General features: G+C 60.0%; 55 protein-coding genes (2 of these 55 only partly in view). 26 read left to right on the forward strand and 29 right to left on the reverse strand.

Translation table 11 applies throughout. The features are described 5' to 3' along the window. Window positions 1-657 carry the 3' portion of an MFS transporter gene (locus DKW72_RS04465; RefSeq protein WP_198411218.1) on the forward strand. Its footprint begins 534 nt before the window's first position, so 657 of the gene's 1,191 nt are visible here — the last part of the coding sequence; its start codon lies off the left edge, out of view; its stop codon occupies window positions 655-657. 261 nt (window positions 658-918) lie between these two features. Here DKW72_RS04465 and DKW72_RS04470 read toward each other — a convergent pair whose 3' ends face one another. Further along, entirely contained in the window at window positions 919-1,812 is an 894-nt protein-coding gene (locus DKW72_RS04470; protein ID WP_111641126.1) for a patatin-like phospholipase family protein, read from the reverse strand. A gap of 211 nt (window positions 1,813-2,023) precedes the next feature. Here DKW72_RS04470 and DKW72_RS04475 point away from each other — a divergent pair, with 211 nt between their 5' ends. Together DKW72_RS04475 and DKW72_RS04480 are read left to right on the forward strand one after the other, a co-directional pair. Next, entirely contained in the window at window positions 2,024-3,064 is a 1,041-nt protein-coding gene (locus DKW72_RS04475; protein WP_111641127.1) for a LysM peptidoglycan-binding domain-containing protein, read from the forward strand. Window positions 3,065-3,086: 22 nt separating this feature from the next. After that, the gene (locus DKW72_RS04480) at window positions 3,087-3,488 is read left to right on the forward strand and encodes a hypothetical protein (RefSeq protein ID WP_111641128.1); all 402 of its coding nucleotides are present in this window, start codon (window positions 3,087-3,089) and stop codon (window positions 3,486-3,488) included. 332 nt (window positions 3,489-3,820) lie between these two features. Here DKW72_RS04480 and DKW72_RS04485 read toward each other — a convergent pair whose 3' ends face one another. The 4 genes from DKW72_RS04485 to DKW72_RS04500 form a co-directional block, all read right to left on the reverse strand. Further along, complete coding sequence (locus DKW72_RS04485) at window positions 3,821-4,213, reverse strand: DUF6559 family protein (protein ID WP_111641129.1); 393 nt, start codon at window positions 4,211-4,213, stop codon at window positions 3,821-3,823. A 297-nt stretch (window positions 4,214-4,510) separates the two neighbouring features. Beyond that, entirely contained in the window at window positions 4,511-8,311 is a 3,801-nt protein-coding gene (locus DKW72_RS04490) for an efflux RND transporter permease subunit (protein WP_111641130.1), read from the reverse strand. Continuing rightward, window positions 8,304-10,151 carry an efflux RND transporter periplasmic adaptor subunit gene (locus DKW72_RS04495; protein WP_111641131.1) on the reverse strand — a complete coding sequence of 616 codons (1,848 nt, stop codon included), beginning with the start codon at window positions 10,149-10,151 and terminating at the stop codon, window positions 8,304-8,306. The genes DKW72_RS04490 and DKW72_RS04495 overlap by 8 nt, the downstream gene beginning before the upstream one ends. Window positions 10,152-10,214: 63 nt before the next feature. Then, the gene (locus DKW72_RS04500) at window positions 10,215-10,604 is read right to left on the reverse strand and encodes a hypothetical protein (RefSeq protein ID WP_111641132.1); all 390 of its coding nucleotides are present in this window, start codon (window positions 10,602-10,604) and stop codon (window positions 10,215-10,217) included. A gap of 272 nt (window positions 10,605-10,876) precedes the next feature. On the opposite strand from DKW72_RS04500, the gene DKW72_RS04505 reads away from it, so the two are divergent. The 7 genes from DKW72_RS04505 to mnhG are packed head-to-tail and all read left to right on the forward strand — an operon-like array spanning window position 10,877 to window position 16,650. Then, complete coding sequence (locus tag DKW72_RS04505; protein ID WP_111641133.1) at window positions 10,877-13,186, forward strand: putative monovalent cation/H+ antiporter subunit A; 2,310 nt, start codon at window positions 10,877-10,879, stop codon at window positions 13,184-13,186. Then, window positions 13,173-13,619 carry a Na+/H+ antiporter subunit B gene (locus DKW72_RS04510; protein WP_232522310.1) on the forward strand — a complete coding sequence of 149 codons (447 nt, stop codon included), beginning with the start codon at window positions 13,173-13,175 and terminating at the stop codon, window positions 13,617-13,619. The genes DKW72_RS04505 and DKW72_RS04510 overlap by 14 nt, the downstream gene beginning before the upstream one ends. Before the next feature lie 31 nt (window positions 13,620-13,650). Beyond that, entirely contained in the window at window positions 13,651-13,986 is a 336-nt protein-coding gene (locus tag DKW72_RS04515) for a Na+/H+ antiporter subunit C (protein ID WP_232522311.1), read from the forward strand. Beyond that, window positions 13,983-15,491, forward strand: a complete 1,509-nt coding sequence (locus DKW72_RS04520) for a Na+/H+ antiporter subunit D (RefSeq protein ID WP_111641135.1) — start codon at window positions 13,983-13,985, stop codon at window positions 15,489-15,491. Before DKW72_RS04515 ends, DKW72_RS04520 begins: the two co-directional genes overlap by 4 nt. Then, the gene (locus DKW72_RS04525) at window positions 15,488-15,961 is read left to right on the forward strand and encodes a Na+/H+ antiporter subunit E (protein ID WP_111641136.1); all 474 of its coding nucleotides are present in this window, start codon (window positions 15,488-15,490) and stop codon (window positions 15,959-15,961) included. Before DKW72_RS04520 ends, DKW72_RS04525 begins: the two co-directional genes overlap by 4 nt. A 10-nt stretch (window positions 15,962-15,971) precedes the next feature. Then, window positions 15,972-16,247 (forward strand): monovalent cation/H+ antiporter complex subunit F, encoded by a 276-nt coding sequence (locus DKW72_RS04530; protein ID WP_232522312.1) that lies wholly within the window; start codon window positions 15,972-15,974, stop codon window positions 16,245-16,247. After that, entirely contained in the window at window positions 16,240-16,650 is a 411-nt protein-coding gene (mnhG, locus tag DKW72_RS04535) for a monovalent cation/H(+) antiporter subunit G (RefSeq protein ID WP_111641137.1), read from the forward strand. The genes DKW72_RS04530 and mnhG overlap by 8 nt, the downstream gene beginning before the upstream one ends. Here mnhG and DKW72_RS04540 read toward each other — a convergent pair. Next, the gene (locus DKW72_RS04540; protein ID WP_111641342.1) at window positions 16,625-17,161 is read right to left on the reverse strand and encodes a DUF3833 domain-containing protein; all 537 of its coding nucleotides are present in this window, start codon (window positions 17,159-17,161) and stop codon (window positions 16,625-16,627) included. The genes mnhG and DKW72_RS04540 overlap by 26 nt on opposite strands. Before the next feature lie 154 nt (window positions 17,162-17,315). Beyond that, window positions 17,316-18,236: a hypothetical protein gene (locus tag DKW72_RS04545; protein WP_111641138.1), complete on the reverse strand. Its 921-nt coding sequence runs from the start codon at window positions 18,234-18,236 to the stop codon at window positions 17,316-17,318. Between the two features lie 200 nt (window positions 18,237-18,436). Here DKW72_RS04545 and DKW72_RS04550 point away from each other — a divergent pair, with 200 nt between their 5' ends. Next, window positions 18,437-18,982, forward strand: a complete 546-nt coding sequence (locus DKW72_RS04550) for a DUF3617 domain-containing protein (protein WP_157960390.1) — start codon at window positions 18,437-18,439, stop codon at window positions 18,980-18,982. A 20-nt stretch (window positions 18,983-19,002) separates the two neighbouring features. Beyond that, window positions 19,003-20,145 (forward strand): ShlB/FhaC/HecB family hemolysin secretion/activation protein, encoded by a 1,143-nt coding sequence (locus DKW72_RS04555; RefSeq protein WP_111641140.1) that lies wholly within the window; start codon window positions 19,003-19,005, stop codon window positions 20,143-20,145. A 5-nt stretch (window positions 20,146-20,150) separates the two neighbouring features. On the opposite strand, the gene DKW72_RS04560 is transcribed toward DKW72_RS04555, so the two are convergent. Then, complete coding sequence (locus DKW72_RS04560; protein WP_232522313.1) at window positions 20,151-20,954, reverse strand: ZIP family metal transporter; 804 nt, start codon at window positions 20,952-20,954, stop codon at window positions 20,151-20,153. Between the two features lie 161 nt (window positions 20,955-21,115). On the opposite strand from DKW72_RS04560, the gene rhlB reads away from it, so the two are divergent. Further along, window positions 21,116-22,690, forward strand: a complete 1,575-nt coding sequence (rhlB, locus tag DKW72_RS04565; RefSeq protein ID WP_232522314.1) for an ATP-dependent RNA helicase RhlB — start codon at window positions 21,116-21,118, stop codon at window positions 22,688-22,690. A gap of 10 nt (window positions 22,691-22,700) precedes the next feature. On the opposite strand, the gene rrtA is transcribed toward rhlB, so the two are convergent. The 4 genes from rrtA to DKW72_RS04585 all read right to left on the reverse strand — a co-directional run bounded on the left by rrtA (window position 22,701) and on the right by DKW72_RS04585 (window position 26,541). Then, window positions 22,701-23,303, reverse strand: a complete 603-nt coding sequence (gene rrtA / locus DKW72_RS04570; RefSeq protein WP_111641141.1) for a rhombosortase — start codon at window positions 23,301-23,303, stop codon at window positions 22,701-22,703. Window positions 23,304-23,425: 122 nt separating this feature from the next. After that, on the reverse strand, window positions 23,426-24,094 hold the full coding sequence (locus DKW72_RS04575; RefSeq protein ID WP_157960391.1) for a PEP-CTERM sorting domain-containing protein: 669 nt from the start codon (window positions 24,092-24,094) through the stop codon (window positions 23,426-23,428). 213 nt (window positions 24,095-24,307) lie between these two features. Then, on the reverse strand, window positions 24,308-25,000 hold the full coding sequence (locus tag DKW72_RS04580) for a VWA domain-containing protein (protein ID WP_111641143.1): 693 nt from the start codon (window positions 24,998-25,000) through the stop codon (window positions 24,308-24,310). A 2-nt stretch (window positions 25,001-25,002) separates the two neighbouring features. Continuing rightward, entirely contained in the window at window positions 25,003-26,541 is a 1,539-nt protein-coding gene (locus DKW72_RS04585) for a hypothetical protein (protein ID WP_111641144.1), read from the reverse strand. Window positions 26,542-26,718: 177 nt separating this feature from the next. Between DKW72_RS04585 and DKW72_RS04590 the strand changes: the two genes are divergently transcribed. Both DKW72_RS04590 and DKW72_RS04595 read left to right on the forward strand, forming a co-directional pair. Continuing rightward, a complete protein-coding gene (locus DKW72_RS04590) occupies window positions 26,719-27,510 on the forward strand; it encodes a response regulator transcription factor (protein ID WP_111641145.1) in 792 nt (263 codons plus the stop codon). A 29-nt stretch (window positions 27,511-27,539) separates the two neighbouring features. Further along, on the forward strand, window positions 27,540-29,156 hold the full coding sequence (locus DKW72_RS04595; protein WP_111641146.1) for an ATP-binding protein: 1,617 nt from the start codon (window positions 27,540-27,542) through the stop codon (window positions 29,154-29,156). Window positions 29,157-29,187: 31 nt separating this feature from the next. On the opposite strand, the gene DKW72_RS04600 is transcribed toward DKW72_RS04595, so the two are convergent. The 4 genes from DKW72_RS04600 to gatC form a co-directional block, all read right to left on the reverse strand. Beyond that, window positions 29,188-29,484 (reverse strand): PA4642 family protein, encoded by a 297-nt coding sequence (locus DKW72_RS04600; protein WP_111641147.1) that lies wholly within the window; start codon window positions 29,482-29,484, stop codon window positions 29,188-29,190. A gap of 4 nt (window positions 29,485-29,488) precedes the next feature. Next, the gene (gene gatB / locus DKW72_RS04605) at window positions 29,489-30,934 is read right to left on the reverse strand and encodes an Asp-tRNA(Asn)/Glu-tRNA(Gln) amidotransferase subunit GatB (RefSeq protein WP_111641148.1); all 1,446 of its coding nucleotides are present in this window, start codon (window positions 30,932-30,934) and stop codon (window positions 29,489-29,491) included. Between the two features lie 412 nt (window positions 30,935-31,346). Next, window positions 31,347-32,804: an Asp-tRNA(Asn)/Glu-tRNA(Gln) amidotransferase subunit GatA gene (gene gatA / locus DKW72_RS04610; RefSeq protein ID WP_111641149.1), complete on the reverse strand. Its 1,458-nt coding sequence runs from the start codon at window positions 32,802-32,804 to the stop codon at window positions 31,347-31,349. Between the two features lie 19 nt (window positions 32,805-32,823). Next, window positions 32,824-33,111 carry an Asp-tRNA(Asn)/Glu-tRNA(Gln) amidotransferase subunit GatC gene (gene gatC, locus DKW72_RS04615; RefSeq protein WP_111641150.1) on the reverse strand — a complete coding sequence of 96 codons (288 nt, stop codon included), beginning with the start codon at window positions 33,109-33,111 and terminating at the stop codon, window positions 32,824-32,826. A 320-nt stretch (window positions 33,112-33,431) separates the two neighbouring features. On the opposite strand from gatC, the gene DKW72_RS04620 reads away from it, so the two are divergent. Genes DKW72_RS04620 through DKW72_RS04645 form a run of 6 tightly spaced genes read left to right on the forward strand, consistent with a single transcriptional unit; the run spans window position 33,432 to window position 42,016 of the window. After that, window positions 33,432-34,466 (forward strand): rod shape-determining protein, encoded by a 1,035-nt coding sequence (locus tag DKW72_RS04620; RefSeq protein WP_111641151.1) that lies wholly within the window; start codon window positions 33,432-33,434, stop codon window positions 34,464-34,466. A 58-nt stretch (window positions 34,467-34,524) separates the two neighbouring features. Further along, on the forward strand, window positions 34,525-35,352 hold the full coding sequence (gene mreC / locus DKW72_RS04625; RefSeq protein ID WP_269777877.1) for a rod shape-determining protein MreC: 828 nt from the start codon (window positions 34,525-34,527) through the stop codon (window positions 35,350-35,352). Beyond that, the gene (mreD, locus tag DKW72_RS04630; RefSeq protein ID WP_232522315.1) at window positions 35,345-35,836 is read left to right on the forward strand and encodes a rod shape-determining protein MreD; all 492 of its coding nucleotides are present in this window, start codon (window positions 35,345-35,347) and stop codon (window positions 35,834-35,836) included. Before mreC ends, mreD begins: the two co-directional genes overlap by 8 nt. A gap of 9 nt (window positions 35,837-35,845) precedes the next feature. Next, window positions 35,846-36,451: a Maf family protein gene (locus DKW72_RS04635; protein WP_111641153.1), complete on the forward strand. Its 606-nt coding sequence runs from the start codon at window positions 35,846-35,848 to the stop codon at window positions 36,449-36,451. Next, window positions 36,444-37,919 carry a ribonuclease G gene (rng, locus tag DKW72_RS04640; RefSeq protein ID WP_111641154.1) on the forward strand — a complete coding sequence of 492 codons (1,476 nt, stop codon included), beginning with the start codon at window positions 36,444-36,446 and terminating at the stop codon, window positions 37,917-37,919. The genes DKW72_RS04635 and rng overlap by 8 nt, the downstream gene beginning before the upstream one ends. 47 nt (window positions 37,920-37,966) lie before the next feature. Next, a complete protein-coding gene (locus tag DKW72_RS04645) occupies window positions 37,967-42,016 on the forward strand; it encodes a YhdP family phospholipid transporter (RefSeq protein ID WP_198411220.1) in 4,050 nt (1,349 codons plus the stop codon). Here DKW72_RS04645 and yjgA read toward each other — a convergent pair. The 12 genes from yjgA to DKW72_RS04705 form a co-directional block, all read right to left on the reverse strand. Further along, window positions 42,007-42,531 (reverse strand): ribosome biogenesis factor YjgA, encoded by a 525-nt coding sequence (gene yjgA / locus DKW72_RS04650; RefSeq protein ID WP_111641156.1) that lies wholly within the window; start codon window positions 42,529-42,531, stop codon window positions 42,007-42,009. The two genes, DKW72_RS04645 and yjgA, sit on opposite strands and share 10 nt — an antisense overlap. Window positions 42,532-42,537: 6 nt before the next feature. Further along, complete coding sequence (locus DKW72_RS04655; protein ID WP_111641157.1) at window positions 42,538-42,810, reverse strand: HPr family phosphocarrier protein; 273 nt, start codon at window positions 42,808-42,810, stop codon at window positions 42,538-42,540. 4 nt (window positions 42,811-42,814) lie between these two features. Beyond that, window positions 42,815-43,687, reverse strand: coding sequence for an RNase adapter RapZ (gene rapZ, locus DKW72_RS04660; protein ID WP_111641158.1), 873 nt, complete (start codon window positions 43,685-43,687; stop codon window positions 42,815-42,817). Between the two features lie 32 nt (window positions 43,688-43,719). Further along, window positions 43,720-44,172, reverse strand: a complete 453-nt coding sequence (gene ptsN, locus DKW72_RS04665) for a PTS IIA-like nitrogen regulatory protein PtsN (RefSeq protein ID WP_111641159.1) — start codon at window positions 44,170-44,172, stop codon at window positions 43,720-43,722. A gap of 5 nt (window positions 44,173-44,177) precedes the next feature. Then, window positions 44,178-44,468, reverse strand: coding sequence for a ribosome hibernation-promoting factor, HPF/YfiA family (gene hpf, locus DKW72_RS04670; protein ID WP_111641160.1), 291 nt, complete (start codon window positions 44,466-44,468; stop codon window positions 44,178-44,180). A gap of 135 nt (window positions 44,469-44,603) precedes the next feature. Then, entirely contained in the window at window positions 44,604-46,139 is a 1,536-nt protein-coding gene (locus tag DKW72_RS04675; protein ID WP_111641161.1) for an RNA polymerase factor sigma-54, read from the reverse strand. 175 nt (window positions 46,140-46,314) lie between these two features. Then, on the reverse strand, window positions 46,315-47,040 hold the full coding sequence (gene lptB, locus DKW72_RS04680; RefSeq protein WP_111641162.1) for an LPS export ABC transporter ATP-binding protein: 726 nt from the start codon (window positions 47,038-47,040) through the stop codon (window positions 46,315-46,317). A gap of 7 nt (window positions 47,041-47,047) precedes the next feature. After that, on the reverse strand, window positions 47,048-47,590 hold the full coding sequence (lptA, locus tag DKW72_RS04685) for a lipopolysaccharide transport periplasmic protein LptA (protein WP_157960392.1): 543 nt from the start codon (window positions 47,588-47,590) through the stop codon (window positions 47,048-47,050). Continuing rightward, the gene (gene lptC, locus DKW72_RS04690; RefSeq protein ID WP_111641164.1) at window positions 47,580-48,161 is read right to left on the reverse strand and encodes an LPS export ABC transporter periplasmic protein LptC; all 582 of its coding nucleotides are present in this window, start codon (window positions 48,159-48,161) and stop codon (window positions 47,580-47,582) included. The genes lptA and lptC overlap by 11 nt, the downstream gene beginning before the upstream one ends. Further along, on the reverse strand, window positions 48,158-48,727 hold the full coding sequence (locus DKW72_RS04695) for a KdsC family phosphatase (RefSeq protein ID WP_111641165.1): 570 nt from the start codon (window positions 48,725-48,727) through the stop codon (window positions 48,158-48,160). The genes lptC and DKW72_RS04695 overlap by 4 nt, the downstream gene beginning before the upstream one ends. A gap of 18 nt (window positions 48,728-48,745) precedes the next feature. Then, complete coding sequence (locus DKW72_RS04700; RefSeq protein ID WP_111641166.1) at window positions 48,746-49,717, reverse strand: KpsF/GutQ family sugar-phosphate isomerase; 972 nt, start codon at window positions 49,715-49,717, stop codon at window positions 48,746-48,748. Between the two features lie 90 nt (window positions 49,718-49,807). Next, complete coding sequence (locus tag DKW72_RS04705) at window positions 49,808-50,767, reverse strand: calcium/sodium antiporter (protein ID WP_111641167.1); 960 nt, start codon at window positions 50,765-50,767, stop codon at window positions 49,808-49,810. A 163-nt stretch (window positions 50,768-50,930) separates the two neighbouring features. On the opposite strand from DKW72_RS04705, the gene DKW72_RS04710 reads away from it, so the two are divergent. The 5 genes from DKW72_RS04710 (at window position 50,931) to hisD (ending at window position 55,190) form a co-directional block, all read left to right on the forward strand. Next, window positions 50,931-51,554, forward strand: coding sequence for an MlaC/ttg2D family ABC transporter substrate-binding protein (locus DKW72_RS04710; protein WP_111641168.1), 624 nt, complete (start codon window positions 50,931-50,933; stop codon window positions 51,552-51,554). A gap of 79 nt (window positions 51,555-51,633) precedes the next feature. Next, complete coding sequence (locus tag DKW72_RS04715) at window positions 51,634-51,873, forward strand: BolA family protein (protein ID WP_111641169.1); 240 nt, start codon at window positions 51,634-51,636, stop codon at window positions 51,871-51,873. Between the two features lie 77 nt (window positions 51,874-51,950). Beyond that, window positions 51,951-53,213: a UDP-N-acetylglucosamine 1-carboxyvinyltransferase gene (gene murA, locus DKW72_RS04720; RefSeq protein ID WP_111641170.1), complete on the forward strand. Its 1,263-nt coding sequence runs from the start codon at window positions 51,951-51,953 to the stop codon at window positions 53,211-53,213. A gap of 8 nt (window positions 53,214-53,221) precedes the next feature. Then, the gene (gene hisG / locus DKW72_RS04725) at window positions 53,222-53,860 is read left to right on the forward strand and encodes an ATP phosphoribosyltransferase (protein ID WP_111641171.1); all 639 of its coding nucleotides are present in this window, start codon (window positions 53,222-53,224) and stop codon (window positions 53,858-53,860) included. Between the two features lie 25 nt (window positions 53,861-53,885). Next, window positions 53,886-55,190 carry a histidinol dehydrogenase gene (hisD, locus tag DKW72_RS04730; RefSeq protein ID WP_111641172.1) on the forward strand — a complete coding sequence of 435 codons (1,305 nt, stop codon included), beginning with the start codon at window positions 53,886-53,888 and terminating at the stop codon, window positions 55,188-55,190. Between the two features lie 5 nt (window positions 55,191-55,195). Here hisD and DKW72_RS04735 read toward each other — a convergent pair whose 3' ends face one another. Next, window positions 55,196-56,045 carry the 3' portion of a trypsin-like peptidase domain-containing protein gene (locus DKW72_RS04735; RefSeq protein WP_111641173.1) on the reverse strand. Its footprint extends 287 nt past the window's final position, so 850 of the gene's 1,137 nt are visible here — the last part of the coding sequence; the start codon falls outside the window, past its right edge; it ends in the stop codon at window positions 55,196-55,198.

Consider the following 56,045-nt stretch of genomic DNA (forward strand, 5'->3'; position numbering starts at 1 on the left):
CTGTTCTTGATCGCCAGTTTGCCTTTGCCCAAGCCGACCCTTGAGGAGCAGCAGGGCCCGAGCCGAAGCTACCGGGAGCTGCTGCGCCAACCGATGTTGGTCACCGCGATCATTGCCGGGGCGATTGGCTACGGAGTGATGGTGTTGGTGATGACCGCCACGCCGGTGGCCATGCACGGTCATCATCATGGCTTCAGCGATACCGCCAGTGTGATTCAGTGGCATGTATTGGGGATGTTTTTGCCGTCGTTTTTTACCGGGCGTTTGATTGCCCGTTTTGGTGAAACCCGGATTATTTACAGCGGCTGTGTGTTGTTGGCGTTGTGCGCGCTGGTGGCTCAATGGGACAGCGGTTTTTGGTATTACTGGTTTGCGCTGGTGACCTTGGGCGTAGGTTGGAATTTTACTTTTATCGGTGCGACGTCATTGTTGGCGCAGACTTATCAGCCGGCGGAGAAAGCCAAAGTGCAGGGGCTGAATGATTTTCTGGTGTTTGGGTGTGCGGCCTTTGGTAGTCTGATGGCCGGGCATTTGCAGTCCTGGCTGGGCTGGGAGTTGCTCAACCTGTGGATGCTGCCGCCCATCGCCATTGCGATAGGGATGTTGTGGTATGCGAACCGGGTGCCCGAGGTGGTTGAGGGGGATCGGGTGTTGTGAGTGGTGGTTTTGTATTGGGATGGGTGCCTCAGGTGTCGGATTACGGCTGCGCCTAATCCGACCTACTCGAACAACGGCACCTTGCCCCCAGTAGGTCGGATTAGCCCGTAGGGCGTAATCCGACAAAAACGCCCCCAACCCACCCAGTAGCAACGGCACCTTGTTTTGTGTAGGTCGGATTAGCCCGCAAGGGCGTAATCCGACAACATGCCCCCAACCGCCACAAGCGACTCTTGGGAATCTCACTGGCAGTGGTTGCTGTCAGTGGGAACGCAGAAACTCGCGCAGCTTTTCCGCTTCTGGCTGGGCTTTTTCAAGAATGTCGTTCAAACGGTTGAAGTGCAGTAGCTGAATGTCACCGGTGTCGGGCTTGAGGTAGAGGTCCGGCTCGTCCTGCTGGCGCATTTGACGGATGATGGACTGCTGCATAATTTCAAAGGTTTTAAACAGGTATTGGGTCAGGCCGGCGGCTTCCTCGCTTCTTTCGCGGACACCGGAGACGTCGATGGCAATGACGTGATCGTAGCGGCCCATTAACAACTGATAGGGCAGGGGGTTGGCGAGCCCGCCGTCGAGTAATACCTGGTCGCCCCGGGTCACAGGTTTGAACAGCCCGGGCACTGCCATGCTGGCGGCAATGGCCTCAAAGAGGTCGCCTTCCTCAATCACTACCGCCTCGCCGGTCCAGTAGTCGGTCGCAACGATGGAGAGCGGGATCTGCAGGTCTTCAAAGCGCTCGGCCTCAACTTGCTCGGCCAGATAATCCAGAAAGTTGCTGGCGTCGAGCAGACCGCCTTCGTTGATACTGGTTTTCAGCAGATTACCGATACTGAGGCCGGAGTCCCAGATGCCCTGCAGAACGTCAAAGCCGTCGCCGTTGAACTCTTTGAACACGGCCTCAATCTCCTTGGCGCTCAGTCCGGCGGCGTAAAGGGCACCAATGACTGCGCCGACACTGGTGCCGCTGATATGCGCGGGCTTTTGTTTCAGTTCGTCAAAGACGCCGAGCATAGCGATGTGGGACAAACCGCCGGCGCCGCCGGAGCCCAGGGCGAGAGCAATGTCGGTTGCCGTGGCCGGTGTGTTGTCCTCGGCCGCAGCGGGTATGGCCAGGGCGAGGAACAGGGCGAAGGTGGTGATCAGGTGGCGTAGCATTGATGGGGCCCTTAGGTGCGTTGGTGGTGGGGACGGCTGTCCCCATATCGGAGTATGGCACGTTGTTCGGTGTGGGTGCCTCCTTGCTGAAGTAGCCTGAAACAGTACGTTAATAGGTGGACAGGTATGTGAACCCTATCACACGGTCGGGGGGCAGTTTTATGGTAATTTTTGACCCGCTTCTTACCTCACTCAGAAAAGGATGTTCTGCATGCCATATCAACTTCTCGCGTACGAAGTCCAGCCCGGCGACAGTGCTGACCAGATTATTAACCGGTACTATGGGCCGGTAAGCCAGCTCCGGAAAGCTGAAATCAAGGATAAAATTGCGAGCCTAAACCCTCATTTATCGTCTGTCACGGCCCTCCCGCCAGGTCAACTGATTATGTTGGCCACCCCCAAGCAATACTGTGCGGTGCCAGCGAATTTCGAGCGTATTATCGAAGCGGAGGCGGCGCCGGGTAAGCACCCATGGTTTCATCAGTTAAATGATGAATGGCGCTCGATGGATCGTGCGGAACGGGATCTGGCCTACCATGTGTCGCCTTACATGGCGGGAGCGGGCGCGGCATCCTTGGCCATGATGAATACAACGTTTCGTACAAATGCACCATTGGTAGGCGAAATTGCTAGCCTGTATGAATCGTACCGCTCGGGCGATCTTTCCAAGGGTCAGTATGACTATCGCCGTCGGGTCGCCCTCCGAACGCTTTCAGAAAAGCTGGGCCCGACGCAGTCGCTGCTATATGGGGGGAGGCCCCCGGGAGAGGTGATTCGTATCAATCGCCAGAGTGGCGTGTCGTCGACGGCGACTATTGACCGGGAGATGCGGCGTATGACCGGTTTAGCGAAAACTGCGAGCCGAGGTGGCATTGCATTGTCCGTAGTGGGCTTGGGTGTTGCTTGCCACGATATTGCTAGTGCGGCAACGAGGCAGGAGAAGAATGAAATTCTGGTGCAAAGCGGGGGAAGCATTACTTCAGGGCTTGCATATGCGGTAGTTTCTGGCGTTGCTCTCCTCCTGATTGCGACCCCGGTTGGTTGGGTTGGCGCTCTCACAATTGGTTTAGGAGGGGCTATAGTGAGCTATGGTGGTGGGGCGGTTGCACGCAAAATTTACGACAGGAATGGATCGCAGATTGATTTTGTTGAAAAGTTAGGTGTAGACCACGTGTGCAGTTCAGCTTCAAGGAATGAAAGTTACTCTGCGACAGAAAGTATCATCAGTGGCCGTGCAACGTTTATGCGATAATTGATTTTAGTAGGTTGTGGAAATGGAAGTGGCAGATTCTCTTTTTGTTGTGATGCTGACCTTGTCGGCGATGATTTTTTCTGTTGTGCCTTTTGCTTTTATATTGTGGTATGCGCTACATCTTGTGCTGTCGCCGAGACTCGATCCTTTGCTTTTTAAGGATCCTTATTTTACGCGCTCGGAGCAGGTTAGCTATCAGTGCTTTCCGCTATCCTTTCTAAAATCTGGTAACTATGTCTATCTTTTGGTGGCGCCGTCACTCGCCAAGAAACGTCGATTTAAGGGGTTGTCGGAGCCGGTGCCTGTTGGGAGAGTGATGCGCATTGTGTGTGTCGTTCAACTCTCTTTGATGTGTCTGGGTTCTTTGGTAGGCATTTTATGGTTCCTACTCATGGGGTATGCGGCATTTGTCGTACTGTTGTAGTGATCAACAACCTGATTGAAGTGCTGACTTATGTGGAACCAACGGTATCTGTCAACAGTATTGGCAAAGGCTTCCCACATGTTGAGCGCCACCGATGGAGTCTGCTATTCGGCTACTTTGCATTGCTCAGCTATGCGTGATGTCGCTTACCGTTCTATTGGCTGTTGTGTGGTTTCTGTTGGTGGTGCTTGCATTATATTTTTGAATTTCTCTGTCGGTTTGGCTTCTGTGCCTCAGGTGTCGGATTACGCCTTCGGCTAATCCGACCTACTTGAACAGCGGCACCCGCTTTTCAGCACTCTGACGTATGCCACAATATTCAACATATCAAATTACAGACTGGTCATGCCGAGCCTGTTGGCTCGCCAATTCGGTGCCGCGCCGCCGCGCCAGCCGCGTGAGCGTGACAGATTCAGGACATCCCGCGCGGTGTAGTGTCGCCAGCCGTTGAACAGGCTCTCGGCAATGATCGCTCTCAACTCATCCAGTGCGGTCTGATCCAGCTTGAAAAACGCCAGGGAGTTTTCGGATTGCTCGTGGCGGTAGAGGGCCACAGCGTAGGCGGCATGATCCATTTTCAGTTTCAGGGTCTTCGCCGTTTTGATGATCTGGAGCACCGTGTATTGGTCGGAAGCGCCGTAGCGGTTCGCCAGTGCAGGTCCCAGTTGGTAGATGTAACGCCGGACGCTGCGCCCCAGGCGGTAATTCCTGATGTAGTTGATCATCGCAGTTTGGAGTCTGGCGTTTTGAGTTAGTGGTTTGGCGAGTTTATCACCGATTTTGGGGTTTTTGTTTGGGGTTTTGGTGCCTCAGTGTCGGATTATGCTGCGCTAATCCGACCTACTTGAACAGTGGTGGTTTTTTATTGGGATGGGTGCCTCAGTGTCGGATTACGGCTGCGCCTAATCCGACAAAACGCCCGCAACCCACCCAGTAGCAATGGCACCTTGTTTTGCGTAGGTCGGATTAGCCCGCAAGGGCGTAATCCGACAATGAGGCACCCAACCCGACAGCGCGGGCATTTAGCGCAAGCGCCACTCCTCCCGCCAGGCGTAGAGCACCGGCACGGAAAACAGACTTAGCAGCACAAACACCAGTCCGCCCAGGGTGGGGATGGCCATGGGGATCATCAGATCCGCGCCGCGGCCGGTGGCGGTGAGCACCGGCAGCAAGGCCAATACGGTCGTGGTGGTGGTCAGCAGCGCCGGGCGGGCCCGACGCTGGCCCGCTGACAGGGCACAGGCGCGGATGGCGTCGACGGTTGCCGGGCGCTCGGCGTCGAAGCGCTGGCGCAAGTGAGTGGCCATCATCACCGCGTCGTCGACGGCGATGCCAAAGAGCGCCAAAAAGCCCACCCAGACCGCCACACTCAGGTTGACGGTGTGCAACTGAAACAGCTCGCGCAGGTTGATACCGAACACCGAGACGTTGGCAAACCAGTCCTGCCCGTACAGCCAGAGCATGATAAAGCCCCCGCCCCAGGCCACCGCGATGCTGCTGAACACCATCAGCGAGGTGCTCAGGGTGCGGAACTGTAAATACAGAATGATCAGAATCAGTGCCAGGGCTACCGGGATGACCACCTGTAGGGTCTGCATGGCCCGCTGTTGGTGTTCGTAGCTGCCGGCAAACTGGTAGTGGCTGCCGGCGGGCAGGCGCCACTCGCCCTCGGCCCGGGCGTTTTCAAGGTAGTCGCGCACCGCTTCCACCACGTCCACCTCGGCCCAGCCACTGGCGGCGGCGAAGGTGACATAGCCGGTGAGAAAGGTGTTCTCGGTGCGGATCATCTGCGGGCCGCGTTCGTAGCGAATTTCTGCCAGCTCGCCCAAAGGAATATGCGTGCCGTCCGGCGTGGCCACCAGGATGCGTGCCATCTGCTCCGGCGTCTGGCGTAGCTCACGGGGGTAGCGCACCCGCACCGGGTAGCGCTCGCGCCCCTCCACCGTGCGGGTGGCGGTGGCACCGCCAATGGCCGCTGCCAGAGTGTTCTGCACTTGCGCCATGCTCAGTCCGTAGCGGGCGATCTGGGCCCGGTCCGGGTGGATCTCCAGGTAGGGCTTGCCCACCACCCGGTCGGCATTGACGCTCGCGCTATTGACTCCGGGGGCCTCGCGCATCAACGCTTCGAGGCGCACGGCCAGTTCGTCCAACGTGGCCAGGTCGGGTGCGGCCACCTTGATGCCCATGCTCGCGCGCATGCCGGTTTGTAGCATCAGCTGGCGGGTCTCGATGGGTTGCAGCCGGGGTGCGGAGGTGGCGCCGGGCACAGTGGCGGCGCGGCTGATCTCGTCCCAGATATCACTCGGGGACTGGATGTGCTCGCGCCACTGACGGTAGGGGCGCCCGCGCCGGTCGGGGATCAGATCGCCGTCGTCATCGCGCACAAATTCGCCCGCCGAGCGGTCGTAGCGGAAGTTCAGGCGCCGCCCGTCGGCATCGGTTTTGTACTCATTTTTGTAGGTGATCACGGTTTCGATCATGGACAGAGGCGCCGGGTCCAGGGCGGTCTCGGCCCGCCCCAGTTTGCCCACCACGGTATCCACTTCGGGAATGGCGGCGATGGCCTTGTCCTGTTGCTGCATGATCTCCTTGGCTGCGCCCAGGGAGGCGTGGGGCATGGTGGTGGGCATCCACAGGAAGCTGCCTTCATCCAAAGGTGGCATAAACTCCCGGCCCATCTGGGACCAGGACCAGAGGCCCAAAACGACGACCGCCACCGGTAACACCAGAAACACCGGCTTGTAGTTCAGGCAGGCGCGCAACAGGCAAGGATAGAGCCGCAAAAACCCTACGCTGGCGCCCACCACAACACCAAAGAGCACCAGCAAAAACACGCTGTTACCCACGCGGCCGTAGCCCGGCCCCAGCGGCTCCCAGAAGCCCGCCAGACTGATCAATAGGGTGAGTGCCAAGGCGCCGGTCAGCACCCGCGGCCCCCACGCTTGCCAGCGCGGCGGCAGGCGCCGGTGCCAGAGCACCCAGGCGCCGGTCAGCGCAAGCAGGGCCGCGCCCAACAGCACCCAGCCCCAACCCTGAACCAGTGCGATCGGCACCAGCAGCGCCGCCAGCGCCAGTTGCACACGCGCCAGGCCCCGGCGAACATCCAGTGCCAGCAGGGCGCGCAGCAGGGCCGGAATCAGCACCAGAGCCAGGATGATGGCCGCGATCAGGATAAAGGTTTTGGTGTAGGCGAGGGGCGCGAACAGCTTGCCCTCGGCGCCGGTCATGGTGAATACCGGCAAAAAGCTGATCACGGTGGTGGCCACGGCGGTCAGCACTGCCGAGCCCACTTCGCGGGTGCCCTCGTAGACCTGCTCGCTCAGGGGCTCGTCCGGGTACTTGCGGGTTCGGTGCAGGACGCTTTCGCTGATGATGATGCCCATATCGACAATGGTGCCGATGGCGATGGCGATACCGGCGAGGGAGACGATATTGGCATCCACCCCGGCGTAGCGCATGGCGATAAAGGCCATAAGGACCGCCAGGGGCAGCATCAGGCTGACCCCGAGGGCCGCACGCAGGTGCCCGAGCAGCAGCAGAATGACAATGGCGGTGACCAGCATCTGTTGCAGCAGGGCATCGTTGAGGGTGCCCAGGGTTTGCTGAATCAGTTCGCTGCGGTCGTAAAAGGGCTCGATGGTGACCTGGCTCAGGGTCAGCCAGTCGGGCCACTGCTCGCGTGGGTGCTGTTCCAGCCACTGGGTCCATTGAGTGACTGTCTCCGGACCTTTGGCGGGCAACTGTTGTTCATGGGTAAAGGTGTCGACGCTGTCGGTATGGGTCTGTGACCAGTCGATCCAGGCCCGGGCCGGCAGGCCGGGGGCGATCTCGTCGATTTTGGCGCGGGTGTTGGTGATGGCGGCGCGCGGGTTGAAGCCTTCGCGCACCGTGACCACGCCGCCCACGGCCTCGGCGCCGTCCACATCCAGTACGCCCCGGCGCTCAGCCGGGCCCAGGGTGACATGGGCCACATCCTTGACCCGGATGGGGGTCTGGTCCGGGCCCGGGCGCACCACGGCTTGTTCAATGTCGGACAAGGAGCGGATAAAGCCCACGCCGCGCACCAGGTATTCCACCTGATTGATTTCCGTGGGGCCGGCACTGACGTCCAGGTTGGCGTCGCGCACGGCGGCCAGCACCTGTTCGAGGGTGACTTCGTGGATCCGCAGGGCGTCCGGGTCCAGGTCGATCTGGTACTCGCGCACATAGCCGCCCACCGAGGCCACTTCGCTGATGCCTTCGGCGGTCATCAGACCGTAGCGCACATGCCAGTCCTGCAGGCTGCGCAGCTCGTGCAGCTCCCAACCGCCGGCGGGGTTGCCGTCCGGGTCGCGGCCTTCCAGGGTGTACCAGAACACCTGGCCCAGGCCAGTGGCGTCGGGCCCCAGGGCCGGCTGCACGCCCTCGGGCAGCGTGCCGGCGGAAAGGCTGCTGAGTTTTTCCAGGAGCCGGGCCCGCGCCCAGTAAAACTCGGCATCCTCCTCAAAAATCACGGTGATAAAGGAACTGCCGAACATGGACAGGCTGCGCACATCCACCACCCCGGGTACGCCCATCAGGGCGGTGGTCAGGGGGTAGGTGAGTTGATCCTCCACATCCCGGGGGGAGTGGCCGGGCCAGTCGCTGTAGACGATCTGCTGGTTCTCCCCCAGGTTGGGGATGGCGTCCACCGGCACCGGTGAACGCGGCAGCGGCGTGTGCCAGTCAAAAGGGCTGACCGCCAGACCCAGGCCCAGGGTGAGTGCCAGAAGCAGCGCCGGAATCAGTTTTTCCCGCAGGCACAGGTGAATAAAGCGGTCGAACAGGGTGGCCTGCTCAGTCATGGTCGCCTCCCGGGGTCAGGCGTTCCTGGCGTTCGCCGCAGCGGTACATCATGGAGCCGAAATAGGGGTTGCGCAGCTCGTCGTCGGCCTGTAGCCAGTGGGCACCTTCATCGTCCCGGGCCATAGGGCAATAGAACAGGTAGTGAGCTTCCGGCGCCAGCCCGCGACGGGCCAGGGTAATCATGGCCTGGGAGTGGTCGTAGAACTGGTCCACGGCCTGATCGAGGTCGTTCACATGGTGGCTGTGGCCCGCGCCGGTGAGCAGTTGCTCCCGGGCTTCGCTCAGCGCCTCGGGCCAGTCCAGCGCCTGCGCGGCCTGATGCAGGGCGCCGGTGGCGGCCTGCCAGGCCCCCAGATCGTCGTGGGCCAGAGCGTCCTGGGCCGCCAGGTAGTGGGGGAAGAGGCTGGCCCAGTCAACGTCGTGGTCTTCATGACCGCCGGTGGCGTGAGCAGGGTCGCTGTGATCGTGCGCGCGGCTATGGCCACCGTGGTCGTGCCCCTCATGCGGCTCGTCGCCATTGGCATCCGGGGCAGGCTGGTCGCCATGGTCGTGCCCGGGTGCGCCTCCGCCATCGGGGGCCATCATGCTGGGCAGACCGCGAATCTGCAGTTCGCTGTCGAGCCGGAAGGCGCCCTGACTGACCACCAGCTCGCCTTCGGCGAGACCGTCGACCACGGCGTAGTGATCGCCCACACGCGGGCCGAGCGTGACCTGGCGTGGGGTGAAGCGCCCGGGCTCGTCCGGGTCTCGCAGGTATACCAGCGCTCTTTCGCCGGTGAGCAGAGGGGCCGAGGCGGGAATCATCAGCGCTTCGGGGGTCGGAATATGGAGACGGCCGTTAATCAGCATGCCCGGCTTGAGCCGGCCGTCGGTATTGTCCAGGGCGATGCGCACGGCGGTGGTGCGCTTGTCCCGCTGGACACTGGGTTCAATAAACAGAACCTCCCCCTCGAGGGTTTCTCCGGGTAGGGCGCGGCTGCGCAAGCTAACGGTTTGGCCTGTCTGGATGCCCGCCAGATCCTGTTCGTAGACCTCGACAATGGCCCATAAGCGGGTGAGATCCGCCACCTGATAGAGGGCGTCGCCGGTCTGGACATAGGCGCCTTCGGTAGCCAAACGCTCAATCACGGTGCCGGACTGGGGTGCCCGAATGGTGAGGTAATCGCTCACTTCGCCGTCGTGGCCGTCTTCAATAATGGTGTCGATTTGTTGGCTGTCCAGCCCCAGCAGGCGCAGGCGGTTGCGCGCCGCGCGGGCGGTCTGCTCGGCCTGGCTGCCGCGTGCCTGGGTTCCTTCGGTAATACGCAGGGCTCGCAGAAGCTCGGTTTGCGCGGTGAGCAGCTCGGGGCTGTAGATGTCGGCCACCGGTTGGCCACGCTCGATATGGGCACCGGTGCTGTCGATATGAAGTCGCTCCAGGCGTCCGGCGCTCCAGGCGCTCAAGGTGCGCAAGCGGGTTTCATCGTAGTCCACACGTCCCGCCACGGGCAGTTCACGGGCCAGGGTGTCATAGCGGGCAGGAGTAACACTCACGGCCAGCAGGGACAGGGCGCGCTCGCTCAGGGTCAGGCTGGGGGCATCGGCCGCTTCGTGATCATGACCGTTGCTCTCCACGGGTATCAGGGCCATGCCGCAGATGGGACAGCGGTCATTGGGGTCGTTGGAGCGCACTTGCGGGTGCATGGAGCAGGTGTACATCTGCTCCTGAGTCATGGCCACCTGTGGGTTCGGCGACGATGCCGGTGCCAGCCCGGTATGTGAGTGGTCACTGTGACTGTGGGCCACCAGTGACAGGCTGCCCAGCGCGATGACGGAGAAAACTTTGATGGACGATTTCATAACGGTATTCCTGATTGATAGACGAACAAAACCCCAGCGGCAAGTGCACAAGCGCCGCGAGGATCAAATCAGGAAGCGTTGATTCAGAAGGTGTAGTCGGTGCTTCGGAGGGGGTATTGGTGGTGGAATAAGCCCGGTTTCGAGTGCACTGGTGGCGGCCAGCGGAAAGTCGCCGTGCCAGCTCGACAGGGTGGCTGCGGACAGATTTTGGAATTGTGAGGTGACTTCCAGGGCCGGCTGGTCGCACTCCGGGCAATCGCTGGGGGCGTGATGCTGCTGGGTGTCCGCCTCGACCTGAAGGGTTACCGGCGTGCCGTGACAGTCGATGACGACCTCGGTGGTAGCGGGTGCCGCCTGCACCGGTGCAAGGCAATAGACCAAGCACCAGGAAACCGCCAGCGCGAGCGCCAGCGGCAGGGCCCAGTAACGGTGTTGTGAACGCAGGGCGGCCATGGTCATGTCTCCATAATAAACCCCGAAATCCAGTCTGTCTCGGTGTTTGTTGCCCTGGGGCTCGGGTAAAAGAGTGTAAATGGCAGGGCAATCCCTTTTTAAACAAGGGTTTAGGGTGGCGGATTTTCTTGCGCGGCTATCCCCCCTTGGTTATGCTGTACTCCCTTTTTGCCGGCGCACACCGGCGTATCGAGTGAAGCCTGTCCGCCACAAGAAACGCACAGATTCGGTGCACCACCAGGCTCACTGGCCATAAGGAGCTGCCTGACACAATGCTATTTGCCGTTCTATCGGGTTTTATTGTCGCCGCATTGGCCCCCTGGCTGATGGGCTTTCTCAAAGACCGTATCGGCTGGGGCCTGGCCCTCTTGCCGGCGGGGCTGACACTGTACTTTGCCAGCTTCATTCCCGCGGTGAGTGGGGGCGAGGTGGTGCTGCAACACTGGGCCTGGATGCCGATCCTGGATGTGCATTTGAGCTTTATGCTCGACGGCCTGTCCCTGATGTTTGCGCTCCTGATCAGTTTTATCGGCACCTTTATTCTGATCTACGCCGGCGCCTACCTTAAAGGCCATGAGTATCTGGGGCGCTTTTACGTCATCATGCTCAGCTTTATGGCCTCGATGCTGGGGCTGGTGCTGTCCAATAATCTGATCAGCCTGTTTGTGTTCTGGGAGCTGACCAGTGTCACCTCCTATCTGCTGATCGGGTTCAATCACCGGGATCTGGACGCGCGCAAGTGTGCCCTGCAGGGGTTGTTTGTTACGGTAGCGGGCGGTCTGGCGTTGATGGCCGGTCTGGTGATGCTCGGCCTGGTGAGTGGCAGTTTCCAGATATCTGAAGTGCTGGTCGCCGACGGCCTGCTTGAGAGCCCGTTGATCACCGGCATCATTATCTGCGTGCTTCTGGGCACTTTCACCAAATCGGCGCAGTTCCCCTTCCACTTCTGGTTGCCCAACGCCATGGCGGCACCGACGCCGGTGTCGGCCTATTTGCACTCGGCCACCATGGTCAAAGCGGGTATCTACCTGATGGCGCGCCTGAACCCGGCGCTGGGTGAACATATGCTCTGGACGGTGCTGCTGTGCAGTGCCGGGGGCATCACCATGCTTCTGGGGGTGTACCTGGCCTACAGTGCCACTGGCGTGAAAAAAGTGCTCGCCTACTCCACGGTCATGGCGCTGGGCACGCTCACCATGCTCATCGGCATCGGTACCGATTACGCCATGATCGCCTTCGCCAGTTTCCTGCTCGGTCACTCTCTCTACAAGGGTGCGCTCTTTATGATTGCCGGCGCGCTCGATCACGAAACCGGCACCAAGGATCTGACCCGCATGGGCGGGTTGCGCAAGGCCATGCCGATCACGGCCACGGCGGCATTGATAGCAGGCTTGTCGCTGGCGGGGTTGCCGCCGTTGTTCGGTTTTATCGGCAAGGAACTGATGCTTGAAGCGGTGCTTTCGGCAGAATGGCAGAGCAGCCTGTTGCTGGTGGCCGCCGTGCTGACCGCGAGCCTGGGCATCGCGGTAGCGGCAGCTGTGGCGATCAAGCCTTTCTGGGGCAAGGTGGGCGACACCCCGAAAAAGCCCCACGAAGCGCCGGTGGGCATGTGGCTGGGCCCGGTGGTGCTGGCGGCGACATCGCTGCTGTTTGGTATTCTGCCCTTCTTGCCGGAAGGCTGGGTGGTCGCCGCAGCCGTGACGTCGGTCAAGGGCCAGTCGGTGGACTTTTATCTCTCCCTTTGGCACGGCATTAACCTGCCACTCATCCTCTCCGGTGCGAGCCTGGTCGCGGGCGCGGTACTTTACGCGCTCTGGGGTCGCACCCGAGCGCCCCTGACAATGGTCAATGACGTGTTCAGTCGCGTTGGCCCGGAGGTGGGGTACTTCCGCTTTATGAGTGCTATGACCGGTTTTGCCGCCTGGCAGACCCGGGTACTGCAAAACGGGGTGATGGGCATCTATATGATCGTTCTGATCATGACTACCGTCGTGCTTGCCGGGTATACCCTGCTCAGTCAGTACGGTTTGCACCTGACGCTGACCGGCATAGGCGAGGTGCACTTCTACGAATGGGCAATTGCACTGTTGATGGTGATGGCGGCGGTGTACGTGATCTTTACCCGCTCGCGCTTGGGGGCGGTGGCCACTATCGGTGCCCTCGGTTTCTCCGTGGCATTGATTTTCATTCTGTTCAGCGCGCCGGATCTGGGGATTACCCAGGTTTTGATCGAAACCCTGACGGTGATTCTGCTGGTACTGGTGCTGTTCCGGTTGCCCGGCTTCTCCCATTATTCCAGCCGTTTTGAAATCTGGCGCGATGGTACCGTGGCCGTGCTTTTCGGCGGTTTGATGACCCTGTTGATGCTCGGTGCTCTGGATACCCGCTACTTTGAAACCATCTCGGGCTTCTTTGTGGAGGCCAGTTACCCAGAGGCGCAGGGACGTAACATTGTCAATGTGATTCTGGTGGACTTCCGGGCCCTGGATACCCTGGGTGAGATATTTGTTCTGGCGATTGCAGCCATGGGTGTTTACTCCATGCTGCGCCTGCGTGCGGAGGTGAAAGATGACCGAGGTTAAGGCGAAAGTCATCAAGTCCAATACGGTTATTCTGCATACCGCCAGCCTGTTTTTGCTGCCACTGCAGTTGTTGTTTTCGATGTTCCTGCTGCTGCGTGGACACGATGAGCCGGGCGGTGGCTTTATTGCCGGGCTGGTGGCTGCAGGGGCGTTTGTGTTGTACCTGTTTGCCCACGGGGTGGACTCAACACGCAAAATTCTGCGGGTTGAACCCCACGATCTTATCGGGGCCGGCTTATTGTTCGGGGTGATCTCAGCACTGCCAGCCATTTTCTTTGGCCAGGCACTTTTGACCGCTCAGTGGTGGAGCTTTTACCTGGTGGGCACTGAGGTCAAGTTGTCGACAGTGTTGTTGTTCGACCTGGGCGTTTATCTGGTGGTGATGGGCAGTATTCTCACCATCGTCATGTCCCTTAACGAGGCAGAGGAGTAGGGTTCGCCCGAGACGCGTTATGGAACACTTAATGGCTTACATTATTGGCATCCTGTTCGGCTCTGCCGTGTACATGATGCTGCGTCGCTCAATCGTCAAGCTGGTCATCGGGTTGATGATTTTGAGCAACGCCGCCAACCTGCTGATTTTTACGGTCGCGGGCATGACTCGCGGCGCGCCGCCGCTGATCGCCGAAGGCGCGCTGATGCCCGAGGGGGCTGTGGCGGATCCGCTGCCCCAGGCGCTGGTGCTGACCGCAATCGTGATTGCGTTCGGGGTGCTGGCGTTTGCGGTGGTTTTGATTCACCGCGCATACGAAGTGGTAGGCAATGACGACCTGGATCAGATGAAGGATACCGATACGTGAGACTGGAAGTCATACTCCCGATTTTTATCCCGCTGATTGCCGGTACGCTCTCGGTTGTTGTCTGGCGCTCGACTTTCTATCAACGCTGGATTGCCGTGCTCGGCACGGCTGCTCTGCTGGCGTCCGGGTTGTGGCTGCTGAGTGCGGTACGCGCCGAAGGGCACGTGGTCATGCAGATGGGCAATTGGCAGGCGCCCTTCGGCATCACCATCGTCGCCGATACCCTGAGTGCGGTCATGGCCGTGTTGACCGGCCTGATGGGACTGGTGGTAGCGATTTATTCGCTCGGCTCGATTCCCGCCAGTCACGAACGCTTTGGTTACTACCCGTTGATGCATTTGTTGCTCGCCGGGGTCGCGGGCTCATTTCTGACCGGCGACCTGTTTAACCTCTATGTCTGGTTTGAGGTGATGTTGCTCGCGTCTTTTGCCCTGCTGACTCTGGGGGGTGAGCGCGCGCAGATGGAAGGGGCGATCAAATACGTCACCCTTAACCTGTTTTCCTCGGCGATTTTCCTGTCCTCCATCGGTTTGATGTACGGTATGGTGGGCACACTCAATATGGCGGATATTGCCGACAAGTTGAGTGAGGTTGAGCACACCGGCATGGTCAATGTGCTGGCGGTCATGTTTATGGTGGCCTTCGGGATTAAAGCCGCCGCTTTCCCGCTGTTCTTCTGGCTGCCGGCGTCCTACCACACTCCGCGGGTGGCGGTGTCAGCGCTTTTTGCCGGCTTGCTCACCAAAGTGGGCATTTACGCTCTTTACCGCATGTTCACCCTGATTTTCAACGGCGATGTCGCCTACACCCACACCATTCTGTTGTGGAGTGCGGGCTTTACCATGGTCACCGGGGTGCTCGGCGCGGCAGCGCAGTTTGAGTTCCGCCGGATTCTGGCGTTTCACAGTGTCAGTCAGATCGGCTATATGATTCTCGGTTTGGCGCTGTACACACCCCTGGCGCTGATTGGTGGTCTGTTCTATGTGATTCACCACAGTCTGGTGAAAACCTGCCTGTTCCTGATCAGTGGTCTGGTGTACCGGCTTACGGGCACTTACGAATTGAAGGAGCTGGGTGAGGTCTACCGTCATCGTCCGGGGATCGCCATCCTGTTTCTGATTGCGGCCCTGTCGCTGGCGGGTATTCCGCCGCTGTCGGGCTTTTTTGCCAAGTTCATCATCGTTCGCGCCGGTCTCGAAATTGGCGCCTACACGCTCACCGGTATCGCCCTGGCGGTGGGTTTGCTGACGCTCTTCTCGATGATCAAAATCTGGGCCGAAGTGTTCTGGAAGGCGGCGCCGGAGGGCATGGATATGGAAAGGCTCAAGGCGCCGGTCAACGACAGCCACGGAAGGTTTATGCTGACCGGCATCGGTATTCTGATCGCGGGTATTCTGTTACTGGGCTTCTGGGGTCAGCCGGTGATCGAACTGTTCGAAGTCATGGCTGAGCAGTTGATGAACCCGGAAGGCTATATTGAGGCGGTTTTGGGAGGCGAGCAATGATCGGCTTTTTCTGGAACCTGACCCTGGCTCTGGCCTGGATCGCGTTGACCGGCAGCTTTAGCGGCCTCAACTTTGTGCTCGGCTTTGCGATCAGCTATCTGTTTCTGGCGGTGATTCAATCCCAGGTACCGGTGCTACGGGGCTATGCCCAGCGGGTACCGCTGTTTGTGTTGTTCCTGCTGTTTTTCGTCAAAGAGCTGGTGAAGGCCAACTACAAGGTGGCTTTTGACGTGCTCACGCCCCCCTGGCATATGAAGCCAGGCGTGATTGGTCTACCGTTGGAGGCAACCACAGATCTGGAAGTCACCATGGTAGCCAATTTCATCTCCCTGACACCCGGCACCCTGAGTCTGGATATTTCAGACGATCGCCGGGTGCTGTTTATCCACGCCATGTTTTTGCAGGATGAACAGGCCCTGATCCGCGAACTCAAGGAGATTGAGCGGCGGATCCTGGAAATCATGCGCTGAGGAGCCCAACGTGATTCACCCGTTTATTATAAACCTGGTTTACCTGATGCTGACGATTGCCCTGTTGTTGGCATTCTGGCGTCTGAGCAAGGGGCCTTCGCTGCCCGACAGGGTGGTGGCGCTGGAGTTGATCGCCACGCTCGTCGCCTCCATTGTGGGTGTCCATGCGATTGATACCGGTGTATCCAGCTTTCTGGATATCGCCATTGTACTGGCTTTGACGGCATTCCTGGCGGCGATCGGGTTTGCCCGCTTCCTGGAACGAGGAGGTCCCCGTGATGATTGAGATTCTGGTTTCAGCCCTGTTGCTGCTTGGCGCGTTTTTGATGCTACTGGCATCCATCGGTTTGGTGCGTCTACCGGATTTGCCCACACGTATGCACGCAACCACCAAGTCCGGGGCCTTGGGCACCAGTGTAATTATGCTGGGTGTCGGTTTTACGTTTATGGAGCCGGTGGTCTGGGCGCGGGTGGCCGCGGTCATCGCATTCATTATCGTGACCGCGCCCGTGGCGGCACATGTCATTGGCCGCGCCGGCTATTTTGTGGGGGTACCTCTGTGGGAGGGCTCGGTCAAGGATGATCTGAAGGATCACTACGATCCTGAAACTCACACACTCAGCTGCAGTCTTTCAGATTACGCTGATAAAAACACAGATAAAACTAAGGCTGACCCTGACGAACAATAGCCAATTGAATGCTGCCGACCCTGAAGCCCCATTTGCGCAGGGTCGACTCATTGAGCACGGTATTCTCGTCAATGCGCCACATCCAATCTTCGACATTCAGGCTCAGTTTTCGGCCCCGGTAATCAATTTCCAGAACGTAATCCAGGCGCAGCGCATTCCCCGCCACCTGTAGCGTCCCCGTGCCAATGACATCCTCGGCTGTGCCACTGTAGCGGCCGTCGCCCTCAGGCGTTAGCGTCCAGGTGCGGTGCTGGATTTCGCCGTCATCAAACTCAAAGCGTTCCACCAGACGCCCGACGCCCTCGTCATCCCAACTGGCATCAATGCTGGCGTTGAAGTGACGGGTTACTTCGCCGCCGCGGTTTTTGAGCACGCCGTGCGCGGTCAGGTGACCGTCAAAGAACTCTTCGAGCGTGAATACCGGGGCATTGTCCCGGTATTGGCCTACATCTGTGGACGAGCAGGCACTTAAACTGGCGACAATACTCACAATAAATGCTCGCTTAATCATGGTTATAAAGGTCATTTGGGGTCTCATGGTTGTTCAGTGGCCGAGCGCTAGGCTATGACCTGTGTACGCACTGGCAGGGTGGTTGGTTCAGAAGAGAATGATTATTTGTGGGTAAATGAGGTTTGCGGGGCAGGGGGGCCGTGGAGGGGCGACGTCAGGATGCGTCAGATCCCCTCAACCAATGTTCCATCGCACGCTCGGTACCGAGCGAAAGCAGATCAATGCCGCGCTCAATCACGGAAAAATAGAAATCGATAATATCGGATGTCAGGCTGAACAGCCGGCTGGAATCGGCCCGGACCTGGCCACTGAGTACGTCCTGTTCGACCATAGTCAGCAGGTAGACCAGTTTCAACTCATAGGCTTTGAGCTGCGACAGCTGACTGAAGTCGTCCTCGACGATGGCTTCCAGGCGCTTGCTTTGATGGCGTAATTTTTCGTTATTGACCCGGGTGTTCTGAATGGCAAAGCGCAATTTCCCGTCGTGATGACTGTCGCACTGCCCGCGCGCTGCAGCGTAACTTGACAGCGCACGGACCCGCCCGAGCTGTTCAGCGATGGCGGGCATCTGGCGTAAGGTGAAATGCAGTAGCTCCAGGTGCTGAAAGGGGGTATGGCCCGGGGCAGAGGTCTCGGTCGTCTCCAGGGGAGACTCCAGGGTCCGGGAGAGCCCACCGAGGATGGCCAGCAGTTGCTCGATCAGGTGGGAGTGAAGCTCGTAGTTGTCGATGACGGTGTCTTGCTGCCAATCGTGGCGGATGGTGCTCCAGGCGGTTTCCAGATTAGTGCGGTCCTTGGTACTCAACAGCTCGGCGTTGCCCGCCACCACCTGCACCAGCTTCAAGCGTCGCTCCAGCTCCCGCCCAAGAGCGACGAATGCTTGCCGAAACTCGGCATTGCCGCCCAGCAGGGCCATACTCATCCCCCGATGGCGCTGTACTCCGCGAATAATCTGGGTCAACTGGTGGGCCAGAATCAGGGCGTCATGTTGTCGCCGGTAACGTTGATACAGCCGGTCATAGCGGTCGGCGTCGGTGTTCGCCGGGACGGTCTCGGGTATCAGTGATTGTTCCATGGTGGTGCACTCTTTGCGTGATCTTTGCGTGCATGCACCAGAATGGGCGCCCCAACAGGGCTAATCTGGTGCAATATCGCACTCTTCAGGCCTTAGCTTTCTGTATGAGCAACAACTGTACCAGGGCCAAGAGGTTGCCAACCTCTTGGCCCTGGGCCACACTTGCCGGGCAGCCTAACAACAATCACGGAGGTTCTCGCATGGTTAAGCGTCAACAATTGATTCGGATTTTACTCGGGGCAGTCTGCCTCGCCGCCGCGCCCTGGGTTCAGGCTCAGACCCTGGATTTGCGCCCTGGCTTGTGGGAGCACAGCATTACCATTACCGGGCAGTCGGCGGAGATGGATGCCGCCATGCGCGAAATGAAGGCGCAGTTAGAAAGTATGCCGCCGGAGCAGCGCGCCATGATGGAGCGGATGATGGCCGATCAGGGCATCAGCTTTGATGATTCAGGGGCAACCATGAGTTCCATTAAAGTTTGTCTCACAGAGGACGATATTGCTCAGGGAGAGCTGCCGCAGCAAGATGAGTGTGAGCAGGAAATTCTGGAGCGCAGTGCCGAGCGCCTGCGGGTCAGATTCGAGTGTCAGGACCCACCCGCCCGCGGCGAGGGGGAGGTGGTATTTCACAGCCCCACCCACTACACCAGCACAGCGACCATGACCTCGCCCGCCTCGGGTAGCGAGCAGACGCTGGTGATGGAGCAGACCGGGGAGTGGTTGTCGGAAGACTGCGCCGGGCACTGATTGCCGATAAGTGAGACGTTATGAAAAACCCTTTTGGGGATCACCCGGCCCGGAGCCTGTGGCTCCTGGTGCTGGGCGTGGTGGTCGCGTTACCGGTCGATGCCGGGAGTGAGCGCTCCGGTGGACTGCCGCAGATTGAAGTGAGTTTTGAAGACAGCGGTACCTCGGCCCTGGGGCACGATATCTGGGGCCTGGGACTGCGCTGGAACGACATCGCCGGCAGTGGTCACGCTATGGGTTACCGCTTTAACCGGACCGGCAAGAAAGGCGGCTTGGAAGCCCACGGTGTGAACTACCGTGTGCCTCTGGAGGAGGGGCGCGGTCTTCTGCTTGGGGCCCGCTACGCCGAGGTCAGCGACAAGGTGGTCGACGTCGACCCCCGGGCCCGCAGCGACGCCTACTGGTTGCGTCTCGAATTACCTCTGGGAGAAGACGACAGCCCTGTGACCCAGCGCCTGCGGGTGGGGATGGATTACAAGAACTACAACAACGATTTGATCTATTTTGGCGATGCGGTCTACGACAACTTCGTCAAGATCATTCAACTGGTCGCCAGTTACTCGGCGGTCCGCCCGGACGAGTCGGGCATCAACCAATGGTTTCTGCACTTTGTGGCCAGCCCCGGCGGGCTTGGGCGCAACAACCAGACCAGCCGCTTCGAAGCGGCTCGCACCAATGCGGAGGCCAACTACCACCGGATTCAGCTGGGCTTTGAGCGCCACCAGCGCCTGCGCCACGGTTATGCCTGGGTGGTGCGCAGCCGGATTCAGCAGACCGACAGCCGGTTGTTGCCCAGCGAGCAGATGGCGCTGGGCGGACGCACCAGCATTCGCGGCTTCAATGAGCGGGATACCGGCGGCGATAACGGTTACTGGTTGTCCAACGAGCTGCGCTCGCCGCACTTCGAGCTGCCCGGTATACAGGGGCCATCCTTGGGGGATGCCCAATTGTTGATGTTTGCCGACTGGGGACGGGCGAGTACCGTGCAGCCGGAAGAGGACGAGTTCAGCCACAGAGCATTGGCGTCGGTGGGCTTTGGTGTACGTTATCAGTGGCGTGAACACCTGCAAGTCGAGGGCGATTTCGGCTGGCAGGTGGCCGGTCGCTATGACGATATCAGCGATCAGGCGCGCACCCATTGGCGAGTGTCCGCGAGTTTCTAACGCGCCTACAAGGTACTGTCGAGAATCGTCATCAGGGCGAAGCCCCCGAGTAGGGCAAAGGTGGCGGCATTTTCGTGGCCGTCCTTGTGGGTCTCGGGGATGATTTCGTTACTGATGATAAACAGCATCGCGCCAGCGGCACCGCCCAGAATCCAGGGCAGTAAGGGCACGGCGATGGTGACCAGGGTTGCCCCAAACAGCCCGCCGATGGGCTCTATCATTCCTGTGAGTACCGCGACCCAGAACGCAAACGTTCGTGAATAGCCGATGGTGTAAAGCGCCACGGCGATCGCGAGCCCCTCGGGAATATTCTGGATAAAGATACCAATGGCGAGAGGAATACCGTTGGTAACATTCCCGTCGGCAAAGCCCACTCCCACGGCCATACCCTCGGGAAAGTTGTGCAGGGTGATGGCAATCACGAATAGCCAGATGCCATTCATACGCTTGATGTCGATGCCTTCGCGACCTTTGAGAAAGTGCTGGTGGGGTGAGTAGTGGTGTATCAGTGCGAGAATCACGGCACCGATCAGCATGCCCAGGGTGACCACGATAACGGCAACCAGAAGCGTTCTTCCCTGATTCTCGGCAATTTCAAACCCGGGAATCAGCAGTGAAAAAATCGAAGCCGCCAGCATCACCCCGGCCGCCGAGGCGAGCAGTATGTCCTGGGCGCGTACCGTAAGGGCGCGTACAAAGAAAATGCCCGCAGCGCCCAGGGTGGTGCCAAAACTTGCCAGCAGACTCGCGACTGAGCCGATCAGAATCACGTTATCCGGATTGTCGAGCATGGCTTGCCACGCGCTCATTGGTCCCCCTGTGACGGATGAATCGTTAATCTCTTTCTATAATAGAATGGCTGGGTATAGCGAAAAAGCAAGCCGCCGGATCACCGGGAGAGACCCCGGAAGACGATTACCGAGGGAATCGTGTATACTTCGGCCACATTTTGTACAGTAAGGTAAGTGTTTTGATCGGGAAACTATTCAAAAAACTGTCGGGAAGCACCCCGGAGAAGGCTTCGGAGCCCGCCCCCAAAGCGCGCGCTGAGCAGTCCGCAAAAGCCGACACCAAGAGCCGCAACGGTAATACCGCGCGGCCCGCTAAAAACCCGAACCCGGGGCGCTCGCGCCCGGATGCCACGTCCAAGGATGACAAGGCGCCAACGGGGAATCGCAAGCGTCGCTCCCGAGGCGGGCGCAAAGGGGCTCAGAAGCCCGCCAGCGCGCCCTGGGATATCTCCCAGTTTCCGGTGCCGGAAGTCGAGGGCAAAACCCGCTTCCACGATCTGGGCCTGCCTGACACCCTGATGCACGCCATTGCTGACCTCGGCTTTGAATACTGCTCACCCATTCAGGCTCAGTCGCTTCCCCACGCCCTGCAGGGCAAAGATGTGGTGGGCAAGGCTCAGACCGGCACGGGCAAGACGGCTGCTTTCCTGGTGGCCATCATCGACGACCTGCTCAAACACCCGATTGAAGAAACCCGCTATGCCGGTGAGGCGCGGGCCCTGATCGTGGCGCCCACACGGGAGCTGGTGATGCAGATTGCCGACGATGCCAAGGGTCTGTGTAAATACACGGATTTGCAGATCCACACCCTGGTGGGCGGCATGGACTACCAGAAGCAGCAACGCCGTTTGCACAATGACCAGGCCGATATTGTGGTGGCTACCCCCGGGCGTCTGCTGGATTTTTGCGAGCGCCGGGACGTGTTTCTGGATCAGATCGAAGTGCTGGTGCTGGACGAAGCCGATCGGATGCTGGATATGGGCTTTATTCCGCAAGTCCGCCGGATCGTGCGCCAGACACCGCGGCGCGAAGATCGCCAGACCCTGTTTTTCTCCGCCACCTTCACCGATGACGTTCACCGGCTGGTCGAGCAGTGGACCTACAAGCCGGTACAGGTGGAAATCGAGCCCGAGAGCGTGGCGACCGATACCGTCGACCAACGGGTGTATCTGGTGTCCACGGAAGAGAAGTACACGCTGCTCTACAACCTGATTCAACACGAAGATGTCGACAGCCTGATCGTGTTTGCCAATCGCCGGGATCAGTGCCGTGACCTGCATGAGAAGCTGCAACGCCACGGGATAAAAGCCGGGCTGTTGTCGGGTGAAGTGGCCCAGAACAAGCGGGTCTCCACCCTCGAAGCGTTTAAATCGGGCGAGCTGAAAGTGTTGGTGGCCACCGATGTGGCCGGACGCGGGATTCACATCAGCGGCATCAGCCACGTGGTGAATTTTACCTTGCCCGAAGAGGCCGAGGATTATGTTCATCGCATCGGCCGTACCGGCCGGGCGGGCAAGACCGGTACCTCGGTGAGCTTTGCCTGCGAGGACGACGCTTTCCAATTGGAACCCATCGGCCAGCTGCTGGGTAACAAACTGGCCTGCGAGCAGCCGCCTGAGCATTTACTGGCCGAAACCCCGGCGCTGCCCCCCAAACCCCGCTCAAGCAGCGGCCCGCGCCGCAGCAGCGGTGGTGGCAGAAACGATGGCAACAACCGCCGAGGTGGTGGTGGCCGCCCCGGCGGACGCCGTTAACCGGCCCGTCTCACCGCTCTGCATAAGGCCCGCGTTTGCGGGCCTTATTGATTAACCACGCTAATCCCCACGCCAGCCCCGCCAGAGCCCCAAACAAATGTGCGTCTACCGCCACCGGTACCGGCAGCAACTCATGGCTGGCATCGAAGCCGGGCAGTTGTTCGCGCCCGATCTTGACGGCGGCGATGCCCAGGGCGGCGGCGTTGAAGAGCGGGGTTTGCGGCAGGCTGAAGACCAGTCCGGCTACCAGCAGGCCGTGCAGTACCCCCGACAACCCCGCGTAGTAGAGCATTTCCGGATTGCGCCAGAGCAGCCCTGTGCTGACGGCGACGCTGCACGCCAGCCATAAAATCACAAAGCCTTTCACGGGCAATTCCTTGAGCAGCACCCAGCCGATGGCAATCAGGGCGAGCACATTCATGCCCAGGTGGTAGAGTCCGTAGTGCACAAAATGTCCGGTCAGCAGGCGCCACCACTGGCCACTTGCGATGGCTTCGCGGTTGTACTCCAGTGCGGGTTCGCTCCAACCGGGTAGGGCGGCCAGCAGCAGCGCTACGGCGGCGAACAGCAGGGTGAGTTTAACGCTGGGTGTCAGGATCGGTGTGGCGGTCATGGGTACCTGAAAAGCGACGCTGAGAGAGCGGGCTATTCTGGCACAGATTGGCGCTGGGGGCGAAAGGCAAAAAAAAGCCGGGGCATCGCTGCCCCGGTATCATCAAGTGAGCTGAGCGGTACTTAGGCGGATTTGCGGATCCGCCGACGGGTGGCGGCCAGTCCCAACAGGCCGGTGAGCATCAGCAGGAAGGTGCTGGTCTCGGGAACGGTAGCCACTTCGCGAATAAAGCCTGCAGCGTAGGAGTATTTGTTCTCCTGCGTCGGGTTAGGGTTATTGCCTTTAGAGTTGACCCAGAAGTTGTTAAAGCCACCCTCAATACCGAGCGTGACGTCTTTGAACAGGTAAGACATATAGCTGTCGCTGGCTTGCTTTACGCCCAAGACCCAGTCGACTTTGGTGCCGATCCAAGCTTCGGGAACGACAAGCTGATAGCTGTATGCAAAGCCATCGCTGCTGGGCGCTACGGTCAAGGTAAAGCCGGGATCATAGTTTGGGGGCTCCGGGGACTTGAAGCTCTCGGGATCCTTTTCGTAGCGACCAATATACGAGAACATTCCATCGTCGGCCCAGCTCAAGGCGTTCAGGTGGGCCAGTACGGTGTCGTCCCCATTGTCAGAAAGTCCCGTTTCAAAATGGCAGTCATCGGCATAGGCGCCGTTGGCTGTTGCACTTTCTGTGGTGTGAAGCGGCCCACAGGATATCGGTGAAGCCGAACTCAACTGGCTAAAAGCCAGCAGGGTTGCGGCGGCCAGCCAACTGGTATGTTTCAGAAGAAGTAGCCTGCTCATATGTTGCTCCTTGCATCGCGCAATGGTTGCAAAAGATTGTTCTTGGTTTTGGGGTTCTGCACAGCAGTGGAACCCTTGCGGGATAGAGAGCAAAAGGCGCGCCAGCGGCAAGAACTTCAATATTTTTGCGGACTTAGGTGACATGCAAGAGGATGGGGGCGCCAGGATTGTCAATCCTGCCGACGCCCCCAAATGCGGTAGGCCGAGCGATCGTCAGTGTAACGCCAGCTGTTCCAGGCGTCCCAGTTCACTGACCAGGTGCCAGTGACCACCGCTGGCTTCCACCCGCTCTTGCCAGCGTGATAGCCGTTCGCGGTAGTGCGCTGGGTTGTGGTTGTCCTGTTGCTGGCGTTTGGCATTGATGGCGACCACCTGAACCCCCTGCAAATTCACCGCGACATCCCGATTGAGCCAGGGGGGCAGGTCCTCGTGCAGATCGGAAAGAATGAACAATTGACGCTGCCCGGCACCGGTCTCGTGGAGGTAGTCCGCCCCCAGTAACAGACCACCGGTGATGTCACTGTGGTGGCTGGGCACCCGAAAGCGCGTGACAAAGGCGTCAAGCTGTTGCCGGATCAAGCGCTTTTGGTGGGTGGTGACACTGGGGCGATGGTCGAAGGTTGCCCGGGCGATGATATTGCGCTCGGTAAAACTGCTGTTATCGATAAAGGCGATCGCCAGGGAGTCGCCGCTATTGAGTTCCCCCAGCAGGTAACGCGTCAATGTCTGGGCTTGATGCAGCTCACTGGCGTAGTCACTGGAGATATCCACCAGCACAAACACGGCGCGGGACTGGGCGCCGTTCTGGCTGCAGCCGATAAGGCCCAGACACAGAAGCCCCATAAGCAGACGCCGAAAGCCGTTATTCAGAATGTTAAATTTACTGACAAGGGTGTGGAAATTCATGCTCAGGCCTCCCCGGGAGTCAGGTTCATGTCGGGCGCACCGGTTCGAGCCCGGTTTTTGCGGGCGGGTTTGGCTGCCTCGGCGGGTGCTTCGTCCGCAGTGGTAGTGTCTTCAGCGTCGGCTTCGACCTCTACCTGCCGGCGTTCGCGCTGCCCGGCGCGCCAGTGGGTGATCAGGCGCTCCAGACTCAAGGGCAGCATTACGAAGATATCGTAGGCGTGAATCAACATCCGGCTACCGTGATGAGCCGCGCCGCCCAGAATCCGCAAGCTCAGGCGCAGGGCACGCAACAGCCCAACGGCCAGCAACCCGAGCAGGGTGCGCAGGGAGTGCACAAAGGCCTCCAGAGGAATGGCGACGAAGGCCAACGCAAAGGGCAGAATAAAGCCCAGCAGCAACTGCCCGACCGAGGGAATCCAGCGGAACGCGACCTCGCCGGTCTCGGCGCCGGTGAGCGACTGTTGCAGGGCTTCCCGGTCCAGAGCGAGCAGGTCGCGCATATAGGCCAGGGAGGCTTCGATGCTGGCGAAAATTACCAGAATGGTGAAGGCGGCAATGGCCATACGCTTGCGCATGCGGTCGTCCATGCTGCCAATCAGCGGGAACAGGCGGGTGATGCCCAGGGCTTCGAGCAGGAAGATCCCCATGGCAATTTCCACCATGATGATCACCAGAGCCGCGATATCCGAGGTACGGACCGACCCGATGGTACTGGCGCCGCCGACCATCTCTGACATGGGCATGGCGATCAGGTGAAAATTGATGATGCCGCCGAAGGTGGCGATCACCAGGACCAGGCTGGCGATAAAAAACTGGGTCAACGATGAGGCAGTCAGGGCGTGGACGGCTTTGTCTTCGGCCTTACGCAGGCTCTCATAATCGGCCATCTGCCGGTCGATGACTTTGGCACGGCCTTCGAGCCCGGTGATGGTCTGTTCGACCCGGTTCATGGTCTGGTTGAGACTGCGCCACTGGGGCTGCAGTGTGCTGAGAATGCGGTGACGCTCTCCAGCACTCTTCTGATAAGCCTTGAGGGTCTGCTGGTGCGACTCCTCCACTGCGGTGCGGATTTCTTCCAGAATACGGGTCACCGCCGGGTCACCGTTGTTGGGCAGGGCGGCGATGGTGTCCATGACCTGATTCCAGGCCGGCGGCAGGGGCGCGTCGTCGGTGGCGGCGTGGTAGTCCGCCTGGACCCGCTCCAGCGTGTCCTTGAGCTCGCGGTGCAGGACCGGGTAGTGGCTCAGGTCGCGCTCGACCAGGGCGCCGACCCGGTCGAAGTCCCGCTCGATGGCTTTTTCGGCGTGCTCCCGGCCCATGGCCAGAAGGACGTCGCGGTTGCGCGCCGAGACCCGTTGCTCCAGTTGGCGCACGCCGGTCGCGGCGAGCCGCAGGGAGCTGTAAAGCGCCCGCCCGGTACTGCGCAGTAGCAGGTGCGCGTGGGGGCGGCCAGCGTACAGAAGGACGATGGCAATGATCAGCCAGATTGCCAGCGAGAGCGCGGGCGAATCGGACCAGATGGTAAAGAGATCTGAGAACATGGTTATTACCCTCGGTTATAGATAGCGTCGGCTGTTAGTGGTTTGCCGATCTGACAGACTCAGTATCCGGGGCGGCGGTGAAAAATCTGTGAGTTGATCCCGCAAGGTGTGCGCTGAGTCGCGCTTTGGCGCCGTTTACTTCGGGTAGACTGGGACAAATACCAACAGGAATGGCCTATGGCCAACATATTGTGGGTCGAAGACCAACTGCATTGGGTCGACCGCTTTCAGCCCATTCTCGAAGCGACTGACTTTGACGGCGAGCCGACCCGGGTAACCGTGTTCGGGTTTGCCGAGGCGGCCTGCCAACATATTCGCTCGCCCGGCGCTGCGCGTCCGGACCTGGCTTTGCTCGACGCCCATATGAATGGCAATGACAGCGCAGGCTTTTCGGTGTCCCGGGCGCTCAGGCGCAAGTGGCCGGAGCTGCCCATGATCTATCTGTCAGAGCACAGCGGCACCGGCATCGAGCAGCAGGCCTTTGAAACCTCAGAAGCGCGCGACTTCATTGCCAAACACCAGGCCAATATCGAGTCGGTGTTATGTTGGCGGATCAAGGCGGTGTTGCGTCAGCACGCACTTCAGCAGCGCGGTGCGAGCGATGCGGTGATCGACAGTGGCGACCTGCGTCTGGATACCGAAACCTGGGAAGTCTACTGGCGCGGGCACAAACTGATGAACCCGGGCAACAGCAGGCGCCCGCTCGGGCCAACGCCGCGCAAGATTCTGCGCTACCTGGTGGAAGCCGCGCCGCGGCCGTTGAGCACGGCGCAGATTGCCGACAGGCTCGACGCCGATCCCGAGCGCTTTTCCTACGCCAATTACCGCCAGCATATTCGCACCCTGCGCCTGGCCTTTGATCACGCCGAGGGTGGGCAGGGCGACTTTATTGAGGCCTGCAAGCGAGGCGAGGGCATCGTCACTTTCGGCGATCAAGGGGCTTACTGTTGGAAGCCGGTGGTCCGCTGAGGTCACGCTACACGAGAGGAGGCGCTGTGATGGACACAGAGGCTCAGGAGCAGAACAGCCCGGTTGGCCGGGTGCAGAAAGTCACCTACCCCTGGTTGAGCGCCCTGGCGGCGCTGGGGCTTGTGAGTTATTTCGCCTGGTTGACCCTGCCGATGCTGAGTGCGCGCTACCCGGTTCCTCCGCTGTGGCAGGAAGAGCTGCTGATCTACGCGCTGTTGGTCGTGTTCGTTGTGCTGGTGTTGTGGGATGTGCGTCGCTACCTGTACCAGTACCGTCGCCAGCGCGCCGACTTGCGGCTTTTGCGCACTCAGGTCAGCGACTTGTGGCGCGACAAAAAACAGCTGCAACTCAAGGCTCACACCTATTCCGGTCATGCGGAAAAGCTCAAGTTGTTTATCAGCGACAAACTGCTCGACTACATCGAATACGACGAGAAATTTCTGCATTTTAAAAGCATTGCGGCCGAGGTGCGCCACAACGGTGTGATCAGTTTTGACAAGGTCCAGCGGGCTTTGCAGCTCAGTGTGGACGATACCGCGTCGGGGGCGGAGAGTGAGGCCAACCGGGAGGCGCTCGATGCCATGCGCTACCTGTGGGATCTGCTCGACCTGTCCACCGCCGACAACCTGGCGCTGCATATCGGCAACCTTCTGTGCGAATGCGAGGAGCATTATTATCAACGTCTGCTCAATGTCGAGCAGGCCCGGGCGTTGCCTTTCGAGCCGGTGTATTCACCCCAACGCGCGGCCTGGCGCGCCCTGACGCTGGTGTGCGGCGAGCGCCCGCCGGCGCCGGTGGCGGACATGGATTACCTGCTCAGTAACAATCAGTGGTACGTGCGTCTGGCGCCGGTGGCACAGCTGCTGGGTAACGAAAATCACCTGGTGCTCCTGCTCGAAAATCTGCTCAAGAATGCGCAGTATTTTGCCGGCAAGCGCGGTTACAAAAGTCCCTTTGCGTCAGTGGCATTGGTGCTCGAAGAGCGCGAGGGCCAGGTGCTGATCCGGGTGTATAACCGCGGCCCTCATGTCAGCGACGAGGATCGCACCAATCTGTTTCAATTGGGATTCTCCACCCGGCGGGTACGCGAACACCACGGGCGGGGTCTCGGGCTGTACTTCGTCAATGAAATTGTCAAAGGCTATGAGGGCCGGGTGGAAGTGCACAATATCCATACCCGTTCGGCCCGCTATACAGTGCGCATTGAGCTGGAAAACGGCGAGCTGGCGACCGAGTTGCTGGAAGTGAGTGTCAGTGACGGCCAGCCTCAGGTGGTGTTGCCCGACGGTGGCACCGATGATGCCCGACACTGGCAGTTCCGTTCGCCGATACGCAGTGTCGAGGTGACCACCACGGGTACTCAGGGCAGTGACGGTACCCAATGCCTGGCCGATTTTGTGAGCAAGGGCAAAGACAGTCGCTTCGATCCGGCGCACCCGGAGCGGCCCCAGTGGCGTATTCACTCCCACGCCAAGCGCGGCGATCATCAGCTGAGTTTTGAGCCCCTGGCGATTACCGGTGTCGAGTTTGAGGTGTGTCTGCCCTCGGCTCAGCAGCGCCTGGACAACGAAGCGGTGGCGATCGACGAGAATATCGATGAGGAAGTGGAGCGCCTGGACGGTTATTTCAAACCCCAGGCGGTATAAGGCCCATGAGCGGGCCCTATACCCTGACGGCTTATTGGGCGCCGGCTTTTTCCAGTGCTTCGATGTAGGGTTCAGCCCAGCGGTGATCCCGGATGGATTGCAGGAAGGTCTTACCGTCCGGGCCTGGGGCATTGAGATCGTACCCGGCATCGGTAAAAAACTGCACGAAGGTGGCGAAGTTCTCTTCGCGCATACCCCGGTAGGCTTTTTCCAGCAGGTGGTAGTCTCGGCTGACACCTGCCGGTGGTTCAAAGGTCAGGAAGCTTTTGATCCGTTCGTCATCAAAAAACTCGCCCAGCACTTTCTGTTTGTCTTTGCGTAATACCATCAGTTTAGTCACTCAGTTTTTTCAAGAGAATTTCGTTCACGGCCTGTGGGTTGGCTTGGCCTTTACTGGCTTTCATTACTTGCCCGACAAAGAAGCCGAGCATTTTAGGACGTTTGGCCTCGTCGGCGTTACGGTAGTTGTCTACCTGGGCCTGATTGTTGGCAATAACCTCGTCGACGATTTTCTCCAGCGCACCGGTATCGGATACCTGCTTGAGACCTCTGGCGTCGATTACGGCATCGGCATCGCCTTCACCCGCGCACATGGCCTCGAACACGGTCTTGGCGATTTTACTGGAGATGGTGTTGTCTTTGATGCGGGCGATAAGCCCGGCCAGTTGCTCGGGGCTGACCGGCGATTGATCGATACTCAGTTCCTGCTTGTTCAGGTACGCGGCCAGATCCGCCATGATCCAGTTGGCGGCCAGCTTGGGCTCGCCGGAGGCCTTGGCCGAAGCTTCGAAGAAGTCGGCAGTGGCCCGGTCGCTGGTCAGTTGCGTGGCGTCGTAGTCGGACAGACCGAGATCGTTGATAAAGCGCTGGCGCCGCTCTTCCGGCAGCTCCGGCATCTGTTGGCGCACCGACTCGATATAGTCGTCGTCGAGCATGATGGGCAGCAGGTCCGGGCAGGGGAAGTAACGGTAATCGTTGGAGTCTTCCTTGGTGCGCATGCTCCGGGCTTTCTTGGTGTCGCCATTGTAGAGGCGGGTTTCCTGCACGATGGTGCCGCCGCTTTCGAGCACGCTGATCTGACGTTCGACTTCCAGCTCAATGGCTTCTTCCATAAACCGGAAGGAGTTGAGGTTTTTGGTTTCGGTGCGGGTGCCGAGCTTCTCTTCGCCTTTGGGGCGCACGGAGACGTTGACGTCAAAGCGCATGGAGCCCTGGGACATTTCGCCGTCGCAGATTTCCAGTGAGGTGACGATGTTGTGCAGTTTTTTGGCGAAGGCCACAGCTTCTTCGGCGTTGCGCATATCCGGCTCGGTCACGACTTCAATCAGCGGTGTGCCGGCGCGGTTGAGGTCGATGCCGGTCATACCGTGGAAGTCTTCGTGCAGGGATTTGCCCGCGTCTTCTTCCAGGTGGGCGTGGTGAATGCGCACGCGCTTGGTGCGCCCGCCGTCCAGTTCCAGGTCGACATGGCCGGGCCCGACGATGGGTTCGGCCAGTTGGGTGGTCTGGTAGCCTTTGGGGAGGTCCGGGTAGAAGTAGTTTTTGCGCTCGAAGACGGAGCGCTTGCCGATCTCGGCGTTGACGGCGAGCCCGAACATGACGGCGTAGCGGAACGCGCCTTCGTTGGCGACTGGCAGGGTGCCGGGCAGCGCCAGGTCGACCGCGCAGGCCTGGGTGTTGGGGTCGGCGCCGAAGGCGGTGCTGGCGCCGGAGAAGATTTTACTTTTGGTGGCGAGCTGTACGTGTACTTCCAGCCCTATCACTGTTTCCCATTCCATCTCTATCAACCTTGGTTGGTGCCTGTGTTGGTGGGGCAGGCGGAGCGTAAAGCCTTGCGGGACTCGCTGTGAATACGTCCCTGTACGCTCGAAGTCGGCATCCATGCCTCCTACGGTCCCGCAAGGCTTCACACTCCGCCTGCCGTGCCACATTCAGTGCTCACAGTAGTTAATCGGTTTTCCTAATTAGGAAAACGTTGGTGGGTGAATCCACGCTGTCGTTTGCTGGCACTGAGGCCGAAGCGAGGGGGTGTCCTTGCGAAACCCTCTCTTCAGGGATGAAGAGAGGGAGCTACAGGGACGTATTCACCGCGTTTTCGCAAGGACACCCCCTCGCTTTGGCCGGAAGCTCACTAAAGCATGCCAAAGCTTCGTCCGGAGGGGGCTTTTTGCGACACTTTATAAACCGTATTCAATCCAATGCCGAAGGCGCTACCTGTTGGTGGTGGTCGGTTGCCTGTTGGAATTGGTGGGCAACGTTGAGTAGCTTTGATTCGGCGAAATAATCGCCGATCAATTGCAAGCCTACCGGTTTGTTGTCCACCAGCCCGCAGGGAATCGACAAGCCCGGCAAGCCCGCCAGGTTGGTGGCGATCGTGTAAATGTCTTCCAGGTACATCGCCACCGGGTCCTTGGTTTTTGCGCCAAAGGCAAAAGCCGGCGAGGGCGAGGTCGGGCCCATGATCACATCGACGGACTCAAAGGCTTCGACAAAGTCCCGTTTGATCAGTCGGCGGACCTGTTGCGCCTTGTTGTAGTAGGCGTCGTAATAGCCGGTCGAGAGCGCATAGGTGCCCACCAGAATCCGGCGTTTCACTTCCTCACCAAAACCCTCGCTGCGGGTGCGCATGTACATGTCGGTCAGATCCTTCGGATCCTCACAGCGGTAGCCGTAGCGCACGCCGTCAAAGCGCGACAGGTTGGCCGAGCATTCGGCTGGGGCAATGACGTAGTAGGCCGGTACCGCCAGGTGGGTATGGGGCAGGCTGATGGACTTGATGGTCGCGCCCAACTGCTCGTAAAGCTTGATGGCGTCTTCGACGATTTGCGCGGTTTTCGGGTCCAGGCCTTCGCTGAAGTACTCCTTGGGAACCCCGATGGTGAGGCCCTTGATCGGGTTGTTCAGTTCCGCGGTGTAGTCCGGCACTGGCATTTCGACGCAGGTGGAGTCCTTGGGGTCGTAGCTCGCCAGGTCGTTCATCATCAGTGCCGCGTCTTCGGCGGTGCGGGTAAGCACGCCGGCCTGATCCAGGCTTGAGGCAAAGGCGATCATGCCCCAGCGCGATACCCGGCCGTAGGTGGGCTTGATGCCGGTGAGTCCGCACAGAGCCGCGGGCTGGCGAATGGAGCCACCGGTGTCACTGGCGGTGGCGCCGGGGGCGAGCAGGGCTGATACCGCCGCTGCCGAACCGCCCGAGGAGCCGCCGGGCACGCAGTCGGTCGCCCAGGGGTTTTTCACCGGACCGTAGTAGCTGGTCTCGTTGGACGAGCCCATGGCGAACTCGTCCATGTTGGTCTTACCCAGGGTCACGGCACCGGCGCGCCGGTAGTTGTCGACGATGGTGGCATCGTAGGGGGCAATAAAGTTGTCCAACATCTTTGAACCGCAACTGGTGCGTACGCCGTTGGTACAGAAGATGTCCTTATGGGCGATAGGCACGCCGCACAGGGCCGGGGCGTCACCCTGGGCCAAACGGGCATCGGCGGCCTCCGCCTGGGCCAGGGCCAGCTCCGGGGTGACGGTGATGTAACTGTTGTAGGTGGCATCCCGCGCCTGGATACGCTCCAGGTAGTGGCGAGTCAGCTCGACACTGGAAAAGGCTTTGCTGCGCAGGCCCTGCACCAGTTCGGCAATGGTCTTGGTATGCATTGCGACAATAATCCTCGGGTTATTCGATCACGCGGGGGACCAGGTACAGGCCCGCCTCGGCGGCAGGTGCCAGGCTCTGAAAAGTGTCGCGCTGGTCGGGTTCAGTCACGTCGTCCGGGCGCAGGCGCTGCACAGCATCCAGTGGGTGCGCCATGGGGGTGACGCCCTGGGTGTCTACCGCCTGCAGTTGGTCGACCAGATCCAGCACCTGGGAGATGCGCGCGGCGGCCTCGCCGCTTTCAGCGTCGGAGATTTCGATCCGCGCCAAACTCGCCATTTTGGCGATGGTGGAAGTGTCTACAGCCATTCGGGTTGCTCCGCTGTGATGGCAAGCACGGTAATTCCGTGGTAACGGTCGTTATTTGGCCAGTTTGGGCGTAAAATAGCCCGCAATGTGTCCGGCCTGTGATTCAGGCCGCTAAACTTATCACATTTGCGCCTTGCCCTAAATCCCTGCCGTTGATAGAGTGCGACAATTAAGAAGAATGCGGCAAGATACGCGCTTTTTGTGCCTGTGGGGCCGCAGACGAGCAGCAAATCGCTACATAATGGCAGCGCGCAGGGAACTGGAATGGGACTTTCGTCTCTGACGTGCTCTACCAGAACAAAACAAGGCTAGAAACACACATGTTGAAACATCTTCGCGGAGCTTTCTCCAACGACCTCTCCATTGACCTGGGAACGGCCAACACGCTTATTTATGTTCGGGGTAAGGGCATCGTCTTGAATGAGCCCTCGGTGGTCGCCATTCGCCACCACAAGGGCCAGAAAGTGGTTGAGGCGGTAGGTAAAGAAGCCAAGCGTATGCTTGGCCGCACCCCGGGCAACATCACTGCAATTCGCCCGCTGAAAGACGGTGTCATTGCCGACTTCCAGGTCACAGAGAAAATGCTCCAGCATTTCATCAGAAAAGTACACGAGGCCAATTGGTTCCAGCCCAGCCCGCGGGTCCTGGTCAGCGTACCCTGCCTGTCCACGGAAGTGGAAAAACGCGCGATCCGCGAGTCAGCCATGGGCGCCGGTGCCCGGGAAGTCCGCCTGATTGAAGAGCCTATGGCCGCGGCGATCGGCGCCGGCCTGAAGGTCGACGAAGCCAATGGTTCCATGGTGGTGGACATCGGCGGCGGTACGACTGAGATTGCCGTAATTTCTCTCAACGGCGTGGTTTATTCCGACTCGGTGCGTATCGGCGGTGACCGCTTTGATGAAGCCATTGTCAACTACGTGCGTCGCAACTACGGCAGCGTGATCGGTGATGCCACGGCGGAGCGTATCAAGCAGGAAATCGGCTGTGCCTTTGCCGGTAGCGAAGTGCGCGAAATTGACGTGCGCGGCCGCAACCTTGCCGAAGGGGTGCCGCGCAGTTTTACCCTTAATAGCGATGAGATTCTCGAAGCCCTGCAGGAGCCCCTGGCGGGTATCGTGCAGTCGGTGAAAAGTGCGCTCGAACAATCGCCCCCGGAGCTGGCGTCAGATATCGCCGAGAGCGGTGTGGTGCTGACCGGTGGTGGTGCCCTGTTGCGCGATATCGACCGGCTACTGTCTAACGAAACCGGCCTGCCGTTCATCGTCGCGGACGATCCGCTGACCTGCGTTGCCCGGGGCGGCGGCATGGCCCTGGAGATGATGGACAAGCGCAATATCGATTTGCTGTCGTCTTAAGCGCCGGGTGGATGGGGGTTAGCCCCCGACGATCGCGGGAGATTTCGTTATCAAACGGTTGTTTACCAAAGGCCCGTCGGTTGCCGCGCGTGCAGTGATACTCAGTGCGGTGGCGGTCGGGCTGATTCTCGTCAACCTCTATACCGACTGGCTCAACCCGGTCAGGGAACAGTTGGGCTCGGTAGCTGCGCCTTTCAATTGGGTGACCAACGTGCCCACGGTGATCTCCGAATGGGGGCAAGACACCTTTGTCTCGCGCACCGAGCTCAAAGCCGAAAACGACGCCCTCCAATCCGAAATTCTGATTCATCGGCGCAAGCTCCAGCAGATGGCGGCGTTGGCGGCTGAGAACGTGCGCCTGCGCCAACTGCTCGGATCCAGCGACATGCTCCAGGACAATGTCCTGGTGGCCGAGTTGATCGGCGTGTCCCCTGACCCCATGCGCCATGCACTGGTCATCAACAAAGGCCGGCGCGACGGCGTCTACATGGGCCAGGCAGTTCTCGACGCCTTTGGTCTGATGGGGCAGGTGATCGAGGTTAACCAAGGTACCGCTCGGGTGCTGCTGATTACTGACGCTTCCCACGCTCTGCCGGTGCAGGTCAACCGCAACGGGGTGCGCGCGGTAGCCGAGGGCAGCGGTGACTTGAACCGCCTGCATCTGCGTCACGTGTCCAATACTACCGATATTCGGCCCGGCGATGTGCTGGTCAGTTCCGGCTTGGGTCAGCGTTTTCCTGTGGGCTATCCCGTGGCCGAGGTCGAGCGTGTGGTGCGCGACCCGGGCATGCCTTTCGCAACGGTGATCGCCAAGCCCAAAGCGCGCCTGGATCGCAGTCGACACCTCTTGCTGGTCTTTGGGAACGAGGAGGCAGGCCTTGATTGACCTGCTGCGCGGGCACAATCGTTGGATGCTGCTCTTGCCGATTCTTCTGGGATTGCTACTTTCTGTCTATCCGCTGCCGCTGGAGTTGCGCTGGTGGCGGCCAGCCTGGGTTTTGTTGATTGTCATCTACTGGTTGTTCACGGCCCCGGAAGATTTCAGCCTTACCTTTGTCTTCGGCCTGGGGTTGGTGCAGGACCTTATTACCGGGTCGCCCCTGGGTCAGCACAGCCTGGGTTTGGTGATCGTGTCTTATATCTGTCTGCAGTCCTATCAGCGGGTGCGCAACTACGCGCGCTGGCAACAGGCCTTGTGGGTATTTGTTCTGGTGGGGATCAGTCAGGTTATAGGCAACTGGGTCTACAGTATGAGCGGACTGACGGTGTCGGGGATGCAATTTCTCTATCCGGCGCTGACCAGCGCCTTGCTATGGCCCCTGATGTTCCGGATACTGGAGATCTTTCGTACCGCTAACCGGATAAGTTGAGCTGTCACTGTGACGATCGATCTGTACCTGGCCTCCCGCTCTCCCCGCCGCCGCGAGCTGCTGCGCCAAATCGGTGTGCGTCATGCGACGCTCCCGGTAGCGGTGCCCGAAGTACCCGCTGTGGGGGAATCCCCTGAAGATTACGTGTGCCGTCTGGCGCGCGAGAAAGCGCAAGCCGGACTTGAGGCCTCGGCCCGTGCCGGACTGGCCGAGCGGCCCGTGCTCGGCGCTGACACCCTGGGCGTCTGCCAGGGCCGAATTCTGGAAAAGCCCGCCGATGCTGAGGCCTCGCTGAAAATGCTGCGCGCCATGTCTGGTGCCACGCACCAGGTGTTGAGTGCCGTCGCGTTGGCGACGCCAGAGCGCGTCGATGTCGGGCTATCGATCACCGATGTGGATTTCCGCCTGCTCAGTGATGAGGAAATTCGTGCCTATTGGGACACCGGTGAGCCCCGCGACAAGGCCGGTAGCTATGCCATTCAGGGGTTGGGTGCGGCGTTTGTGACCGGGCTGCGCGGCAGCTACAGCGGCGTCGTTGGCTTGCCCCTGGAGGTTACCTTGCCGCTGCTCAGGGAGTTCGGGGTCCCTTGGTGGCAGGAGCCGGACGATGAGTGAGGAAATTCTGATCAATGTCTCCCCGGTGGAGACCCGAGTGGCGCTGGTCGAGAATGGCGTTGCCCAGGAGCTGTATATTGAGCGCAGTCAGCATAAAGGTTACGTGGGCAACATCTATAAAGGCAAGGTGGTACGCGTGCTGCCGGGAATGCAGGCCGCATTTGTGGACATTGGCCTGGCACGTACCGGTTTTATCCACGCCGCCGAGCTGGTGCCCGAGATGGATGAGCAGGGTGAGTCCGGTAGGCGCAGTGAAACCCCGGATATTCGTTCGCTGGTTCGCGAGGGTGAGAGCATCGTCGTGCAGGTCAGCAAGGATCCAATAGGGACCAAAGGCGCGCGTCTGACGACACACTTGAGCTTGTCCGCGCGCTTTCTGGTGTACATGCCCGGCAGCCCGCACATTGGCATTTCCAGCCGTATCGAAGATGATGCTGAGCGCGAGCGTTTGCGCACATTGCTTGACGAGGTACAGTCGCGCGAGGGAATCGAGGGCGGCTTTATTCTGCGTACCGTGGCGGAGGGCGCCGAGCAGGACGCCCTGCAGGCGGATATCCTGTTTTTGCAGAAGCACTGGCAAAAGTTGCGCGCGGTTTTGGCCGACGCGCCCACTCCCTCGGTGATTCACACCGACATGCCACTTTTTCTACGTGTTTTACGCGACTTGGCACGTGCCCCCATTGAGAAAATTCGCGTCGATTCACGACAGACCTGGCACCAGATGCGCGACTTTGCCGCGGGTTATTCGCCCCAATTGGTCGATCTGATTGAATGCTACACCGGCGAGCGGCCGCTGCTTGATCTCTACGGTGTCGAGGATGAAATTGCCCGTGCCCTGGATCCACGTGTGGCACTCAAGTCCAATGGTTATCTGGTGATTGAGCAGACGGAAGCGATGACCACCATTGACGTCAACACCGGGGCTTTTGTGGGGCGACGCAATCTGGAAGAAACCATCTTCAAAACCAACATGGAGGCGGCCAGTGCCATTGCCCGGCAATTGCGTTTGCGCAATCTCGGGGGCATCATCATTCTCGACTTTATTGATATGCGCGACCCCGAGCACGAGCGCCAAGTGTTACGCACACTCGAAAAGGCGCTCGAAAAGGACCACGCGAAAACCCGGATTACCGGCGTGTCGGAATTAGGTCTGGTGGAAATGACCCGCAAGCGCACGCGCGAGTCGCTCGGGCAGATGCTGTGCGAGCCCTGCCCATTGTGCACAGGGCGCGGCCAGATCAAGTCGGCCGAGACCATTTGCTACGAGATCTTTCGGGAAATTCTGCGAGAGGCGCGGGCCTACGATAACGAAAAATTTCTCGTGCTTGCGGCGCAGGTGGTGGTCGATCGTCTGCTCGATGAGGAGGCGGCTTATGTCGCTGACCTGGAGGCCTTTATCGGCCGAACCATCGAGTTCCAGGTCGAGCAGCTATTCACCCCAGAGCAGTACGATATCGTACTGGTTTAGGCGCGAGGGTTGGTACGCTGGTTATGGCTCGCTTCGTTGGTTCTCTAGTGAAAACGCTTTACCTCACGGTGGCAGTCGCTCTGATCGCGCTGGCTGTGATGGTTCAGCTCGGGCGCAGTTTTGCCCATCTGGCGAGCGATTACTCTGAGCCACTGAGTCACTACCTGTCCGAGCGGCTCGGGTTGACGGTGGTTATTGCCGAACTCGAAGTTCAGTGGCCGGGTATCAACCCACAGGTCGTTCTTACTGATGTTCAGCTCACCGGTGAGTCCGAGTTGCCGGTACTTGAGCTTGAGCGCGCGGCCCTGGAGTTGGATCTTTGGCAGAGTGCGTTGCGCGGCCGGCTCCATTGGGGGCGGGCCGATGTTGACGGGGGGGCCATGACCCTGTGGCAGTTTGCTGATGGCCGCTGGCAGATTCCGGGGTTGCCGGTGGTCGGTACCGATACCGAGATGGCTGAAGACGTCGGGAATGCGACACCTGACAGTTTTTTCGAGTTGTTCCTGTTGGGAACCCAAATTCACTTTCGCGATACCCACTTCACTCTGCGCTTCTCTGATCAGCGCGAAGTGCAATTGTTTGCCCCTCAGGTCTCGTTGGAAAATCGGCGCAACTTCCACCGTCTGGCGCTCGACGTCGACATTGACGAGCGCGCGCAAGCCCTGCAACTGATTGTGGAAGGGCGGGGTGACCCCCGGGTGCCGGCGCGCTTTGATGCCCGTGGCTATTTGCAACTGCGTGACGTGCCCACCTCTGAGCCTCTCATTGGTGTCGCTGCGTTACTCCTTGGGGGGATTGATCACCCCAATTGGTACAGCAGCGGTCGACTCGATGCGGAGCTCTGGTTCAACTCTCGCCCGGGTGGCGATGGCTACGCGCTCAAGGGGCAGCTGAGCAGCTCTGATCTGCTCTGGCCCACCGGTGAGTTCCCGGTGGCTATTCACGAGTTGCACACCGATGTCACTGGCCATTGGTTGCGTACTGGCGCCTGGCAGGTGGCGCTGCAAGACCTGCATGGGCGCTGGAATGAATCAAGCCTGGAAGGGATCAATATTGCAGCGTCTGCCGACGGGCTCGGGGAGCCTTTGCGCCTGATGAGCGATGCGATCGCGCTGGATGTGGTCCAGCGCCTGGCCCTGGAGAATACCTGGTTGATGGCCTCACCGCGACTTGAAGAGGTCATCACCACCCTGGCCCCGCTCGGTGAACTGCGCGATCTGACGTTTGAATTGCCGCTTGATGAGCCGGGTAGTTGGCAGCTGAGTGCCCAACTGGAATCGGTGAGTGTCAGACCCTGGGCGGGGGTACCGGGTCTACAGGGCGTGGACGGCTATGTCTATGCCGATCGCCGGGGGGGGCACGTGGATCTCGCGCGCGAGGGCAGTTTCAGCATGTTCTACCCCCAGGTCTACGACGCCCCCATGCGTTATGGCGGTGCCCAGGGGCAGGTGGCCTGGTGGTTGCGTCCTGAGGACAACCGCGTGTACGTCAACAGCGGGCCACTGACTCTGCAAGGCGAGCCCGGCAACAGCGAACATGCTCGCGGCTATATGTGGCTATCGGTTCCCTGGGAGCGGTACTCGGCGGACCTGGACCTCTATCTCTATATTGGCGGGCACGATATTCCCGCCGGTCTGCACACCAAATATGTACCGGCGGTCGTTCCTCGGGCACTGACGGGGTGGCTCGAACGCGCCGTCGGACGCAGTAATCCGGGCTATGCCTCCGATGGCGCGTTCATCTTTCGCGGTACCCTCAACAATCCCGAGGCTCTGGCGCGCAGCCACCAGCTGTACCTCAATGTCCACAATGCCAACCTGGACTACCACCCCGAATGGCCTGCACTGCGACGCTTCACCGGCGAGCTGGTACTCAATGACAATCTGCTTGATGCGCGCGTGGATAATGGCCATATATACAACAGCCGGGTCAAGGCGCTGCAGGTGGCGCTCCAGCCCAACCCCGAAGGCGAGCAGTCGCTGCTGAAGCTCAATGGCCGTATTGATGGCCTGGCAAGTGATGGCCTGCGGGTTTTGCGCGAGAGCTTTCTGCGCCGATTTGTCGGCAACCAGATGGATGGCTGGTATATGCATGGCAACCTGCAGGCGGATGTCAGTCTGGATATACCCCTCGGCGAGGGTGAGGCGGGGGCGCGCCAGCAGGTGGATATTGCTCTGAGCTCACCCAGTCTGCGCATGGATAATTTTGGTGTGAATGTGGCTCAAGTGCGCGGTGATCTGCACTACGACAGTCGCTCCGGACTGAGCAGCGACAATTTGCGCGGACAGCTGTTTGGTGAACCGCTGGCGGTGAGCATTCATCCCCACACGGATCCGCGTGGCGCCAATCAGACCCGTATCGATCTCAGTAGCCGTATCAGTCGCGACAACCTGCTGGACTGGCTGAGGCGCCCGGAGCTGTTATTTTTTGAGGGCGAAACCCAGGTGGACGCGCGCATTTCCCTCAAGCATGGGGAGAACGTGGCGGCAGATGCTCGCGATCCTGATCCCGCACGGGTCGCTATTGAGGTGCAATCGGATCTGCAGGGTATGGCGGTGAATCTCCCGTTGGGGTACCGCAAGACCGCGGAGGAGACGCGCCCGTTAGCGCTGACGCTGCGCCTGCATGAACAGACGCGCGAATTGAAACTGGACTATGGCGACGATCTGGGGCTGTGGCTAGAGGCCGGCGCCGAAACCCTGACGTTGTTGCGCGGCAATCTTGCCCTCGGGGCGCCCGCGCACCTGCCCGCAGAGCCGATACTGTTGTTGAGCGGTGCGCTCGAAAATCTCGATCCCCAACCCTGGCAAGGGCTGGTTGACGACTATCAGGGCTATGTTCGTCAAATGCGTGAAGAGCAGGGGGATCTGGAGGCGCTGACCGATGTCCTGTCGCTTTCGGCCCTGCCACCGCTGCATGCGCAGATTCTGGTGCGCGATCAACAATTGGGGCCATTGCAGTTGACCGATCTGGCATTGGAAGTAACGCCGCTTGATGATGATTGGCAGATTGGCTTCAGCAACCCGGCGATGGCGGGCGAGCTGTTGTTTACCGGCGATGAGCGCCCCTCGCGCTTGGCGCTCCGGCGTCTGGATGTGCAACTTCCGGCGCAGGCGACGCGGGGCGAAGACACGGCAGCCGGTTCAGTGGTCGACGCCATTGATCCGCGCAGCCTGCCTGCACTGGATGTGGTGATCGATGAGCTTGCCTGGCAAGGTGAACCACTGGGTCGAGTCAGTTTTCGCTTGCGCTCGGATGAGCACGGCAGCTTGTTTGACGATATTCACGCTGACATTAGAGGCTTGCGTTTGCAGGGCGAGACGGCTGAGCAGGGCGCGAGTTTACTTTGGCTGGTCGATGAGGCCGGTGCTGCCTTGACGCTTGCCAATGGGGTAGTCAGCGCTGATGACCTGGGCGGGGTGATGGCGGCCTGGGGGCAGCCGGTGATGATCGAGAGTGAATCGGCCCGCTACGGGCTGAATTTGCGTTGGGCGGGTGCGCCCCACGAGGTCGACCTGACGCGCCTCGAAGGCGACGTCAGCATGCAGGTCAACAATGGTCGCTTTACCCGCAACCCGGGCGCGGGCGACGGGGTGCTGCGTCTGTTTGCGGTTTTGAATTTTGACTCTCTCGCCCGGCGGTTGCGCCTGGACTTTTCCGATCTGGTGCAAAGTGGGTTGGCCTATGACGAGATTCGCGGCACCGCCAGTTTTGATCAGGGCCTGATGTCCTTCAGTGAACCGTTATCCGTGCGCGGCCCCTCAAGCCGCTTCCAGCTTGCGGGCAATATCGACCTGCTCGATGAGACTCTGGATGCACGCCTGGTGGCGACGCTGCCGGTGGCGGGCAACCTGACTTTTCTGACGGCGCTGGCCGCAGGCCTGCCCGCTGCCGCCGGGGTTTACCTGGTCAGTCGATTGTTCGAGCGTCAAGTGGACCGTGCGACGAGTATGAGCTACCGGGTGCGCGGCCCCTGGGACGACCCGGAGGTCCGCTTCGATCGGCTGTTTGACAGTGATGCCAGTCTGCGTGCGACCCCTGGCGGGGTTGTGGTGGAGCCTCTTCCGGAAGCGGCCGAGCCCACTGATCAGGACTGATCTTGCGCCAGCACCTCCAGCAGATAGCGAAACAGTTTACGTGCATGCGCCGGAGGTTTCTGGCCGGATTTTTCTTTCAAGGCCTGGCGTAGCAGCGAGCGCAAGTGTTGAATATCGGTGTTTGGATACTGGGCGATAAAGGCTTCGAGCTGTGCCTTGTCGCCGGTCATCAGTTGTTCGCGCCAGCGCTCCACCAGGTGTTGGCGATGGATGTGCTGGTTGTGCTTGTCTTTCAGGCGGGCGACGCCGTCAATAATGCTCTGGTGATCGCCTTCGCGCATAAGCCGGCCAATGTATTGCATCTGCCGTCGGCGCGCCTCGTTGTGTCTCAGGCGCTGGAATTCATGGATGGCATCAAGCAGCTCGCCGGTGACCGGAATCTCGCCCAGTTGCCCGTCGTTCATCTCGGTCAGTTCCTTGCCCAGATCCTGTAGCGCGAGCATTTCACGCTTGACCTGGGATTTACTTTTGTACGACTCCTCGTCGTGGGCGTCGTCATGGGGATTGTCGGTCATTGATGATTACTCGTCTTCTTCAAAACGTTGGGCGATCAACTCGCAAAGGGTATCCAGGGCCTGCTCGGCATCGTCACCGTCGGTGGCGACTTCGAGGCAGCTGCCCTTGGCGGCTGCGAGCAGCATGAGTGACATAACGCTCTTACCGTCGACCCAGCTACCCTCAGGGGTGCGAGCCTGAATCCGGCAACTGAATAGGTTTGCCGCCGTGGCAAACTTGGCCGCCGCGCGGGCGTGTAGCCCGCGCTTATTGACGATGGTAACGGTGCGTTGCGGCATGACGTTAGTGGGTCTTCTGGCGGTTGATGTCGCGGTGGCGAACCTGCACGTTATCGTGCGTGGCGGCGACATGTTGGTAGAGCTTTTCGGCCAGGTACACCGAGCGATGCTGGCCGCCGGTGCAGCCGAGGGCAATGGTGATGTAGCTGCGGTTGTTGGCCGAATAGTGGGGCAGCCAGCGGTCCAGGAAGCCAGCCACGTCAGAGTACATTTGATGCACCGTCTCTTCCTGCTCCAGAAACTCGATCACGGCCGGGTCTTTGCCCGTTTGAGGGCGTAGCTCGGGCTTCCAGTGAGGGTTGGGCAGGCAGCGGGCGTCAAATACCAGGTCGGCGTTGACCGGGGACCCGTGTTTGAATCCGAAGGACTCGAACAAAATCGCCATGGTTGATGTGTCGCGTCCCACCACCCGCTGTTTGACCAGATCGCGGAGCTCGTGGAGGTTCAGGTGGCTGGTGTCGAGCACCTGATCAGCGGTGTCGCGAATCGGTTCCAGCAGCGTCTGTTCGGCGGCGATAGCCTCTTTGAGGTTGGTGTGTTTGTCGCTCAGGGGGTGTTTCCGCCGGGTTTCGCTAAAACGTTGAATCAACACCGGTGCCTGGGTGTCGAGAAACAGCACGTGAAAGGGTAGATGGGCGTCCTTGAGGGTTTTGATCAAGGTCGGGAAGACGTTCAGGTCCTGCCAGGCGTTGCGCACGTCGATGCCGATGGCAAACTTCAGATCGTCGCCATTTTTATGAATCTGCATTTGTGCCACCAGCGCGGGCAGCAGGCTCACGGGCAGGTTGTCGATGCAGTTGTAGCCCACATCCTCGAGGACATGCAGGGCCGTACTCTTTCCCGAACCTGACAGTCCGCTGACGATAACCAAATGCATGGTGACGATGTTTCCCTGAATAGGCGGATGAATTAGTGGTTGCCGGTAGCGACCTGAAACAGCGCGTCGTGGCTGTCGGCGCTACGCAGTGCATCGCGAAAGGCACTGTCATTGAGTGCAGCCGCGAGCGCCGCGAGGGTCTGCAGGTGTTCGTCCTGGGCGCGCTCGGGTACCAGCATGGCAAACAGGATGTCTACCGATTCGCCATCAATGGCATCAAAGTCGATCGGATCCTTGAGGGTGATCAGTGCGCCCAGGGTGCCCTCGGCATTCTCCACCCGGCAGTGCGGGATGGCGATACCGTGGCCGATACCGGTCGAGCCCAGACGTTCACGGGCCACCAGGCGGCGGAACAGGTCGTCGGCGTCAATGGCCGGGACGTCCGCCGATATGGTGTTGGCCAGCAGCTCCAGGGCGCGCTTTTTGCTGACTCCCTCAATGCCGCACAGGGTGCGGCCGGGGGTGATGATATCTTTAATTAACATGGGCGTTATCGATGGCTGCGGAGTTTTTCTTTGTGTTTGATCAACTGTCGGTCGAGCTTGTCGGCGAGCATGTCGATGGCGGCGTACATATCTTCGGAGGTGGCATCGGCAAACAGGTCCTTGCCGCTCACATGGACGGTAGCTTCGGCTTTCTGGTCCAGCTTCTCAATGGTCAAGATCACCTGGGTTTTGGTTATCCGGTCGTGATGGTTGGTTAAGCGCTCAAGTTTGCTGTTGACGTAGTCGCGCAGGGCATCGGTAATTTCCAGGTGGTGACCGCTGATGGTGATTTGCATAGATACGTCCTCTTCTTTTGGGGCTGCACCGGGCGGGAACAGCCCGCTCGGCTGATGTCTTCGGTTATCGCTGGCTTGCCGACCGTCCACCCTTCAGCATAGCAGTGGCTTTGCAAGAGTTCATGCCCCCGTGCACTAAACCAGCCGTTTACGTTCGTTGGAAGGCGGTATGCCAAGAGATTCACGGTACTTGGCGATGGTGCGCCGGGCCACTTTAATGCCCTGCTCAGCCAGCAGCGCGGTAATCTTACTGTCACTCAAGGGCTTTTTCGTGCTTTCCCCGGCGACCAGCTTCTTGATCATGGCCCTGATGGCGGTCGATGAGCACTCGCCGCCCGAGTCGGTGCTGACGTGACTGGAGAAGAAGTACTTGAGCTCGTAGATACCCTGCGGGGTGTGCATATACTTCTGCGTCGTCACTCGGGAGATGGTGGATTCGTGCATCTCCACCAGCTCGGCGATGTCGTGCAGGACCAGCGGCTTCATAGCCTCAGCGCCGTGCTCGAGAAATTCGCGCTGTTTCTCAACGATACAGGTGGCCACTTTAAGCAGGGTCTCGTTGCGGCTCTGCAGGCTCTTTAGGAACCAGCGGGCCTCTTGCAGGTTGTCTTTGAGGAAGGTGTTGTCCGAGCTGGAGTCCGCCCGCTTGACCATCGAGGCATAGTCAGTGTTGATGCGCAGGCGCGGCGCGATATCCGGGTTGAGCTCGACGCTCCAGCGGCCGTGGAGTTTACGCACAAACACATCCGGCACGACATACTCGGTTTCGCCGGTGTCGATCGCGTCGCCGGGGCGCGGGTTGAGCGCCTGAATAAGGGCGATGGCCTGTCCCAGCTCCGCTTCCTTCAGGCGCGTGCGGCGCATCAGCTGGCGGTAGTCGCGGCTGCCCAGCAGCCCGAGGTGCTGGCGCACGATCAGCTCGGCAGCTTCCAGTTGTGGCGTTTCCCGGGGCAGTTGCTGGAGTTGCACCAACAGGCATTCGGACAGATCCTGGCTGGCCACGCCAATCGGGTCAAATTGCTGGATGCGGTGTTGCACGGCAACCACCTCGTCGTACTCCAGCTCGCCCCAGTTGTCGTCGTCCCAGTCGCTACTCAAGCCCTCGTGAATATCGCTGAGTGGGGTCGAGAGCATGCCGCCGGGCTCTACGGCATCGATAATGGCCATGGCGATTACCCGGTCCTGGTCGGACATGGGGGTCAGGTTCAGCTGCCACATCAGGTGATCGTACAGGGATTCAGTGGTGCCACGGCGGCTGTCGTAGTCGCCGTCCTCGCCGTCGTAAGGGGTGCTGGCGCCGGCAGGGCCACTGGCCTGGTAGACGTCGTCCCAGCTGGTGTCGACGGGCAGGTCCTCGGGGATAGCGTCATTCCAGTCGCTGCCCTCCTCGGCGCTGCCTTCACTGGCGTCACCACGGCGATCGTCGGTGTCGGCACTCGGTTTTTCCGGATCGCGGGTGTTTTCGCGCGAGTCGTAGTCACGCTCGTCGGTGCCGCTGTCGGACTCGCCATCGCCGACTTCCTCGACTTCGAGCATGGGATTGGAGTCTAGGGCCTCCTGAATCTCCTGCTGCAGGTCGAGTGTCGAGAGCTGCAGCAAGCGGATAGCCTGTTGCAGTTGGGGCGTCATGGTCAGCTGCTGACCGAGTTTTAGCTGGAGAGATTGTTTCATCGCCGGTTAAGCCAAACTCCTCGTCACCGAAAAATGCGAATGGTTACTGCGAGTTTAGTCAGTGTCACGGCGCCAGGCAATATCTGTAAGCAATGTTTATGCCTGTTCTATGAAAATAGCTTTTTGTCAAGCCCTCTAAGGCGCGCCGTATGGGTGTATACCGTTTTCTGAGGGGCTAGAGGTGAAAGTTTTCACCCAGGTAGACCTGGCGGACTTTCTCGTTGGCGAGCACGTCCTGAGGGCTGCCCTCAGCAATAATATGGCCTTCGCTGACGATATAGGCTTCCTCGCAGATATCCAGGGTTTCACGCACGTTGTGATCGGTGATCAAAACCCCAATACCCCGGTCGCGCAGGTGACGCACGATCTGCTTGATGTCGGAGACCGAAATCGGGTCGACCCCGGCGAAGGGCTCATCGAGCAGAATGAACTGTGGCTCGGTGGCCAAGGCGCGGGCAATCTCAACGCGTCGGCGCTCCCCGCCAGACAGGGCCATGCCCAGGTTGTCCTTGATGTGAGTGATGTGAAACTCACGGATCAGGGCGTCGAGCTTGGCCAGGCGCTGCTTGCGGTTGAGCTCTTTACGGGTTTCGAGAATGGCCATGATGTTGTCGGCCACAGTGAGCTTTCGAAATACCGACGCCTCCTGGGGCAGATAGCCAATGCCCGCGCGCGCCCGACCGTGGATCGGCAGGTGGGTAATGTCATTGTCATCGATGCCGACTTTGCCGGCGTCAGCCGGCACCAGCCCGGCGATCATGTAAAAACAGGTGGTTTTACCGGCGCCGTTGGGGCCCAGCAAACCGACGATTTGCCCAGCGGATACGTTGAGAGACACGTCGATAACGACCTTGCGGCCACTGTAGCTTTTGGCCAGATTGTGTGCGTACAGAGTAGGCATACGGCGATCAATCCTCGGCGGGGGTGCGTGTGCGGGGCGGTATGACCATTTCTACCCGGGGGCTGTCGGAGTCGCGCTCGCCGGTGATGTTGACCAGGTCTTCGAGCATGTTGTAATTGATGCGGTTGCCCGACATGGTTGAACCGTCCTGTTCGAGGCTGGCGTTGCGCAGCAGCAGGACCTGCTCTCGGGCCACATCGTAGTCAATGGCATCGGCCCGGGCGTGCATGGGGCCGCGCTCGGGGTCGCGCCGCTGCTGCAGGTGTGCCGGGCTGCCATGGGCTTCGACGCGCTCGACGTCGTTGGCCTCGTTGGTATGGATAATCACCTTGTCTGCTTCAATACGCATGCTGCCCTGGCGCATACGCACATCACCTTCGTAGGTGGTGATGCCTCGACGTTGATCGAGTTCGGCGCGATCGGCCTCGATATGGATGGGCTGTTCGCGGTCATCGGGTAGGGCGCTGGCCACCAAAGGCAGGCTCAGAACCAATGCCAGCAGCCACTGAGGGCTCCGGGGCTGGCGTATACGGGAGTAATCAGGGTTCATAATCCCCTCTGACATTGGCTAAAAGTTCAATTCGGTCCTGGTCCAGGTAGGCGCGCATGCCGATCGAGCGGGTCACCCCCTGAGGGGTGCGAATGGTAACAGCTTTGTCGGTTTGTGCGAATTGTTGTTCCGGGCGCAACTCCAGCCGCTCGGTGGTGAGTTCCAGGAGTCCGCCGTCGACCGGTCGCTTCCAACCCCTAACCTGACCCTCGAGGGTGACGCGTTCGCCTTCTTCTTCACTCCGACCGGTATCGGCACGCACTTGCCAGGGTGCGTCGCCGTCGGCACTGTGGAAAGTCATTTCCGGGTTGTGAAAAAGGATATAGTCGCGGGGGCTGGTGCGGCCAGGGGATTGCTGGAAGTGCTCGACTTCGGGGGCAGCCAATTGATACCCAAGGGCGCCCTCGGCGTCATACTCCCAGCTTTGGGCGCCGCGCAGGTAAGCATTCGGAAAGCGTTCATCGGCCTCTGGCGGCGGCGCCAGCAATTCCCGTGGGTCGGAGTCCCAAAAGGCCACCACCAAAAAAACCACCAGGGCGCCCAGCCCTCCGAAAATCAGACGGCGATTCAAACCGAGCCCTCCGGTGTGGCCAGATAGGGGGCAAGGCGCTCGTCAAAGCAGCCCTGGGCTTCCATGAGCAGGTCGCAGGCCTCCCGTACTGCACCCTGGCCGCCAGGCGCGTCGCTGCACCAGTGGGCGCGTTCGCGCACGCTCTTGTGGGCGTTGGGTACCGTCAGTGCCAGACCAACCCGGGTCATGACGCCCAGATCCGGCCAGTCGTCACCCATAAAGGCGATATTTTCCAGCGGCAGAGGGCGGTCTGCGCGCAGTTCCTCAAGGGCCAGCCATTTGTCTTCGCGTCCCTGGATCAGCACGGTCACGCCCAGGTCGCGAGCCCGGCGCGCCACCAGGCCGCTGGTGCGACCGGTGATGATGCCTACGGTGACGCCGCTTTTTTGCAGCATCTTGATGCCGTGGCCGTCGAGGGTGCTGAAGGCTTTGTACTCGTTGCCGTCGTTGCTGAAATACAGGCGGCCATCGGTGAGCACGCCGTCGACATCGAGTAGCAGCAGTTTAATGTCGGCGGCGCGCTCTTGCAGGCGCGCCCGTGACAAGGGTTTGCGGGTGTCTTGCATAAATGAATCCATAATCGGTTAGACCACCCCGGCGCGCAGGATATCGTGCATATGCAGCACGCCCACAGGGCGGCGCTGATCGTCTTCGACAATCAGCGCGGTGATTTTGCTGTCTTCCATGATATTCAACGCCTCGGCCGCAAGCGTGGTGTCGCGCAGCGTCTTGGGTGTCCGGTTCATCAGCTCACCGATAGTGGCGGCGTTGATGTCGATGCCCTGGTCGATACTGCGGCGCAGGTCGCCGTCGGTGTAGATGCCCAGCAGGCAGCCCTGATCATCGACCACGGTGGTCATGCCAAAGCCTTTTTCGGTCATCACCAGCAGGGCGTGGGGCAGCGGGGTATTCGGACTGACCCGCGGAATTTCCTCGCCTGCGTGCATGATATCCGAAGCGCGCAACAGCAATTTGCGCCCAAGGGCACCCCCGGGGTGGGAAAAGGCAAAATCCTCCGCGGTAAAGCCGCGCGCCTCGAGCAGTGCGATGGCCAAAGCGTCGCCCATCACCAGTGCGGTCGTCGTGCTGGAGGTCGGCGCGAGCGCCAAAGGACAGGCCTCGTGGGGGACGCTGACATCCAGGTGCACTTCCGAGACTTCTGCCAGCGGCGACGCCGGATTGCCGGTCATACTGATGATGGGGGTCCCCATGCGCTTGAATAAGGGCAACAGCGTCAGGATCTCAGTGGAGGTGCCGGAGTAGGAGATGGCCACCACCAGATCGCCAGGGGTAATCATGCCCAGGTCGCCGTGGCTGGCTTCGCCCGGGTGTACAAAGTAGGCGGGGGTACCGGTGCTGGCCAGGGTGGCGGCGATCTTCTTGCCGATATGGCCGGACTTGCCCATACCGGTGACGATGGTGCGCCCGCCACAGCTGAGAATCAGTTCGCAGGCGCGACTGAATTGGCCGTCGATGCGCTCACCCAGCGCACGCACTGCCTCGGCCTCGGTGGCCACGGTGCGCTGTCCTGAACTGATAAAGTCGAATTCGCTCATGCCTTGCCTGTTGTCAATCCTGATAAGGGCGCCTGGTTGCTCAGGGTGCGCCATTATAGCTTACCTGAGCAGGTGTTGCTGGGCGGGGGGTCAGCCGCTGAAGAGCCAGACGTAATAGCCACAGTAACTGGCCAGCAGCGCCACGCCCAGCGCTCTGCCCAGGTGCGCCTGAGGGCGGCGCAGTGCCCAAACAATGGCGCCCACCAGTATCAAAGTGATCGCCGCCATGGTGATAAAATCCCGGGTGAACACCTCGGGGGCCATGGCTGGTTGTTGAATCACGGCCGGGATGGCCATGACCATCAGAAGATTGAAAATGTTTGAGCCGATGATATTGCCCAAGGCAATATCGTGGTGGCCGCGCAGGGCGCTGACCACCGAGGCGGCCAGCTCCGGCAGGCTCGTACCGACCGCAATAACCGTAAGCCCTACAATCAACGGGCTGACCCCCAGTGCCAAGGCGATGGTCTGGGCGCCCCAGACCAGCACTTCGGCGCTGGCAATCAGAAGCGCGAGGCCGACAATAAACCACAGGATCGCGGGTGCACGGCTCATGCTCGGGAGTGTTTGGTCGGCCAGATCCCTGGTTTTGCCCCGCATCAGCAGGTAGAGCGCCAGGGGTAGGGCCGCGAGCAACAACCAGCCCTCCCAGGCGTGGAGGTGGCCCCCGACCAGCAGTGCGCCGGAGAGTGCTGTGACCGCGAGCAGTACCGGCAGTTCGCGTTGGGACAAATGGCGTTTGACGGGCAGAGGCGCGATAAGTGCTGTGATCGCCAGCACCAGGGCTATATTGGCGATGTTTGACCCGAGGGCATTGCCCACGGCGAGCTCGCCGGCCTGACGCAGGGCGGCGCTAAAGGACACCACAATTTCAGGCGCCGAGGTGCCAAACGAGACAATGGTCAGGCCGATGACCAGTTTCGAGACCCCGGCGTGATGGGCCAGCGCCGCGCCGCCACTGACAAAGCGATCCGCGCTCCACAGGACCCCGATAAAGCCGCCGATGACGGCCAGCAGCGGGAGCCAGAGGGGCGACAGTATTGCTATCATGGTATGGTCCTGGGCGGGTGTATCGGCGTTGACGCAATGGTATAGTGCGGCAGTCCGTCTGTCAGCCGCGATTGTGTCCCGAGAGGGCACCTGTGGGCAGTTTTGCAGTCCAAGGCGCTGACCCGTTCAGTATCGGGCAAACTCATGCATTAAGGAAACGATCATGTTCAGACAAATAGTACTCCCCTCTGCATTGTTGGCCGTCCTGGCGTTGTTCGGGGCTGTAGCTCAGGCTGACACCGCCGAGTCCGAGCCGCACGCGGTGGTGGAACAGGTCACCGAAACCATTATGGAGAAAGTCCAGGCCTACGCCCGCGGCGACTTGAGTGGCCAGGCCTACGAGCAGGCGATCTCGGAAGCCCTGGAGCCGGTGGTGGATTTTCCCTTCATTGCCCGGGTGGTCATGGGCAATCACGGTGAGGGTGCCAGCGAAGAGCAGATCAGAACCTTCGCCGAGGAGTTCAAGCGCGGTCTGGTCACCACCTATTCTCGCGGCTTGGCCAGTTATGCGAGCAGCACTATCCGCTTGCGCGGGCCGAACGAGAGCACTGAGGGCAAGAACCGAGTCAGTGTTCATCAGGAGGTACGCGACGGCAGTGAGAGCCATCGGCTGTCCTACACGATGATGCGTAACCGCGCCGGTGAATGGAAAGTGACCAATGTGATCCTTGATGGTGTCAACCTCGGTCAGTCCTTCCGCAGCCAGTTCAATCAGTCCATGCGCCAGTATGGCAATGACATCGATAAGGTGATCGCCAACTGGATCGATGACGCCGACGACATCTGATCTTCGACCCCGGGCGCTCCGGGTGGGGTGCGTTTGTCGCCCGCATTGGGTAGAATTCGCCTTTTGCCTGGGGTGAGCTATGCAACCTGAAAACATCAAGACACTGATCGAAACCGAAATGCCCGGCAGCCAAGCGCAAGTCAGTATCGACGGCAGCCATGTGAGCCTGGTGGTGATCAGCGAAGAATTTGCCGGTCTGTCGCCGGTCAAAAAGCAGCAGCGTGTCTATGCGATCCTGAACGATGCGATCAGTAGTGGCACCATCCATGCCGTACACATGAAAACCCTGACCCCTGACGAGTGGGCCCAGCAGCAATAATACGCCAACCCCGAATCGCGGTTCGGGGCAAAAATACGATCGCTCACGTTTTAGTGGGCTGGGATGCCAGGAACACCATGGATAAATTGATGATCAAAAACGGGGGCCCGCTCAACGGAGAAATCCGTATCTCCGGCTCCAAGAACTCGGCCCTGCCTATTTTGGCGGCTACCCTGTTGGCGGATGGGCCAGTGCATATCTGCAATATGCCGCACCTGAACGACATCACCACAATGCTTGCGCTGCTGCGCTGTATGGGCGTAGGTGTGACCATCGACGAGCGCATGTGCGTAGAGATTGACCCGTTGAGTATCAACGACTTCACCGCGCCCTACGAGCTTGTCAAGACCATGCGCGCCTCGATTCTGGTGCTGGGACCGATTCTGGCGCGCCATGGCGAAGCCAATGTGTCCTTCCCCGGCGGCTGCGCCATTGGCAGTCGTCCGGTGGATATCCACCTGCGCGGGCTCGAAGCCATGGGTGCCCAGATCGATGTGGATGAAGGTTATATTCGTGCCCGGGTCGACGGTCGACTGAAAGGTGCCCATATTTTGATGGACACAGTGACAGTCGGTGGCACCGAGAACCTGCTGATGGCGGCGGCTTTGGCTGATGGCATCACGGTTCTGGAGAACGCGGCGCGCGAGCCTGAAGTGGTCGACTTGGCCAACTGTCTGGTGGCTATGGGTGCCCAAATCGACGGTATCGGCACGCCAACGCTGACGATCCGAGGTGTTGAACGCCTGGAGGGCTGTACCTATACGGTGATGCCAGATCGGATTGAGACCGGCACCTATCTGGTTGCCGCTGCCGCGACCCGGGGCCGCGTCAAGCTTAAGGATACACGCGAAGATATTCTCGAAGGCGTGCTCTTGAAGCTGGAGGAGGCCGGTGCCCACATCAGCACCGGCAAGGATTGGATCGCGCTCGACATGAAGGGCAATCGCCCGCGTGCCGTCAATTTGCGGACCATGCCCTACCCTGGTTTCCCTACGGATATGCAGGCGCAGTTTACTGCCATGAATGCTGTTGCCGAGGGCAGCTCGTCGGTAACCGAGACCATTTTTGAGAACCGCCTGATCCAGGTGCATGAGCTCAATCGTATGGGGGCTGATATCAAGCTCGAAGGTAATACGGCGATCATCAAGGGCGTTGAGCGCCTCAAAGGCGCACCGGTGATGGCGACCGATCTGCGCGCCTCGGCCAGCCTGGTTATTGCGGGCATGGTGGCTGAAGGCACGACACTGGTTGATCGGATTTACCACATCGATCGCGGTTATGAATGTATTGAGGAAAAATTGCAGATGCTCGGCGCCGATATTCGCCGGGTAACTGGCTGAGTCCTATTATGAGTGAAACCCTGACTTTTGCCCTGACCAAGGGCCGTATTCTGGAAGAGACCTTGCCGTTACTTAAAGCGGCTGGCATCGAGCCGTTGGAAGATATCAGCAAAAGCCGCAAGCTGGTGTTTGAAACCGACCAGCCCGGCGTGCGCTTGTTGATTCTGCGCGGCTCGGACGTACCCACCTATGTTCAGTTTGGTGCGGCCGATATGGGGATTTCCGGTAAGGATACCCTGATGGAAAATGGCGCCGACGGCCTCTATGAGCCGCTCGACCTGAACATTGCCCGTTGCCGTCTGATGACGGCGGGCATCAAAGGTGTACCGCGCAAAAGTGGGCGCCTGCGCGTGGCCACCAAATACGTCAATATTGCCAAGCAGTACTATGCCACCCAAGGCCGGCAAACGGACATGATCAAGCTTTATGGCGCGATGGAATTAGCGCCGATCATGCATTTGGCGGATGAAATTGTGGACATTGTTGACACCGGCAATACCCTGCGTGCCAACGGCCTTGAGGCGCGCGAGCTGATCGCTGACATCAGCTCGCGCCTGATCGTCAATAAGGCTTCGATGAAGATGAAACACGCCCGAATTCAGGGTGTGATCGACGCGATCGCAGAGGCGGTCGCCAACCCGGCCTAGGGCCAGATACCCACAGGAAACCATTATGTCCGACATGATTGCCCGACTCGATGCCAACCAGCCCGATTTTGCCGAGCGCCTCGACGCGCTTCTGGCCTGGGACTCGGTGTCGGATCATCATGTGGCGGATGTGGTGACTGAAATTCTCGCGGCGGTGCGCAGTCGCGGCGATGCGGCGGTATTGGAATACACCAATCGTTTCGATCGGCGCAGTGCCGACTCCGTGGCGGCGCTGGAGATCAGTCAGGCTCAGTTGCAGGCCGCGCTCAGTGAGATCTCGCCTGCCCAACGCGAGGCGCTGGAAACCGCCGCCGAACGTGTGCGTCGCTATCACCAGCGCCAACGTCAGGAGAGCTGGCAGTACACGGAAGCCGATGGCACCGTGCTCGGTCAGCAGATTACCGCGATGGAAAAAGTCGGACTTTATGTGCCCGGGGGCAAAGCCTCCTACCCATCGTCGGTGCTGATGAACGCGATTCCGGCCAAGGTCGCCGGTGTCGATGAGGTGGTTATGGTGGTGCCTGCACCGGATGACAGGCTCAACCCCATGGTGCTCGCGGCGGCGGCGATTGCCGGGGTCGACCGGGTGTTTACCGTGGGTGGCGCCCAGGCCGTAGCGGCCCTGGCCTACGGCACCGAGACCGTGCCCCGAGTGGATAAAATTGTGGGGCCGGGGAATATCTTTGTGGCTACGGCCAAGCGCGCCGTGTTTGGCCAGGTGGCGATCGATATGATTGCCGGGCCATCGGAGATTCTGGTGATCTGTGACGGCGAGACCGACCCCGAGTGGATCGCCTACGACCTGTTCAGTCAGGCTGAGCACGATGAGCAGGCTCAATCCATTCTGCTGTGCCCGGATGCGAAGTATCTGGATCAGGTGGCGGAGGCCATGGCGCGGCTGTTACCGCAGTTGTCCCGCGCCGACATTGCTCGGGAGTCCCTGGCGCAGCGTGGCGCACTCATCAAGGTCGATAGCCTCGAGCAGGCGGTGACCCTCAGCAACCGGATTGCGCCCGAGCATTTGGAGTTATCGGTGGCCGACCCCGACGCACTGTTGCCGAAGATCCGTCATGCCGGCGCCATTTTTATGGGCCGGCACACGCCCGAGGCGCTGGGAGACTACTGCGCAGGGCCCAATCACGTGCTGCCCACGTCGGGCACGGCGCGCTTTTCGTCGCCGTTGGGGGTGTATGACTTCCAGAAGCGCAGCTCAATCATCAACTGCTCGCCGAGCGGTGCGTCGGTTCTGGGTAAAGTGGCGTCGGTGCTGGCGCGCAGCGAGGATCTTGAAGCGCACGCCATCTCCGCCGAACGCCGTATTCTCGACTGAATCCTTTAACTGCGGCTGGTTTCGATCGGCCGCACGCCCACCTCTGCTTCCAGTTCGAGCGTGTCGCCACCGCGTAACAGGCGGATACGCACCGTGTCGCCTGGAGGGGTTTCAGCCACTTCGTACATCCCGCGCCGACCATCGCCGACGGAAACATCATTGATATGGGTAATCACATCGCCGGGGTTAATACCGGCGCGGTGCGCAGGCCCCTGGCTGTGGACATAGGTGATGATCACCCCTTCGGTGGACTCCAGACCGAAAGATTGGGCCAGGGCGGGGGTCATCTGCTGGGCGTCGAGCCCCAACCAGCCGCGCACCACCGTGCCGTGGGCGACAATGTCGCTCAGGGACTTCATGGCCCAGTCGGCCGGGATGGCAAAACTGATGCCGACCGAATAGCCGGTCTGGTCGAGCATGGCGGTGTTGATGCCCAGTAGGCGGCCTCGGGCATCGACCAGGGCGCCACCGGAGTTGCCCGGATTGATTGCGGCATCGGTCTGGATAAAATTCTCATAGGTATTGATGCCCAGGCCGTAGCGCCCGGTCGCGCTGACAATGCCCTGGGTCACCGTTTGGCCCACCCCGAAGGGGTTGCCGATGGCGAGCACCACATCGCCCACCTGTGCCTGGGCGGGCCGGCCCAGCTCAATAGCGATCAGGTTGTCGAGCTCAATTTTGAGTACCGCCAGGTCACTGTCGGGATCACTACCGACCAGACGCGCACGCGCTTCGCGGCCATCGTGCAGAAGCACCAGAATTTCTTCGGCGCCCTCAATCACGTGATTGTTGGTGAGCAGGTAGCCGTCATCGCTGACGATGACCCCCGAGCCGAGCGCTGATTGCATACGCTGT

This window comes from Marinimicrobium alkaliphilum (assembly GCF_003259155.1).
Lineage (GTDB): Bacteria > Pseudomonadota > Gammaproteobacteria > Pseudomonadales > Cellvibrionaceae > Marinimicrobium_A > Marinimicrobium_A alkaliphilum.

Excerpts from the sequence above, each read along its gene's own strand:
- DKW72_RS04550 (WP_157960390.1), top strand. The coding sequence starts at position 18,437 with ATGGTTAAGCGTCAACAATTGATTCGGATTTTACTCGGGGCAGTCTGC.
- DKW72_RS04525 (WP_111641136.1), top strand. The coding sequence starts at position 15,488 with ATGATCGGCTTTTTCTGGAACCTGACCCTGGCTCTGGCCTGGATCGCG.
- DKW72_RS04555 (WP_111641140.1), top strand. The coding sequence starts at position 19,003 with ATGAAAAACCCTTTTGGGGATCACCCGGCCCGGAGCCTGTGGCTCCTG.
- DKW72_RS04500 (WP_111641132.1), bottom strand. The coding sequence starts at position 10,604 with ATGGCCGCCCTGCGTTCACAACACCGTTACTGGGCCCTGCCGCTGGCG.
- hisG (WP_111641171.1), top strand. The coding sequence starts at position 53,222 with ATGAGTGAAACCCTGACTTTTGCCCTGACCAAGGGCCGTATTCTGGAA.
- DKW72_RS04655 (WP_111641157.1), bottom strand. The coding sequence starts at position 42,810 with ATGCCGCAACGCACCGTTACCATCGTCAATAAGCGCGGGCTACACGCC.
- DKW72_RS04590 (WP_111641145.1), top strand. The coding sequence starts at position 26,719 with ATGGCCAACATATTGTGGGTCGAAGACCAACTGCATTGGGTCGACCGC.
- DKW72_RS04475 (WP_111641127.1), top strand. The coding sequence starts at position 2,024 with ATGCCATATCAACTTCTCGCGTACGAAGTCCAGCCCGGCGACAGTGCT.
- DKW72_RS04585 (WP_111641144.1), bottom strand. The coding sequence starts at position 26,541 with ATGTTCTCAGATCTCTTTACCATCTGGTCCGATTCGCCCGCGCTCTCG.
- DKW72_RS04515 (WP_232522311.1), top strand. The coding sequence starts at position 13,651 with ATGGCTTACATTATTGGCATCCTGTTCGGCTCTGCCGTGTACATGATG.
- mnhG (WP_111641137.1), top strand. The coding sequence starts at position 16,240 with ATGATTGAGATTCTGGTTTCAGCCCTGTTGCTGCTTGGCGCGTTTTTG.
- yjgA (WP_111641156.1), bottom strand. The coding sequence starts at position 42,531 with ATGACCGACAATCCCCATGACGACGCCCACGACGAGGAGTCGTACAAA.
- DKW72_RS04620 (WP_111641151.1), top strand. The coding sequence starts at position 33,432 with ATGTTGAAACATCTTCGCGGAGCTTTCTCCAACGACCTCTCCATTGAC.
- DKW72_RS04710 (WP_111641168.1), top strand. The coding sequence starts at position 50,931 with ATGTTCAGACAAATAGTACTCCCCTCTGCATTGTTGGCCGTCCTGGCG.
- gatC (WP_111641150.1), bottom strand. The coding sequence starts at position 33,111 with ATGGCTGTAGACACTTCCACCATCGCCAAAATGGCGAGTTTGGCGCGG.
- DKW72_RS04540 (WP_111641342.1), bottom strand. The coding sequence starts at position 17,161 with ATGATTAAGCGAGCATTTATTGTGAGTATTGTCGCCAGTTTAAGTGCC.
- rng (WP_111641154.1), top strand. The coding sequence starts at position 36,444 with ATGAGTGAGGAAATTCTGATCAATGTCTCCCCGGTGGAGACCCGAGTG.
- DKW72_RS04700 (WP_111641166.1), bottom strand. The coding sequence starts at position 49,717 with ATGAGCGAATTCGACTTTATCAGTTCAGGACAGCGCACCGTGGCCACC.
- DKW72_RS04580 (WP_111641143.1), bottom strand. The coding sequence starts at position 25,000 with ATGAATTTCCACACCCTTGTCAGTAAATTTAACATTCTGAATAACGGC.
- DKW72_RS04480 (WP_111641128.1), top strand. The coding sequence starts at position 3,087 with ATGGAAGTGGCAGATTCTCTTTTTGTTGTGATGCTGACCTTGTCGGCG.
- DKW72_RS04490 (WP_111641130.1), bottom strand. The coding sequence starts at position 8,311 with ATGACTGAGCAGGCCACCCTGTTCGACCGCTTTATTCACCTGTGCCTG.
- DKW72_RS04675 (WP_111641161.1), bottom strand. The coding sequence starts at position 46,139 with ATGAAACAATCTCTCCAGCTAAAACTCGGTCAGCAGCTGACCATGACG.
- DKW72_RS04695 (WP_111641165.1), bottom strand. The coding sequence starts at position 48,727 with ATGCAAGACACCCGCAAACCCTTGTCACGGGCGCGCCTGCAAGAGCGC.
- DKW72_RS04505 (WP_111641133.1), top strand. The coding sequence starts at position 10,877 with ATGCTATTTGCCGTTCTATCGGGTTTTATTGTCGCCGCATTGGCCCCC.
- DKW72_RS04495 (WP_111641131.1), bottom strand. The coding sequence starts at position 10,151 with ATGAAATCGTCCATCAAAGTTTTCTCCGTCATCGCGCTGGGCAGCCTG.
- murA (WP_111641170.1), top strand. The coding sequence starts at position 51,951 with ATGGATAAATTGATGATCAAAAACGGGGGCCCGCTCAACGGAGAAATC.
- DKW72_RS04575 (WP_157960391.1), bottom strand. The coding sequence starts at position 24,094 with ATGAGCAGGCTACTTCTTCTGAAACATACCAGTTGGCTGGCCGCCGCA.
- rapZ (WP_111641158.1), bottom strand. The coding sequence starts at position 43,687 with ATGCATTTGGTTATCGTCAGCGGACTGTCAGGTTCGGGAAAGAGTACG.
- DKW72_RS04510 (WP_232522310.1), top strand. The coding sequence starts at position 13,173 with ATGACCGAGGTTAAGGCGAAAGTCATCAAGTCCAATACGGTTATTCTG.
- DKW72_RS04470 (WP_111641126.1), bottom strand. The coding sequence starts at position 1,812 with ATGCTACGCCACCTGATCACCACCTTCGCCCTGTTCCTCGCCCTGGCC.
- gatA (WP_111641149.1), bottom strand. The coding sequence starts at position 32,804 with ATGCATACCAAGACCATTGCCGAACTGGTGCAGGGCCTGCGCAGCAAA.
- DKW72_RS04545 (WP_111641138.1), bottom strand. The coding sequence starts at position 18,236 with ATGGAACAATCACTGATACCCGAGACCGTCCCGGCGAACACCGACGCC.
- hisD (WP_111641172.1), top strand. The coding sequence starts at position 53,886 with ATGTCCGACATGATTGCCCGACTCGATGCCAACCAGCCCGATTTTGCC.
- lptA (WP_157960392.1), bottom strand. The coding sequence starts at position 47,590 with ATGAACCCTGATTACTCCCGTATACGCCAGCCCCGGAGCCCTCAGTGG.
- DKW72_RS04485 (WP_111641129.1), bottom strand. The coding sequence starts at position 4,213 with ATGATCAACTACATCAGGAATTACCGCCTGGGGCGCAGCGTCCGGCGT.
- rrtA (WP_111641141.1), bottom strand. The coding sequence starts at position 23,303 with ATGACCGCCACACCGATCCTGACACCCAGCGTTAAACTCACCCTGCTG.
- DKW72_RS04560 (WP_232522313.1), bottom strand. The coding sequence starts at position 20,954 with ATGAGCGCGTGGCAAGCCATGCTCGACAATCCGGATAACGTGATTCTG.
- hpf (WP_111641160.1), bottom strand. The coding sequence starts at position 44,468 with ATGCAAATCACCATCAGCGGTCACCACCTGGAAATTACCGATGCCCTG.
- gatB (WP_111641148.1), bottom strand. The coding sequence starts at position 30,934 with ATGGAATGGGAAACAGTGATAGGGCTGGAAGTACACGTACAGCTCGCC.
- ptsN (WP_111641159.1), bottom strand. The coding sequence starts at position 44,172 with ATGTTAATTAAAGATATCATCACCCCCGGCCGCACCCTGTGCGGCATT.
- DKW72_RS04595 (WP_111641146.1), top strand. The coding sequence starts at position 27,540 with ATGGACACAGAGGCTCAGGAGCAGAACAGCCCGGTTGGCCGGGTGCAG.
- DKW72_RS04705 (WP_111641167.1), bottom strand. The coding sequence starts at position 50,767 with ATGATAGCAATACTGTCGCCCCTCTGGCTCCCGCTGCTGGCCGTCATC.
- lptB (WP_111641162.1), bottom strand. The coding sequence starts at position 47,040 with ATGCCTACTCTGTACGCACACAATCTGGCCAAAAGCTACAGTGGCCGC.
- DKW72_RS04715 (WP_111641169.1), top strand. The coding sequence starts at position 51,634 with ATGCAACCTGAAAACATCAAGACACTGATCGAAACCGAAATGCCCGGC.
- DKW72_RS04600 (WP_111641147.1), bottom strand. The coding sequence starts at position 29,484 with ATGGTATTACGCAAAGACAAACAGAAAGTGCTGGGCGAGTTTTTTGAT.